The sequence below is a fragment of the Streptomyces sp. NBC_01750 genome, assembly GCF_035918095.1.
GTDB lineage: Bacteria > Actinomycetota > Actinomycetes > Streptomycetales > Streptomycetaceae > Streptomyces.
Genome location: NZ_CP109137.1, coordinates 1,605,344 through 1,663,014, shown reverse-complemented (window position 1 = coordinate 1,663,014; position 57,671 = coordinate 1,605,344). Strand labels below are relative to the sequence as shown.

The following is a 57,671-nucleotide window of genomic DNA, read 5'->3' as shown; positions in this document are numbered from 1 at the left end:
TATCGCCCACCCGGACCGAAGGCCCCGGAGACGTACAAGTCTCCGGGGCCTTCGGCGTTTTCCGTGTCCGGCGCCGCTCAGCGCATCCGGCCGAGAGTGTCGCGGAGCTTGCGGGCGTCCCGCAGCCGCTGCTCGTAGGTCGCGCCCACCGCCAGGAGCAGCAGACCGGCGAGAGCGGGCGGCAGCCAGCGGGGGAGAGCGCCGACGACCTGGACGACGTACGGGGCGAGCTCGTGCAGAGCGTCCAGTGCGAGCACCGTGCCTGCGAGCACCAGCAGCGCCTGCAGCCGCAGCCGGGCGCCGGCGAGCGTCAGGGCCAGGGCCACCAGGCCCAGCAGCAGCGGACGCAGCCAGTGTTCGTCGCCCCAGGCCGCCACGAGGCTCGGCAGCAGCGTCGCGGCGAGACCGGGACCGTACGCCGTCCAGGACGACGCCTCCGGGTCGCGGCGGCGGCGCAGTACGCCGACGACAAGCGCGGAGACGGTCACCGGCAGGGTGTACGCCTCGGGAGACGTGACGTCCGAGGCTGCCAGCCGGACCCAGCCGGCCAGCACGAACAGCACCGTCGCGAGAATGCCGGCGGCGGGGCGGCGCTCGGCACGTACCGCGGTGCCCGCCGCGATCACGCCGCAGAGCGCGAGCACCAAGGAGAGCGTCGGCCGGTGCCCCGTGGCGAGGGCGATCGCGAGGAGCCCGGCGGCCGCGCCGGTGAGCTCCGTGGGAAGGGCGACGGGGTGGCGGCCCAGTCGGGCGGCGAGGAGCGCCACGGTGGCGGGGACGACGAGGAGTGTCAACGCGGCCCGATGGGGCGGGAGTTCGGCGGAAGCGGCGACAGCGCCCATGAGGGCGGTGGCGAAAGCGGTTGCGGCGCAGGCGAGAACCGCCTGCACGGCGCGAGGTGCCCGGACGGCGGCCGCTGCCGCGAGAGCCACGACCAGTGTGCCCAGTACCGCGAAGGTGGCGGGACGCGTTGCCAGGGAGAGCAGGGCGACGCTCACAGCGCCCGCGAGGCCGCAGACGAGGGCGACGACGGCGCCGGCCGGGGCGTGCCGGGCGATGCGTCCGGGGCGCACGGCGAGCACCAGTGCGGCCACGCTGAGGACGAGGTGGAGCGCCACGGTGGCCGGGTAGGCCAGATCCAGCGCGGGCGGCACGACGAACAGGCCTGCCCACGCGAGGGCAAGAGCCGCGCCGGCGGCCGCACCACGCCGGTCGGGCCGTGGGGTCACAGGGGCGGGCCTGGTCCCCCACGCGCCGGGGGCCGGTGCCCAGCCTGGCCAGGAGACTCCCGCGGGCGAGCCGGAGGGGTTCGTCGGCACGCCCGGGTGAGTGGCTGCCGGACCGGAGGAGGACGGGGCGCCGCCGACTCGGCCGGGATGGTCTTCCGCGGCGGCCTGCTCTGCGGGTCGTGGGCTGTTGCCTGCCTCGTCGGCGGGGTGCGTGGTGGTGCCCGTGGCCCGGCCGTGACGGCCTTCCGCGGTGGGCGCCTCGGCCGGGCACGGCGTCGTGTCCGTGGCGTCGGTGGCTCGGCCGGGCGTGCCCGTGGGGTGCGGGCCGGTGCCTGGGCCGCCGGACGGGTGCGTCGCCGCGTTCGGGTCGCTGCCTGCCGGTGCGGTGTGCGAGGTTGCCGTCGACGGCAACCAGCGGGACGCCGTCGCCAGGACCGCTGCCACGACCAGCAGCACCACCGGTGCCGCGGCCTGGCCGGGCCCCGGAAGCTCGACGCCCAGCGCCCCGCGCGCGTTTGTCGTGGTGCCCGACCAGATGTGGCCGAGACCCGACAGCGGGCCCGCCAGAGTGAGCGCGATCAGCGGCAGCGCAGAGAGCGCCGCCAGGGCGTGCACCGCGCCGGCCGCGGCCGTCAGGCCCGGTGCCGGCCTCTTCGGCCCGCCCGCCCGTACGAGACCCAACAGAGCGACCGCACACAGTAGATAGCCCAGTACCGACCAGCCCTGCGGCACCGCCGCGCGTACTACGCCGCCGACGGCCGCGACCACCGCGAGACCCGCCACCGCGGAGGCGGCAAGCGCGACCGAGGAGGCACGCCGGACCGCGTACAGGGTCACGCCCGCCGCCGCGAGCAGCAGCGCGGCAGGCGCGAGCGCGTCGAGCGGCGTGTCCGCCGTTAGCGACTGCCGACCGCCGATCAGCAGTGCCCAGCCGCCCGTCGTCGCGGCACCGGTTGCGGCGATGCCCCGCAGACCGGCCGGCTTCGCCCACATCGCGGCCGAGACGTCGAGCACCGCGGTCGCCAGCAGCGCCCACTCCATCGGCGGCGCGCCCGCGGCTGCGGTCAGCGCCCAGAGCGGAAGCGGGAGTTGCGCGGTCAGTACGGCGACCGGCAGCGGAACCCGCAGCCGGTCGAGCGACAGCCCGTAGACCGTCCAGAGCGCGGCGAGCGCGGCCGACGCGAAGGCCGCGTAGCCGAGCCCGTCGGTCCCGGAGAGCGCCACCCGGTGCAGTGCGTAGGCGTCGAGCACCATCAGCACCAGGCCGAGCGCGGCCACCGACTCGGCGGTCGATGCGAGCCGCCTGCGCAGCAGCGCGACCGGTGCCGCGAGGGCCGCGACTGTCACCGCGCCGAGCACGGCCGAGCGGCCGCCGATGCCCAAATGACCCCAGCTGACCAGGGTGAAGGCGATCGCGGCGATGGTCAGCAGAATGCCACCGAGGGTGAGCAGCAGATTCTGCACACTCGGCGAAGAGGCCTCGGGCGCCGATGCGACGAAGGGCTGCGCGACGGAAGGCCGCGCGGCGAAGGCCGGCGTGACCGGTACGGCAGGCGCGACGGGCTGCCGGAGCGCGGCGATGAGCCAGGCTCTGCGAGCCAGCAACTGGGCCCGGCGGGCGTCCAGTCGGACCAGCTCGCGCTCGAGGATCGCCAGTTCCTCGGCGGGTGGCGGAACGTTCTCCATGGTCTCGAAGTGTGGCCCCCGCCACATGACGGAACATGGGTGCGGATACTCAGATCGCGCGTGAGTACGCCCCGGCGGGAGCAGACTTCCACCATGAACTGGTGTCACTACCGCTTCCGCAGCGTCTGGGAGCTGCCGGCCGGACCCGGCGCCGTGTACACGGTGCTCGAGCGGGTCGGAGAGTACCCCCTGTGGTGGCCGCAGGTCCGCGAGGTGACCCAGCTCGACGCGGAGACCGGCACCGCGCGCTTCCGCTCCTTCCTCCCGTACGAACTGCTCGTCACCGCTCGCGCACAGCGGCGCGACCCGGCGGCCGGGTTGCTCGAAGTGGGCATGGAGGGGGACCTCGAGGGGTGGGCGCGGTGGACTCTGACGCAGCGCGGCGCCGGCACCCGGGCCTTGTACGAGCAGGAGGTGGAGGTGCGCAAGCCGCTGATGAGACGGCTGGCGGTGCCGTGCCGGCCGGTCTTCGTCGCCAACCACGCGGCGATGATGCGTGGCGGGCGGCGTGGGCTGGCCGCATACCTCGGCAGGGTTTGAAGGAAACCCGCACGGGCCTGTATGGTTCAGTGCGTTCCCGGGCGATTAGCTCAGTGGGAGAGCGCTTCGTTCACACCGAAGAGGTCACTGGTTCGAACCCAGTATCGCCCACCGGGAGAGGCCGGTCCGTCTGTCGACGGACCGGCCTCGACGCTTTTCGGGCGCCGCTGTTCGCCGTGCTACTGGAGCCCGCCGTGCAGCGCGCCGAGCAGGGTTCCGCCCGGTGTGTCCCCGGACATCTCCCAGATCATCGCGCCCAGCAGCCCCTTCGACTTGATGTACGCGGCCTTCTGACCGATGGACCAGGTGTCGTCGAAGGACCACCACTGGCCGCCCGCGCCCTGATAGCCGTACGTGGCCACCGATTGGGTGTCGTGCTGGACCGCTAGGTTCGGGACGCCGGTGACGAGGTTCTGGTAGCCACGCGTGCCCGCCTCCTCCGCGAACTGCCCGGGGGCCGCGCCGTTCGCGGTCTGCCATTCGCCGTTGACGCCGCCGGCGACGACCTCTTTCCAGCCGCGGCCGTAGAACGGGAAGCCGATGGTCAGCTTCCGGGGCGGGACTTTGGCGCCGAGATACTTCTGGACCGCGCCGTCGATGCTGAAGTCGTCCGCGTGGGGCGACTGGGCGTCCGGATAGAGGTTGGCCTGGTGGCCTGTGCGGTTCGGCTCCCAGGAGTTGTCGCTGCCCGCGCCGTGGAAGTCGTACCCCTGGACGTTGGCGTAGTCCAGGTCACCGAAGATCTTCGAGAGGTCCCAGCCCGCGTCGATCTTCTTCGGGTCGGCCGGGGTGAAGGCGGTGAGCAGCTTGTGCTCGCCACCGAGCGCGTCGAGCTGCTTGCGGAACTCGGCGATCAGAGCGGTGTTGTTGGCCTTGTCCGCGGCACTCCAGTGGTTTCCGGGATGGCCGTCGGGGGAGCCCGGCCACTCCCAGTCCAGATCGATGCCGTCGAAGATTCCCGCGGCGACGCCTGCTCCGCCCGCGCCGTTGTACACGGGCAGGTCGCCCTTGATGTACAGGTCGACGCAGGACTTCACGAACTTCTTCCGGGAGGCGTCGGTGGCGGCGACGTCGGAGAAGTACTTCGAATAGGTCCAGCCGCCGAGCGAGATGACGACCTTGAGGTTCGGGTGCTTGGCCTTGAGTTTCTTCAGCTGGTTGAAGTTGCCGCGCAACGTGCCCCAGCCGTCGTCGGCCACACCGTCCACCGACTGTGAGGCGGCGAAGGCACGGCCGTAGTCGGCCTCGGCGTCACCGGCTCCGTCGCCCTCGTTGGGGTCCTGCGGTTTTCCGGAGACGCCCTTGGTGACACCGCTCAGGCAGGTGAGGTTGGCCGGATCGATGTTGCCGAAGGCGTAGTTGACGACATCGAGCCTGGCCGCGGCCCCGGATGTGTCGAGATTCCTGACGAAGTACTGGCGGCCGTAGATGCCCCACTGCACGAAGTACCCGACGGTCGCGTGTCCGCCGGCGCCGACCGGGTCGGCGGTGGTCACGGCGAGGGTGTTGCTCCCCGCGGAGGCGTTGTCGGCCGCGTCCCGTGCCTTGACGGTGAAGTCGTAGCGGGTCGCTGGGGAGAGGCCGGTGACCGTGGTGGTGAGAGCGGATGCCGGGACGGTTGCGGCCAGCGAGGTGCCCCGGTAGACCTCGTAGGCGGCGACCCGGTTGTTGTCGGTGGAAGCGTTCCAGGCGAGAGCGACCGTGCTGGAAGTCACCGCGGTGCTACGCAGGTTGGCGGGTGCGGTGGGCGGGACGGTGTCGCTCGCCGGGTCGACGGTGGTCGCCGTGACGGCGGCGCCGACCGGTCCGAGGTTGCCGCGGGTGTCCTTGGCGCGGACCGTGAAGCTGTAGGTCGTCGCCGGGGTCAGGTCGCGGACGGTGGCCGAGGTGGTCGCGGTTGCGGTGACCGGGGCGGTGCCGCGGAGCACCTCGTAGGAGGCGACGGGAAAGTCGCCGGGAACGGCGGCGTTCCATTCCAGGCTCACCGTGCGGGCCGTGGTGTCGGTGACGGCCAGACCGCCGGGTGCGGACGGCGGTCTGGCGGGGCTGCCGTCGCACTTGTCGCCGTTGACCAGGCAGCCGGTCGGTGCGGTGATCGGTCCTGAGGCGACGAACCAGTAGCTGTACGGCTCGGTGGTGCCGTTCGCCGGGACGGTGGTGTTGTAGTAGGCGGGCGTCACGGTGACGTGCGAGCCGCTGACCGTAGCCGTCCCGTTGTAGTGCTGACTGATCGTCACGCCGGGCGGCAGATCGAATGCGAGGGTCCAGCCGGTGACCGGGGCGCCGGTGGTGTTCCTGACGACGTATGTGCCCTTCCACCAAGAGCCGTTGTCGGCACTGGTGAACGAGGCGGTGAGCGGGCCTGCGGCCTGCGCCGGGGTGGCGGCAAGACCGGTGAGCCCGGCCAGTGCGAGCACGATCGCGATGAGTACGGCGAGGAGCCGGCGGCGGGGCGGCGGCATGGGTCCGATTCCTGTGGACACGGTTCTCCTAGGTGTGGGTGGGGCCTAGGTGTGGGTGGGGAGGGACGTCCCGTGTCTCTGTCTCTGAAGTAACTGGGTTGTCGCGATCGCGTCAATGCCTGGTGGGCGGGGAGGGCTGTACCAATGGCGCGCCGGGAGTGGATCCGCCACGCTCCCGCCTCCGAAAAGGCGTAGACCAATTATCGGCGATTTTGCCTCCCCTTGACCTGTTGCCGCAACTCCGGTGCGCCGGACGGCAGTTGTCTCGCCCCCATCCCTTGACGGGGGCACGACGCTTCGCTTCAATGCGCCTCGCAGGTCCAGACCAATCGTGGCGCCGCGTCAGGTCCTTCGACCCGCACCCGCCCCTCATTGGGAGGTCACGTGCGTATCCGAAATCGACTACTGGCCGGCCTCGGCGCGGCACTTCTCGCCGCGGCAGCCTCGCTCGCCGTACCCGGCACGGCCCAGGCCGCCAACCTGCTCTCCAATCCCGGCTTCGAGACCGGCTCCCTCTCCGTCTGGTCCTGCACCGGCGGACTCGGCTCGGTGGTGAGCAGCCCCGTCCACGGCGGTACGAAGGCGCTGGCCGGCGCCGCAGGCAACAGCGACAACGCCAAGTGCACCCAGACCGTCCCGGTGCAGCCCAGCACCGCCTACACCCTCTCCGGCTGGGTGCGCGGCAACTATGTGTATCTCGGCGTGACCGGCGGTGCCTCCACATGGACCCCGGCGGCGACCGGATACACCCGGCTCGCCGTGTCCTTCACCACGGGTGCCTCGCAGACCAGCGCGGAGATCTACCTCAACGGCTGGTACGGACAGGGTACTTACTACGCCGACGACATCAGCCTCGACGGCCCCGGCGGCGGAGGCGGCGGCGACACCCAGGCACCCACGACGCCCACGAATCCGCGCGCCACAGCCAAGACGTCCTCCAGTGTCTCGCTGGCCTGGAACGCCTCGTCCGACAACGTCGGAGTCACGGGTTACGACGTCTACCAGGGCTCGGCCAGAGCGCTCACGGTGACCGGAACCAGCGCAACGGTCAGCGGCCTGGCTGCCGCCACCCCGTACAGCTTCACGGTCCGTGCCCGTGACGCGGCAGGCAATCTCTCGCCGGCCTCGACCGCCGTCAGCGTGACGACGGACGCCGGCGGTGGCGGCGGCTCCGGCTTCAAGCAGGCGGCCCCGTACCTCTACCTGGGCTGGGGCGATCCGCCGAGCGCCACCTCCGTGATGAGCGCCACCGGCATCAAGTGGTTCACCATGGCCTTCATCCTCTCCTCCGGCGGCTGCAACCCCGCCTGGGACGGCACGCGTCAGCTTGCCGGCGGCACCGACCAGTCCACCATCAACGCGATCCGTGGCGCGGGCGGTGACATCGTCCCGTCCATCGGCGGCTGGTCCGGCAACAAGCTCGGCCCGAACTGCTCCACCCCCGAGGCGCTGGCGGGCGCCTATCAGAAGGTGATCAGCGCGTACGGACTGAAGGCGATCGACGTCGACATCGAGAACAGCGACGAGTTCGAGAACGAGGTCGTCCAGGACCGGATTCTGGGCGCCCTGAAGATCGTCAAGCAGAACAACCCGGGCCTGAGGACGATCCTCACCTTCGGTACGTCCACCACCGGCCCGACATGGTGGGGCAACCGGCTCATCGAGCGCGCGGGCGCACTCCAGGCGGACATCGACGTCTTCACCATCATGCCGTTCGACTTCGGCGGCGGCGCCGACATGTACGGAAACACCGTCAACGCCACCGAAGGGCTCAAGACCAAGCTGAAGAGCACCTTCGGCTGGTCGGACGCCACCGCCTACGCCCATATCGGCATCTCGGGCATGAACGGCCTCAGCGACCAGCAGGAGCAGACCAGCCCGGCGACCTGGACCCAGATCAAGGACTGGGCCAACTCCCGTCACATCGCCCGCCTCGCGTTCTGGTCGGTCAACCGTGACCGGCCCTGCCCCGGCGGCGGTGTGGTGAGCAACTGCTCCGGCATCAGCCAGAGCAACTGGCAGTTCACCTCCGTCACCGCCGGATTCACCGGCTGACGGCCGCCTGACCGGAAGCTGCCGGCCGTGGTACTTCCGGGTGTGCGCCCCCGAGCGGGGCGCCACCCGGACTCAGGCCGCGGCCGGCAGATCCGGTCGCAGTGGCCAGTGCGGGTCCACCGGCTCCGGAGTACCACTGCGGGCGAACCACGCCTGCAGACCTCGTGCCTGCGCCGCGTGCCACACCGCCTGCAGCGTGTGCAGTTCCGACGGCGACAGCCGCTCCATCCGCGAGGCGAAACGCCGCCCCACCGCCCGTACGACGTCGAGCGCCGCCATGGCGTCCGCGGCCGCGTCATGGGCGCCCTCCAGCACCACCTCGTACTGTGCGCACAGATCGCCGAGGGTACGGCGGCCCTTGCGGTAGCGGTCAAGATGCTTGTCGAGGACACGCGGGTCCAGCACGCACAACGGCACGTGCTCCAGATAGCGGCCCAGCGACGCGGCGCGGTGACGGCGCAGTTCGCGGTCGAGGATGGTCAGGTCGAAGGGCGCGTTCATCACGACGAGCGGGCGGGCTGCGGCGCACTGCTCGGCCAGCGCCCTGGCTATCTCCTCCATCACAGGCGCCGGCCAGCGGCCGTTGCGCTGCAGATGGTCGTCCGTGAGCCCGTGCACCTCGGTGGCGCCCGGTGGCACGGGCACCCCCGGATTGATCAGCCAGCGTGTGACGCGCGGCCGGCCGCCCGCCATGTCCTGGACGACGACCGCAGCCGAAACGATGCGGTCCTCCTCGACGTCAACTCCGGTGGTCTCGGTGTCAAATGCGGCCAGGGGGCCGTCATACCAGTGCGTCATCCCCGAACTCCTCGCACGTACCTGGCAGATGGCGTTGTCCCCCTGCCCGAATCGGTGATACCCGGGCTGTTTGCGCTGTACGCAGGACGGTGACAACACAGATGAGGGGCGGCGAAGTTGACGCCCCGTCGTGGGGACACTGATCGGTACAGCCCGGAAGGCACGAAGAGCCATGGCGCTCGCGCAGCCCGAACCGGGCGGGCTGCTGCCCGAGCGGATCGCACCGCTGCGCGGCGCACTCGCCACCACCGCCTGCATGGAGACGCTCCAGGTGGGCTATCTGCACGCGGTCGCCGCCGCGGCCGGCTGCTCGCTCTCGCAGCCCTTTCCGGACAACGGCATCGACTGGCACGTCAGTCACAGCTCCGCAGGACACTCGGTCGACGACGAGGTGACCATCAAGGTGCAGCTCAAGTGCACGTACCAGATCCCCCCGCACCCACCCGGTCCGGCGTTCTCGTTCACGCTCGACAACGACCACCTGGTGAAGCTGGCCCGCACCCCCGTCTCGGTGCACAAGATCCTCGTCGTGATGCTCGTCCCCCGGACGCAGGGCGAGTGGCTGCGCGCCAGTCACGACCGGCTCGATCTGCGGCACTGCTGCTACTGGACCAATCTGGCCGGCCACCCGGTGACGGGCAGGCGCAGGACCACCGTGCGGATCCCGACCTCACGGATCTTCGACGACCGGGCGCTCTGCGAGATCATGACGAGGGTCGGGGCGGGAGGGAGACCCTGATGCAAGAGTCGGTACGGCCCCACCTGACGGGCGATGTGCCAGGAGCCTGGTACGGGAGCGGGGAACCCGACCCCGCCCAGGTCGACCCCGTCGTCCTCGGCGCGCTGCTCGACCGGCACGGCTGGCGGCGGCGCGGGGGAGCGGCGGGGCGCTATGCGCGCTGGACCCCGCCGGTGCCCGGCGGGGGCGGCACGAGTCTGCTGGTACCGGAGAGCAGGTCCTTCCCCGACTGCGACGACCTGCTGAGCGAGGCGCTCACCGCGCTGGCGCGGAGTGCGGCACCCTCCGCCCGCGAGGTGCTCGTCGGGCTGACCGTGCCCAGCGACGAGATCCGGTGGTGGCGGGACGTGCCGCCGGGGCCGTCGGGCGCTGCGTCGTGGACCGCGCAGGAGCAACTGCGGGCGGCCGCCCGGCAGATGCTCATGGCCGGGGCGCTCGCGGCCCGCGAGCGCGCCGGCTACTACGGCGCGCGGCACCGGCGGCAGGCACAGGCCTCGCTGGAAGGGGTCCTGGTGGGGCCCGCGCCGGGCGGGCGCAGCCTCACCGCGTTCGTGCCGGTGGACGAGGGCCGTGCGGTGACCGTCCGGCTCTATCACGCGCTGCACGCAGCCCGGGAGGCCGCCGACTACCGGCGGGCGACCGGAGGAATGGAAGTCTTCGACGCGGCGGTGCGGGCGGGCGTGAGCCGCGAGCTGACGGAGGCCGTCATCGCGCTGGTGCGCGGCTCCGAGGGGGCGCGGATCGCGCTTGAGTGGTCGCCGGCGGCGGGAGTGCCGCAGGGGTGCGCGGCGCGGAACGACCCCGTGGAGTTCTCGCCCGGCGACCTGCCCGCGCTGCGCGAGGCGGGCACGCGCTATCTCCAGGACGAACCGTCCGTGCCGGTACGGATCACCGGCACGGTGGTCCGGTTGCGGCGCACGGGGCCGCGCGGCGCCGGCACCGTACGGCTTCGGGTGCTGGCGGGGGCGGAGGTACCGCACGTACGGGTGGCGCTCGACGAGGAGTCGTACCGGACGGCGGGCCACGCGCATCTGGTCGGGCTGCCGATCCGGGTCGTGGGCCGGCTGGAGAGCCGCGGCGGCTTCCGGCGCCTGACGGACGCCTCGAACGTGGTCCCCGTCCAGGTGGACGAGGCCGAGCGGGACCGCCTGATGAAGTCGCTCCACGAGAATCTGGACTTCTTCGGGGAGGCGTGTCAGGGGGAGTGAGCGGCTCGGATCCGGGCTGCGGGTCGCCCGAGGCGCCGGGAACAACCGTTTCGCGGCGCACCCCGTCGGCTCGGTACGATTCGTAGCGCGCACGCCATACGAATGCGGCGCACCCCTTCAGTCAGGAGAGACCGGTGTCAGACGTCCGTGTGATCATCCATCGCGATTCCGAGCGGGAAGAGCGCGTGGTGACGACGGGCACTACGGCGGCCGAGCTCTTCGCCGGCGAGCGCACCGTCGTCGCCGCGCGCATCGCCGGTGAGCTGAAGGACCTGGCGTACGAGATCAAGGACGGCGAGGAGGTCGAGCCCGTCGAGATCTCCTCCGAGGACGGCCTGGGCATCCTGCGCCACTCCACCGCGCACGTCATGGCACAGGCAGTGCAGGAGCTCTTCCCCGAGGCCAAGCTCGGCATCGGTCCGCCGGTCAAGGACGGCTTCTACTACGACTTCGACGTCGAGAAGCCCTTCCACCCGGATGACCTCAAGGCCATCGAGAAGAAGATGCAGGAGATCCAGAAGCGCGGCCAGCGCTTCTCGCGGCGCGTCGTCACCGACGAGGCTGCTCGCGCGGAGCTCGCCGACGAGCCGTACAAGCTCGAGCTGATCGGGATCAAGGGCTCCGCGTCCTCCGACGACGGCGCGGACGTCGAGGTCGGCGCGGGCGAGCTGACGATCTACGACAACCTCGACGCCAAGACCGGCGAGCTGTGCTGGAAGGACCTCTGCCGCGGTCCGCACCTGCCCACCACCCGCAACATCCCGGCGTTCAAGCTGATGCGCAACGCCGCGGCGTACTGGCGCGGCAGCGAGAAGAACCCGATGCTGCAGCGCATCTACGGCACCGCCTGGCCCTCCAAGGAAGAGCTCAAGGCTCACCTGGAGTTCCTCGCCGAGGCCGAGAAACGCGACCACCGCAAGCTCGGCAGCGAGCTGGACCTGTTCTCCATCCCGGACCAGATCGGCTCCGGCCTCGCGGTCTTCCACCCCAAGGGCGGCGTCGTCCGCCGGGTCATGGAGGACTACTCCCGCAAGCGGCACGAGGAGGAGGGGTACGAGTTCGTCTACACCCCGCACGCCACCAAGGGGAAGCTCTTCGAGACCTCGGGCCACCTGGACTGGTACGCCGACGGCATGTACCCGCCCATGCAGCTCGACGAGGGCACGGACTACTACCTCAAGCCCATGAACTGCCCGATGCACAACCTGATCTTCGACGCGCGCGGCCGGTCCTACCGTGAACTGCCGCTGCGTCTCTTCGAGTTCGGAACCGTGTACCGGTACGAGAAGTCGGGCGTCGTGCACGGTCTGACCCGGGCCCGCGGCTTCACCCAGGACGACGCGCACATCTACTGCACCAAGGAGCAGATGGCGGACGAGCTCGACTCGACGCTGACCTTTGTGCTGAACCTGCTGCGCGACTACGGCCTCACGGACTTCTACCTGGAGTTGTCCACCAAGGACCCGGAGAAGTCCGTCGGCTCCGACGAGGTCTGGGAGGAGGCGACCGAGACGCTGCGCAGGGTCGCCGAGAAGCAGGGCCTCCCGCTGGTCCCGGACCCGGGCGGCGCCGCCTTCTACGGCCCGAAGATCTCCGTCCAGACGAAGGACGCCATCGGCCGCACCTGGCAGATGTCCACCGTCCAGCTGGACTTCAACCTGCCGGAGCGCTTCGACCTGGAGTACACCGGTCCCGACGGCACCAAGCAGCGCCCTGTCATGATCCACCGTGCGCTGTTCGGTTCGATCGAGCGCTTCTTCGCGGTGCTGCTCGAGCACTACGCGGGCGCGTTCCCGGCCTGGCTGGCGCCGGTGCAGGCGCTCGGCATCCCGATCGGCGACGCGCACATCCCGTACCTCCAGGAGTTCGCCGCCAAGGCGAAGGCCAAGGGGCTGCGGGTCGAGGTGGACGCCTCCTCGGACCGTATGCAGAAGAAGATCCGCAACGCCCAGAAGCAGAAGGTGCCCTTCATGGTCATCGCGGGCGACGAGGACATGGCCGCCGGCGCGGTCTCCTTCCGCTTCCGCGACGGCTCGCAGGAGAACGGCATCCCGGTCGACGAGGCCATCGCGAAGATCGCGAAGGTCGTCGAGGACCGCGTCCAGCTCTGACCCGGGGCACACCGGGCCCACGAGGCCCGGCAGGGCGTAGGGGACCCCTGCAGTGCGGTCGGCACTGCAGGGGTCTCTGGGCTGCGCGGCCGGGTGAAGTCATATGCTGCACAACATGACGAGTGAGCCGGAAGAGCAGATCGGAGTCGGGACGCAGGACGCGTTTCAGCGCCTGTGGACGCCGCACCGGATGGCGTACATCCAGGGCGAGAACAAGCCGACCGGGCCAGGCGCCGACGACGGCTGTCCCTTCTGCTCCATCCCGGCCAAGTCGGACGAGGACGGGCTCGTCATCGCCCGGGGCTCGCGGGTCTACGCGGTGCTCAACCTCTACCCGTACAACGGCGGGCATCTGATGGTGGTGCCGTTCCGCCATGTTGCCGACTACACGGAGCTGGACGAGGCGGAGACCGCCGAGCTCGCGGTGTTCACCAAGCACGCGATGACCGCGCTGCGTACGGCGTCGGGGGCGCACGGCTTCAACATCGGGCTGAACCAGGGCGCGGTCGCCGGCGCCGGTATCGCCGCACATCTGCACCAGCACGTCGTTCCGCGCTGGGGCGGCGACACCAACTTCATGCCGGTCGTCGGGCACACCAAGGTGCTGCCCCAGCTCCTCGCCGATACGCGCAAGATGCTGGCGGAGGCCTGGCCCGTCTGACCGGCGGCCGGCTGACCGGGCCCTGCGTAGCGGCGCCGGGCCAGGCGCCGCTACGCGTCGTACAGGTCGGCCTTGCGCGGCGACGGGTCCTGGACCAGGCCGCTCACGATCATGGAGCGGTTGCCGAAGCGCTCGGTGTCCACGCCGTTCTCCTCGAGCACCTTCATCGCCGCGGTGTGTGTGACGCGGAGTACGGGCGTGGCGGCGCGCATCGCGTCGTCCGCCATGAACCGGTGCCGCCAGGGCTTGTCCGCCCAGGCGTGGCGCAGCCCGAAGGGCTCGGGAAGGACCAGTTTGCCGCCGAGGAAGTCCAGCAGCGGCGGGTACCAGGTGAAGGGCGCACGCACCGCGAGGCGTACCACCTCGGGCGTCTCCACCAGCGGAAGCTGCCGGTCGGTGGTCTCCCAGAAGCGGACCGTCTTGGCGACCGTGACGGTCTTGGGCGCGGGCTTGGTGGTGAACAGGGAGTGCACCGGGCCGAGCGCGTGCCCGGTCACCTCGATGCGCAGCGTCTCGTGAAGCACGGTGACGGTGATCATCATGGTGATCACCAACTGGCCGTCCCAGAGGGTGAACTGGACGCCCAGATAGTGGCGGTTGCCGCCGCCGAACTGCTGGTGGTTGCAGATCCGCTGTATCTCGTGGCCCTTGACCTGGAAGGTCTCCACGTCCTGGCCCTCCGGCCGGGCCACCTCCGCGGCGTTCTCGCCGACCGGAGCCACGATCCAGTGCTTGACCGAGGGGGTGGGGAAACCGCCGGAGTTCAGCGGACCCCGCTCCAGCATCTTCAGCCGATCATGGATCGCGCGGATGACGTCCCAGCTGCGGAACTGGTTGATGTCCTTGCCCGGCTCCTTGGAGACCAGCTCCTCGGCGAGCTGCCAGCTGCCCCAGCGGGTGCCCATCCCCAGTATTCCCTTGGGGCCCGCGTAGAAGACCGCATTGGACTGCTGCTCGGCGGTGAGCTTCTCCAGCCCCTGACGCAGTTGTTCGCGCGCGGTCTCATTCGGGTGGCCGGGCACGGCCTCGGGCACCTTGGCCCCGATGCCACCGCCGGAGAGGAGGGTTTCCCAGCGGGCGCGCATGTCCTTCGCCGTGGACTCGCAGATCCGCTTGGCCAGCAGCCAGCCGACGACCGGCGCGACGATCATGCCGCGGATGTAGTAGCCCAGTAGGCCGCCGAAGGGCAGCCGCACCAGGAAGACCACGGCGAGAATGCCGAAGGCGGCGAGCAGCGCGGTGCCCAGCGCCCCGGCACGCTTGTTCTGCGCGCCCGCTATCGTCCGGCGGAGCTGGAAGACCGCCAGCCAGAGCAGCAGTCCAGGCAGGAAGAGCAGCCCGAAGACCGCCATCACACCGGTGAGCCTGGTGTCCCGCTCCTTGCGGATACGGGTGGCGGCCAGACAGTGCTCGACCACCGCCTGCGGCTCGGTGCCGAAGGACTGGATCAGTGCCTTTCGGGCACCGCCCAGCATCCGGATCTGCACGGCCCGCGAGAACGCCTCGCCCAGATTCGGCTCGAAGAGCGAGAACTTGCCCTTCTTCACCTCGGACTTGTGCCACTCGCCGTTCGCCTTGAGAAGGTCCGCGACGGGACTGTCGCGGTACGCGGCCGAGGCGAGCGCATGTGTCGCCGCCGTCTGCCCGGCCGAGCCGAGGAGCGGGACCTGAGCCCCGGGAGTGAAATCGAAACCGTCGTTCGCCACTACCGCCCCCATCGCCGCAAGCATCCGCACTGCGGCCTGTTCCCAACTACCGTGCCCCGCACACCTTCTGAGCTGGGCACCACAGCGTATCGGTGGTGCGCCGTCTACGTCAGAGGACATTGAAATGCCGCCCGCCGCAAGGGCGCACAACGGGCGGCACCATCAACTACGAGCCATTTTCCGCCTGTTCGCGGAGCTTCTCGGCCAATTGTGGCGGCATCGCCTCATGACGCGCGTACGAGCGGCTGAACTGCCCGGTCCCGTGCGAGATCGACCGCAGATCCACCGCGTACCGCCCGATCTCGATCTCCGGCACCTCGGCCCGTACGAGCGTGCGCGACCCGGCGGCCTGCTCGGTGCCGACCACCCGGCCGCGCCGCCCCGACAGATCGCTCATCACCGGACCCACATACTCGTCCGAGACCAGCACCCGCACCTCGGCGACCGGCTCCAGGAGATGGATGGGCGCGTCCGCGGCCGCCTCGCGCAGCGCCAGCGCGCCCGCCGTCTGGAACGCCGCGTCGGAGGAGTCCACCGAGTGCGCCTTGCCGTCCAGCAGCGTGATCCGTACGTCCACCAGCGGATACCCGGCCGCCACGCCGCGGGCTGCCTGGGCACGTACGCCCTTCTCGACGGACGGGATGAACTGCCGCGGCACCGCGCCGCCCACGACCTTGTCGACGAACTCGATCCCGGACCCCGGCGGGAGCGGATCCACGTCGATCTCGCAGATCGCGTACTGGCCGTGCCCGCCGGACTGCTTCACATGCCGTCCCCGGCCCGCCGACTTCTCGCCGAAGGTCTCCCGCAGCGACACCTTGTGCGGCACCACGTCGACCTGGACGCCGTACCGGCTGCGCAACCGCTCCAGCGCGACATCCGCATGCGCCTCGCCGAGGCACCACAGCACCACTTGGTGAGTGGCCTGGTTCTGCTCGAGCCGCATCGTCGGATCCTCGGCGACCAGCCGCGAAAGCCCCTGGGAGAGCTTGTCCTCGTCCGCCTTGCTGTGCGCCTGGATGGCCAGCGGCAGCAGCGGATCGGGCATCGTCCAGGGTTCCATCAGCAGCGGGTCGTCCTTCGAGGAGAGAGTGTCCCCGGTCTCCGCCCGGGCCAGCTTCGCCACACAGGCGAGGTCTCCGGCGATGACCTGCGAGAGCGGGCGCTGCTGCTTGCCGAAGGGCGCGGAGAGCGCGCCGACCCGCTCGTCGACGTCATGGTCCTCGTGGCCGCGGTCGGCGAGCCCGTGCCCCGACACATGCACCGTCTCGTCCGGACGCAGGGTGCCGGAGAAGACGCGTACGAGAGAGATCCGGCCGACATACGGGTCGGACGCGGTCTTGACCACCTCGGCCACCAGCGGCCCCTGCGGATCGCAGCTGATCTGCGGGCGCGCCGCGCCCTGCGGGGTGGTGACGGAGGGCGCCGCAGGCTCCAGCGGGGTCGGGAAGCCGCCCGTGATCAGTTCGAGCAGCTCGACCGTACCGAGCCCCTGCTTGGCGCCATCCGACGCAGGGGCGGCCGCGAGCACCGGATGGAAGATGCCGCGCGCGACGGCCTTCTCGAGATCCTCGACCAGCGTCGTGAGGTCGATCTCCGCGCCGCCGAGATAGCGGTCCATGAGCGTCTCGTCCTCGCTCTCGGCGATGATCCCCTCGATCAGCCGGTTGCGGGCCTCCTCGAGCAGCGGGGTCTGCTCCGGATCGGGCGAGGTCTCCTTACGCTCGCCGGAGGAGTAGTCGAAGATCTTCTGGGAGAGCAGTCCGACCAGGCCGGTGACCGGGGCGTGGCCGTCGGGGGTCTGCGCCCCGTACTGGGGCAGATACAGCGGCAGTACCGCATCGGGGTCGTCCCCGCCGAAGATCCGCCCGCAGACGCGGGTCAGCTCCTCGAAATCGGTGCGCGCGGTCTCCAGATGCGTGACGACGATCGCGCGCGGCATTCCGACCGCAGCGCACTCCTCCCACACCGCCCGGGTCGCGCCCGCGATCGCGTCGGCCTCCTGCGCCGCCGACACAACGAAAAGGGCCGCGTCCGCTGCTCGCAGACCGGCCCTCAGCTCCCCGACGAAGTCGGCATATCCGGGAGTGTCCAACAGATTGATCTTGTACCCGCCCCATTCGAGGGGGACGAGCGAGAGCTGTACGGAACGTTGCTGCCGGTGTTCGATCTCGTCGTAGTCGGAGACCGTGCCGCCGTCCTCGACGCGGCCCGCCCGGTTGACCGCCCCCGCGGTCAGTGCGAGGGCCTCGATCAACGTCGTCTTTCCCGATCCGCTGTGGCCGACCAGCACCACATTCCGTACGGATGAGGGCCGGTCGGCCGTAGCCGCCCTGCCGGCGGCTCCGGGGTGTGCATTCGCCTTGTCGCCCATGATTCTTGCCTCCCGATCGATTGCCCGGTGAGGAGAGGGGCCGCGGGCGCGGGGAGCCATGAGGGAGGTCCCGGAGGCGTCCGGGGGCAGCTCCGGCGATGCCCGCGGTGGTCTTTCGAGCTTTCCACTCACGTCACGGTGCGTCCATACGTCGTACGCGACCGCGGGAGGCGGGTGCCCGGCGGTGGAGCGCGTCGGTCCTGGCTACGATGGGCCAGCCGGTGGCCGATGGGGCCATGCGGCCCACCGATCATCGGGAAGGCCATGCTGAACAAGTACGCGCGTGCATTCTTCACGCGTGTCCTCACACCGTTCGCCGCATTTCTGCTCCGACGTGGGGTGAGCCCGGACGCGGTCACCCTGATCGGCACGGCCGGAGTGATGGCGGGTGCGCTGGTCTTCTTCCCCCGGGGAGAGTTCTTCTGGGGCACGATCGTCATTACGCTGTTCGTCTTCTCCGACCTCGTCGACGGCAATATGGCGCGTCAGGCGGGCGTTTCGAGCCGCTGGGGCGCATTCCTGGACTCGACGCTCGACCGCGTCGCCGACGGAGCGATCTTCGCCGGCTTCGCCCTCTGGTACGCGGGCAAGGGAGACGACAATGTGCTGTGTGCCGTCGCCATCTTCTGCCTGGCCAGCGGCCAGGTCGTCTCGTACACCAAGGCACGTGGCGAATCGATTGGCCTGCCGGTGGCCGTCAACGGTCTGATCGAGCGGGCCGAGCGGCTGGTCATCTCACTGGTCGCGGCCGGCCTCGCCGGACTGCACGCCTTCGGGGTGCCGGGAATCGAGGTGCTGCTGCCGATCGCGCTCTGGATCGTCGCCGTCGGCAGCCTGGTCACGCTGGGGCAGCGGGTCGTGACCGTACGGCGGGAAGCAGCGGAGGCCGACGCCGCGGCACATGGGAACGAGGCTGAGGCGACGTGATGCGGGAGCGTCTGACCGACGGGCTGTACGGACTCGGCTGGAGCACCGTCAAGAAGCTGCCCGAGCCGGCGGCCGCAGCGCTGGGCCGCACCATCGCTGACATCGCGTGGAAGCGGCGCGGCAAGAGCGTGCTGAGGCTCGAGTCCAACCTCGCCAGGGTGGTGCCCGACGCGAGCCCCGAGCGCCTCGCCGAGCTGTCCAGGGCCGGCATGCGTTCGTACATGCGCTACTGGATGGAGTCCTTCCGGCTTCCCGCCTGGAGCGCCGAGCGCGTCGCGAACAGCGTGGAGATCAAGGACATCCACTATCTGAAGGACGGACTCGCGTCGGGAAGCGGCGTCATACTCGCGCTGCCGCACCTGGCGAACTGGGACCTCGCTGGTGTCTGGGTCACCAGGGCCCTGGGCATCCCCTTCACGACCGTCGCCGAGCGTCTCAAGCCCGAGACGCTGTACGACCGGTTCGTGGCGTACCGGGAGAGCCTGGGCATGGAGGTCCTGCCGCACACGGGCGGCTCGGCCTTCGGGACGCTGGCGCGGCGGCTGCGCGCAGGCGGCCTTGTGTGTCTCGTCGCCGACCGCGATCTCTCGGCCTCCGGCGTCGAGGTGAAGTATTTCGGCGAGACGGCGCGGATGCCGGCCGGGCCCGCGATGCTGGCCCAGCAGACCGGCGCGCTGCTGTTGCCGGTCAACCTCTGGTACGAGGACGCGTCGATGATGAAGGGCCGGATCCATTCACCTGTCGAGGTGCCGGAGACAGGTACCAAGGCCGAGAAGACGTCCTCCATGACACAGGCGCTGGCCGATGCCTACGCCACGGGAATCACCGAACACCCGGAGGACTGGCACATGCTGCAGCGACTCTGGCTCGCCGACCTCGAGGAGCGGCGGCTGTGAAGATCGGCATCGTCTGCCCGTACTCCTGGGACGTACCGGGCGGCGTCCAATTCCATATCAGGGATCTGGCAGAGCATCTGATCCGGCTCGGCCACGAGGTGTCGGTACTGGCGCCGGCGGACGACGAGACGCCGCTGCCGCCGTACGTCGTCTCGGCGGGCCGGGCCGTACCCGTCCCGTACAACGGCTCGGTGGCCCGGCTGAACTTCGGCTTCCTGTCGGCCGCCCGGGTACGGCGCTGGCTGCACGACGGCACCTTCGACGTCATCCACATCCATGAGCCTGCCTCGCCGTCGCTGGGGCTGCTGAGCTGCTGGGCGGCGCAGGGGCCGATCGTCGCGACGTTCCACACCTCCAATCCGCGCTCGCGCGCCATGATCGCGGCCTACCCGATCCTCCAGCCGGCGCTCGAGAAGATCAGCGCCCGGATCGCGGTCAGCGAGTACGCCCGCCGGACGCTGGTCGAGCATCTGGGCGGGGACGCGGTCGTCATCCCGAACGGCGTCGACGTCGGCTTCTTCGACAAGGCCGAGCCGAAGGCGGAGTGGCAGGGCGGCACGATCGGCTTCATAGGGCGCATCGACGAGCCCCGAAAGGGCCTGCCGGTGCTGATGAAGGCGCTGCCGAAGATCCTCGCGGAATGCCCGGAGACCCGATTGCTGGTGGCGGGCCGGGGCGACGAGGAGGAGGCGGTCGCGGCACTCCCGAAGGAAATGCGCTCGCGCGTCGAGTTCCTCGGCATGGTCAGCGACGAGGACAAGGCGCGGCTGTTGCACAGCGTCGACGTGTATGTCGCGCCCAACACGGGCGGCGAGAGCTTCGGCATCATCCTGGTCGAGGCGATGTCGGCGGGCGCGCCGGTGCTGGCGAGCGACCTGGACGCGTTCGCGCAGGTGCTGGACCAGGGTGCGGCGGGCGAGCTCTTCGCGAACGAGGACGCACAGGCGCTGGCGGACGCGGCGGTACGGCTGCTGCGGGACCCGGAGCGGCGGGCGGAGCTGCGGGAGCGGGGCAGTGCGCATGTGCGGCGTTTCGACTGGTCGACGGTCGGGGCGGACATCCTGGCGGTGTACGAGACGGTGACGGACGGCGCGGCGTCGGTGGCGGCGGACGAGCGCACGCCGGGCCTGCGGTCGCGATTCGGGCTGGCGCGGGACTGAGGGGGCCCTTTTCGGGGTGCGGGTCGTTGGTCGCCGGGGCGGCCCGGTCCGCCGGGGCGCGGGTGTGGGCCGCCGGGGCCAGCCCGGTTCCCTTTCGGGGTGCGGGTCTTTGGTCGCTGGGGCAGCCCGGTCCGCCGGGGCGCGGGTGTGGGCCGCTTCGGGGCTCGTGTCCTGGACTGCTTTCCTCACCGCGCTTCGCGCGAGTTGCGACGCTTTACGTCCAGAACACAACCCCTGCGCGTCCCCTGCCGGGGAGCGGTGCCGTGGCGGGCGTGGTGTGCGGGCCGAGGCTGTCGGTCCGGGGGCGGGGCCGAGCGTCGAACGGGATCCGTGTGTCCTGCGGGGACGGGTGTCGGAGCATCTGGTCTGCGGGGTGCAGTCGGCGGTCCGGGGGCGGGCCGGCGCGTCCGGAACGGGGTCCGTGCCGCTCGTCCGGTCTGCGGGCGGAGCCGCGGCCTCGCGACCCGAGCCTTGCTCTGCGGCGCGAAGCTGCCGCTTCGGGGGTCCGGGGGCGCAGCCCCCAGTTTCGGGAAGGGGCGGGTGGGGGGCCAAAACCTCCCCCGCCACCACCGGTAGCCTTGCCGCCCGTGACCGAAACCCTCATCTGGATCGTCGTCGCCCTTGTCGCGATCGGCCTGTATCTGAGCTGGACCGCCGGGCGGCTCGACCGGCTGCACACCCGTATTGACGCCGCCCGCGCCGCGCTCGACGCCCAACTCCTGCGCCGGGCCTCGGTCACCCAGGAACTGGCCACCTCCGGCGTGCTCGATCCGGCCGCCTCGATCGTGCTGTACGAGGCCGCACACGCGGCCCGGCAGGCTGAGGAGGAGCAGCGCGAGGTCGCGGAGAGCGAGCTCAGCGCGGCGCTGCGGGCCGTCTTCGGGGAGGTGGCGCAGGTCGAAGCGGTGCGCGAAGTGCCCGGCGGCGAGGAAGCGGCCGGCGAGCTCGCGCAAGCCGTACGCCGGGTCCCGATGGCGCGGCGGTTCCACAACGACGCGGTGCGCGCGGCACGGGCTCTGCGCCGCCACCGCAAGGTCCGCTGGTTCCGGCTGGCCGGACACGCGCCGTTTCCGCTGGCCTTCGAGATGGATGACGAGCCGCCCGTCGCGCTTGCCGATCGCCCGGGCACCTGACCGCGGCACCTTCGATTCCAGCGGCACCTTCGATTCCAAAACGATCCACCGGCTGTGCATTGGCCCTTGCTGTGGACTGGCCCTTGGGGGTTGCATCTGTGGGGCATCAGCCTTCTTTCACCGAGTGAGGTCCCTCCGTGTCCAGCACCCTCCCCACCACCCCGCAGGCCCCCGAGACCGGCACCGCGCGCGTGAAGCGCGGTATGGCCGAGCAGCTCAAGGGCGGCGTGATCATGGACGTGGTCAACGCCGAGCAGGCGAAGATAGCCGAGGACGCGGGCGCGGTCGCCGTCATGGCCCTGGAGCGGGTTCCCGCCGACATCCGCAAGGACGGCGGCGTGGCCCGGATGTCCGACCCGAACATGATCGAAGAGATCATCGACGCGGTCTCGATCCCGGTCATGGCCAAGTCCCGGATCGGTCACTTCGTCGAGGCCCAGGTGCTGCAGTCCCTCGGCGTGGACTACATCGACGAGTCCGAGGTGCTGACCCCGGCCGACGAGGTGAACCACTCCGACAAGTTCGCCTTCACCACCCCGTTCGTCTGCGGCGCCACCAACCTGGGTGAGGCCCTGCGCCGGATCGCCGAGGGCGCGGCCATGATCCGCTCCAAGGGCGAGGCCGGTACCGGCAATGTCGTCGAGGCCGTCCGTCACCTGCGCCAGATCAAGAACGAGATCGCCCGGCTGCGCGGCTACGACAACAACGAGCTGTACGCCGCGGCCAAGGAGCTGCGCGCCCCGTACGAGCTGGTCAAGGAGGTCTCCGAGCTGGGCAAGCTGCCGGTGGTCCTCTTCTCCGCCGGTGGTGTGGCCACCCCCGCCGACGCCGCGCTGATGCGCCAGCTCGGTGCCGAGGGTGTCTTCGTCGGCTCCGGCATCTTCAAGTCGGGCGACCCCGCCAAGCGCGCCGCCGCCATCGTGAAGGCCACCACCTTCTACGACGACCCGAAGATCATCGCGGACGCCTCCCGCAACCTCGGCGAGGCCATGGTCGGTATCAACTGCGACACCCTCCCCGAGACCGAGCGCTACGCGAACCGGGGCTGGTAATGACCACTCCCGTGATCGGTGTCCTGGCTCTCCAGGGTGACGTACGGGAGCACCTGATCGCCCTGGCCGCGGCGGATGCCGTGGCCAGGCCGGTCCGGCGCCCCGAGGAGCTCGCCGAGGTCGACGGCCTTGTCGTCCCCGGCGGCGAATCAACCACGATGTCCAAGCTCGCGGTGCTGTTCGGCATGCTCGAGCCGCTGCGTGAACGGATCGCGGCGGGGCTGCCCGTTTACGGCACCTGCGCCGGCCTGATCATGGTTGCCGACAAGATCCTCGACCCGCGTTCGGGCCAGGAGACGCTCGGCGGCATCGACATGATCGTCCGCCGCAATGCCTTCGGGCGCCAGAACGAGTCCTTCGAGGCGGCCGTCGAGGTCGCGGGCGTGGACGACGGCCCGGTCGAGGGAGTCTTCATCCGCGCCCCGTGGGTCGAGTCGGTCGGGGCCGAGGTCGAGGTGCTCGCCGAGCACGGCGGACACATTGTCGCCGTACGGCAGGGCAATGTCCTGGCCACGTCCTTCCACCCCGAACTGACGGGCGACCACCGGGTGCACGCCCTGTTCGTCGACATGGTGCGCGCGGCAATCCGGTAGGTGCCCGCTTCAGCGCTCCGGCTGGTGGTGGTCGGGAGACGGGCGGGCCGATCCCGGTAGGATCTCTGGGGTTCGTTCAGAAATTGGTTACGCGAAGGAGACAGGCAGATGTCCGGCCACTCTAAATGGGCTACGACGAAGCACAAGAAGGCCGTGATTGACGCCAAGCGCGGCAAGCTCTTCGCGAAGCTGATCAAGAACATCGAGGTCGCTGCCCGCACCGGCGGCGTCGACCCCGAGGGCAACCCGACGCTCGTCGACGCCATTCAGAAGGCGAAGAAGAGCTCCGTCCCCAACAAGAACATCGACTCGGCCGTCAAGCGCGGCGGCGGTCTCGAAGCGGGCGGCGTCGACTACCAGACGATCATGTACGAGGGTTACGGCCCGAACGGCGTCGCGGTGCTCATCGAGTGCCTCACCGACAACCGCAACCGCGCCGCCTCCGACGTACGTGTCGCGATGACGCGCAACGGCGGCTCGATGGCCGACCCGGGCTCCGTCTCGTACCTCTTCAACCGCAAGGGCGTTGTGATCGTCCCCAAGGGTGAGCTGAGCGAGGACGACGTCCTGGGCGCGGTCCTGGACGCCGGCGCCGAAGAGGTCAACGACCTCGGTGAGTCGTACGAGGTCGTCAGCGAGGCCACCGACATGGTCGCGGTCCGCACCGCGCTCCAGGCGGCGGGCATCGACTACGACTCCGCCGAGGCCAACTTCCTGCCGACCATGCAGGTCGAGCTCGACGAAGAGGGCGCACGCAAGATCTTCAAGCTGATCGACGCGCTCGAGGACAGCGACGACGTGCAGAACGTCTTCGCCAACTTCGATGTCTCGGACGAGGTCATGGAGAAGGTCGACGCCTGACGGACGCTCAACTGGGCATACGCGGACGGGCCGACAGGGACACACCCCTGTCGGCCCGTCCGCGTCGTCGGCCCGTTGTCAGTACGAGCGGATAGCCTGCAACAACGCAGGAACACATGGTCGAAAACGACGGGAGGGGCGGCGTGCGCGTACTGGGCGTGGACCCGGGACTGACCCGGTGCGGCATCGGCGTGGTCGAAGGCGTCGCGGGCCGCCCCCTGACGATGCTCGGTGTCGGAGTCGTGCGTACGCCCGCGGACGCGGAGCTCGGCAGCCGACTGGTCGCCATCGAGCAGGGCATCGAGCAGTGGCTGGACCAGCACCGGCCCGAATTCGTGGCCGTCGAGCGGGTGTTCAGCCAGCACAATGTCCGTACGGTCATGGGCACCGCACAGGCCAGCGCGATCGCCATGCTCTGTGCCGCCCGCCGGGGCATCCCCGTCGCCCTGCACACGCCCAGTGAGGTCAAGGCGGCCGTCACCGGCAGTGGCCGGGCCGACAAGGCGCAGGTCGGAGCGATGGTGACGCGGCTGCTGCGGCTCGACGCCCCGCCCAGGCCCGCCGACGCCGCCGACGCTCTCGCCCTCGCCATCTGCCACATCTGGCGCGGACCCGCGCAGAATCGCCTCCAGCAAGCCGTCGCTCTGCACGCATCGAAAGGCCGTACCGCATGATCGCCTTTGTGAGCGGCCCGGTCGCCGCCCTCGCCCCCACCACCGCGGTCATCGAGGTCGGCGGCATCGGCATGGCAGTCCAGTGCACGCCAAACACACTCTCCGAGCTGCGCATCGGCACGGAGGCGAAGCTCGCCACCTCCCTCGTCGTACGGGAGGACTCGCTCACGCTCTACGGCTTCGTCGATGACGACGAGCGCCAGATTTTCGAGCTGCTGCAGACCGCGAGCGGCGTCGGCCCACGACTGGCCCAGGCGATGCTCGCGGTGCACACTCCCGACGTCCTGCGCATCGCTGTCGCGACCGGCGACGAGAAGGCGCTCATCGCCGTCCCGGGCATCGGCAAGAAGGGTGCCCAGAAACTGCTGCTCGAGCTGAAGGACCGCCTCGGCGAGCCGGTCGGCGCGCATATCGGCAGGCAGGGCGTCGCCACCGCCGCAGCGGCCCCGATGGCCTGGCGCGACCAACTGCACGGTGCGCTGATCGGCCTCGGATACGCGACCCGGGACGCCGACGAGGCGGTCGCCGCGGTCACGCCGCAGGCCGAGGCCGCCGCCGCCGCAGGCGGCACACCCCAGGTCGGCCAGCTGCTGAAGGCCGCCCTCCAGACCCTGAACCGCACCCGCTGACCCCACGAGGCCTACCACTGTGAACTGGGACGACACCGCACCGCCGACCGACGACACCGCGACCGAGCGGCTCGTCGGCGCGTCCGCCGACGGCGAGGACCAGGCCGTGGAGGCGGCGCTGCGGCCGAAGTCGCTGGGCGAGTTCGTCGGCCAGGAGCGCGTCCGCGAGCAGCTGGACCTTGTCCTGAAAGCGGCCCTCGCACGCGGTGCCACGGCCGATCATGTCCTGCTCTCCGGCGCTCCCGGCCTGGGCAAGACCACCCTCTCCATGATCATCGCGGCCGAGATGAACGCCCCGATCCGGATCACCTCGGGCCCCGCCATCCAGCACGCCGGCGATCTTGCCGCGATCCTCTCCTCCCTCCAGGAGGGCGAGGTTCTCTTCCTCGACGAGATCCACCGGATGTCGCGGCCGGCCGAAGAGCTGCTCTACATGGCCATGGAGGACTTCAGGGTCGACGTGATCGTCGGAAAGGGCCCCGGAGCCACTGCCATCCCGATCGAGCTCCCGCCCTTCACCCTGGTCGGCGCGACCACCCGGGCCGGCCTGCTGCCGCCCCCGCTGCGCGACCGCTTCGGCTTCACCGCCCATATGGAGTTCTACGACCCCGCCGAGCTGGAGCGGGTCATCCACCGCTCCGCCCAGCTGCTCGATGTCGAGATAGAGGCCGACGGCGCCGCCGAGATCGCGGGCCGCTCGCGCGGCACGCCCCGTATCGCCAACCGGCTGCTGCGCCGCGTCCGTGACTATGCCCAGGTCAAGGTGGACGGCCTGATCACCCGGGAGGTGGCTGCCGCCGCCCTGCGGGTGTACGAGGTGGACGCCCGCGGACTCGACCGCCTCGACCGCGCGGTGCTCCAGGCGCTGCTGGGGCTCTTCGGCGGCGGCCCGGTGGGTCTGTCGACGCTCGCGGTGGCCGTGGGGGAGGAGCGCGAGACGGTCGAGGAGGTGGCGGAGCCCTTCCTGGTACGGGAGGGACTCCTGGCCAGGACCCCCCGCGGCCGGGTGGCCACCCCTGCGGCATGGGCGCATCTCGGCCTCGTACCACCGCAGCAGGCGCCGGGTGCAAGCGGACAACAGGGGCTGTTCGGGACGTGACGGCGCGGATACTCGCACGGTCAGGAACCACGGTGGGATGCTGGGCGTTGTTCCATTGATGCGGACTCGCTTAGACTCCGCCGATGCCGCCCTTCCAGGGCCGGCGTGCCCACCCCCGTAGATAAGGCCGCCTCACCAGCGCGGTCGTGCGAAGGAAGTTCCGTCCCGTGAGTCTCGTGACCCTCCTCCCCTTCATTGTGCTCATCGGGGCAATGTTCCTGATGACCCGGTCCGCCAAGAAGAAGCAGCAGGCGGCTGCGCAGATGCGCAACGAAATGCAGCCCGGCACCGGTGTCCGGACGATCGGGGGCATGTACGCCACCGTCAAGGAACTTCACGACGACACGGTCCTCCTCGAGGTGGCCCCCGGCGTCCACGCCTTCTACGCCAAGAACGCCATCGGCGCGGTCCTCGACGACGAGGAGTACAACCGCATCGTGCACGGCGACGGCGACCTCAAGGTCGACGGCCCGATCGTGCCGGACGACGCCTCCTCGCTGACTGGGACCACGGACTCCGACGCCACGGACTCCGGCTCCCCGGACGACGCCAAGATCGACCTCGGCAAGAAGCCCGAGGCGGACGAGACCGAGGCGAAGGACGAGGCCGGGCCCAAGGGCGACACCGCGCCGAAGGGCGACACCGCGCCGAAGGGCGACGCCACGCCGAAGGACGGCAAGGCCGAGGGCGAGACCGACGCTAAGTAGTCACGATCGGGGACCGCGGCGGCGCCACCGGCGTCCGGCGGTCCCCCGGCCGTGCTGACTTCTGCGCGGGCAGGTCCCCACTACACTTCGTGGCCGCCCCGGCGCACACCCGGCACGGGACGGTTGGACAGGGAGAAACGAGAAGGTGGCAGCACCGAATAGGGGCCGAAGGCCCGCGGGGGCTCAGAGCAAGCCGGGGCGTGCCCTGGCTTTCATTCTGATCGCCATGGTCGCGCTCACAGGCGGAATGTTCTGGGCGGGTCAGCTCACCCCGCGTCTGGGTATCGACCTGGCGGGCGGTACGACCATCACGCTCGAGGCGAAGAACACCGTCGGCAACAAGAACGCCATCAACGAGACCAACATGAACACCGCGGTCGGCATCATCGAGCGCCGTGTCAATGGTCTGGGCGTCTCCGAGGCCGAGGTTCAGACGCAGGGCGCGAAGAACATCATCGTCAACATCCCCAAGGGGACGAACTCTCAGCAGGCCCGTGAGCAGGTCGGCACCACCGCCCAGCTCTACTTCCGGCCTGTGCTGACCGTCGCCGCCGGGACCCCCACCGCTCCGCAGCCCACCCCGAGCGCCTCGCCGTCCGGCAAGGCGAAGGACGGCAAGGACAAGGCCACGGGCAACAAGGAGACGGTCAACCCGCCGTCATCCGCCAAGCCCTCGGCCACTGCGACCACGCAGGGCCGCGCGGTGACCGACGCCCTGAAGGCCGCGACTCCGACGCCGAACCCCTCGGCCTCCGGCAAGCCCAAGACTTCCGAGCCGCCGAAGCCGAACCCCTCCGGTGACGCGGCGGGCACCGAGAAGTTGCAGAAGCAGTTCCTGGCTCTCGACTGCACGAAGAAGACGGCCCGCGTCGCGGCCGGCGAGAACGTCAAGCCGTCCGATCCGACTGTCGGCTGTGGCAAGAACTCCGAAGGCGTGTGGGAGAAGTACCTGCTGGGCCCGGCCGAGGTCAACGGCAAGGACGTCGACGACGCCAAGGCCACGATCGACCAGCAGTCCGGTCAGTGGATCGTGCAGATGGACTTCACCGACGCCGGCTCCAAGAAGTTCCAGAAGATCACGAGCCGGCTGTCGCAGCAGCAGCCCCCGATGAACCAGTTCGCCATCGTCCTGGACGGCGAGGTCGTCTCGGCGCCCTCGGTGCGGCAGACACTGAGCGCCAACGCCGAGATCTCCGGCAGCTTCACCCAGCAGTCCGCACAGGACCTGGGCAACATCCTGTCCTACGGTGCGCTCCCGCTCTCCTTCCATGAGCAGAGCGTCCAGACCGTCACCGCGGCGCTCGGCGGCGAGCAGCTGCAGGCCGGCCTCATCGCCGGTGCGATCGGCCTCGCGCTGGTCATCATCTACCTGGTGGCGTACTACCGCGGCCTGGCTCTGATCGCGATTCTCAGCCTCATTGTCTCGGCGATCCTGACGTACACGATCATGGCTCTGCTCGGCCCCGGCATCGGCTTCGCCCTGAATCTGCCCGCGGTGTGTGGTGCGATCGTTGCGATCGGTATCACCGCGGACTCGTTCATCGTGTACTTCGAACGTATCCGGGACGAGATCCGCGAGGGCCGTACGCTCCGGCCGGCCGTCGAGCGTGCCTGGCCGCGTGCCCGGCGCACCATCCTGGTCTCCGACTTCGTGTCCTTCCTCGCCGCCGCGGTGCTGTTCATCGTCACCGTCGGCAAGGTCCAGGGCTTCGCGTTCACACTGGGTCTGACCACCGTGCTCGACGTGGTCGTGGTGTTCCTCTTCACCAAGCCCGTCATGACGCTCCTCGCCCGCAAGAAGTTCTTCGCGAGCGGACACCCGTGGTCCGGACTGGACCCGAAGCGGCTCGGCGCCAAGCCCCCGCTGCGCCGCTCCCGCCGCGGCTCCGTCCCCACCGACCCGAAGGAGGCGTGAGATGTCGCGACTCGGCAGCCTGGGCGCCCGGCTCTACCGCGGCGAGGTCGGCTATGACTTCGTCGCCAAACGGAAGATCTGGTACGGGATCTCGATCCTGATCACCATCATGGCGATCGTCGGCCTGGCGGTGCGGGGTCTGAACCTCGGTATCGAGTTCAAGGGCGGCGCCGTATTCACCACCCCGAAGACGAGCGTCTCCGTCAGCCAGGCCCGGTCGTACGCCATAGACGCCTCGGGTCATGAGGCGATCGTCCAGAAGCTCGGCAACGGCGGGCTGCGGATCCAGGTCAGCGAACTCGACCAGACCCAGGCCAACAAGGTCAACGAGACGCTCTCCGACAAGCTGCACATCCCGAAGGACAAGATCAACGCCGAGATCGTCGGCCCCAGCTGGGGTGAGCAGATCGCCAACAAGGCATGGACCGGTCTCGCGGTCTTCATGCTCCTGGTGGTGATCTATCTCGCGATCGCCTTCGAGTGGCGAATGGCCATCGCCGCCCTGATCGCGCTGATCCACGACCTCACGATCACCATCGGTGTGTACGCGCTCGTCGGCTTCGAGGTCACACCGGGCACCGTGATCGGTCTGCTGACCATCCTCGGTTACTCCCTCTACGACACCGTCGTCGTCTTCGACGGTCTCAAGGAGGGCTCGAAGGACATCACCAAGCAGACCCGGTACACCTACAGCGAGATCGCCAACCGCAGCCTCAACGGCACGCTGGTGCGTTCCATCAACACCACCATCGTCGCGCTGCTGCCGGTCGCCGGCCTGCTGTTCATCGGCGGTGGCGTCCTCGGCGCGGGCATGCTCAACGACATCTCGCTGTCGCTGTTCGTCGGCCTCGCGGCCGGTGCGTACTCCTCGATCTTCATCGCCACGCCGCTCGTCGCCGACCTCAAGGAGCGCGAGCCGCAGATGAAGGCGCTGAAGAAGCGCGTGCTCGCCAAGCGCGCGTCCGCTGCGGCCAGGGGCGAGTCGGCGGAGGACTCCGCGGAAGAGTCGGGCGAGCCCCACGACGAGGTGTTCGGCGGCGCCGCCGCGGCCGGTGCCGTGGTGGGTCCGCGCAACCGGGGCCGTGGCCGTCCTTCGGGCAAGCGCCGATGACAGTCGGTACGCAGGAGTTCCTGCTCAGCCGTATCCGTGATGTCCCCGACTACCCGAAGCCGGGGGTGATGTTCAAGGACATCACGCCCCTGCTCGCGGATCCCGAGGCCTTCACCGCCATGACCGACGCGCTCGCCGGCTTCTGTGCGGGTCACGGGGCCACGAAGATCGTCGGTCTGGAGGCGCGCGGCTTCATCCTGGCCGCGCCGGTCGCGGTCCGCGCCGGGCTCGGGTTCATTCCCGTCCGCAAGGCGGGCAAGCTCCCCGGGGCGACGCTCTCCCAGGCGTACGAGCTGGAGTACGGCACCGCCGAGATCGAGGTGCATGCCGAGGACCTTCAGCCGGGCGACCGCGTCATGGTCATCGACGATGTCCTGGCCACCGGCGGCACTGCTGAGGCCTCGCTGGAGCTGATACGCCGGGCCGGCGCCGACATCGCCGGCGTCGCGGTCCTGATGGAGCTCGGGTTCCTCGGCGGCCGGGCCCGTCTGGAGCCGGCACTGCGCGGGGCTCCGCTGGAGAGCCTGATCACGATCTGACGCCGCGCTTCACTTCGGCAGTGGGCGCCCCGGGATCTTCCCGGGGCGCCCACTGTTCTGTCCGCCGGCCGGCGTGCGCCGCTCCTCGCTGCAACCGTGCGGGGACAGGAAGTGACGGGAGGGCACACGGCGGGATCCGGATGCCCTCTCTGTCCAGTGCGGACCTGCGGCCTCGTGAGCACTGGGACTCGTGGGTCGATACCATGGCTTCTCCGGGCCTGACCGGGGGACCCGGAACCGCAATGAGGAGCGCTCTTGCCAGACGAGGCCCAGCCCGCCGCCGCGCAGCCCGACCAGCAGGCAGAAAAGGCCGCGGCAGGCCCTGTCACGCCCGAGAGGAAGCCGGCGGAGAAGCCGAAGCCGGCACTGCCCGAGCGTGCGAACGGTGCGGCCCCGGTCTCCGCCGCGAAGTCGACGCCTGCCGCCAAGTCCACGCCGGCGGCCAGGCCCACACCCGCGCCCCCCGCCAAGTCGACGCCGACGCCCGCGCCCCCCGGCAAGCCCGCGCCCGTGTCCCGGACCGGCGGCTCCTCGAACCGTGTACGCGCCCGCCTCGCCCGCCTCGGCGTGCAGCGCTCCTCGCCGTACAACCCCGTCCTGGAACCGCTGCTGCGGATAGTGCGCAGCAATGACCCCAAGATCGAGACTTCCACGCTCCGCCAGATCGAGCGCGCCTACCAGGTGGCCGAGCGCTGGCACCGCGGCCAGAAGCGCAAGAGCGGCGACCCGTACATCACGCACCCGCTCGCCGTCACCACCATCCTCGCCGAGCTGGGCATGGACCCGGCGACGCTGATGGCCGGGCTGCTGCACGACACCGTCGAGGACACCGAGTACGGCCTGGACACCCTGCGCCGTGACTTCGGCGACCAGGTCGCCCTCCTCGTCGACGGCGTCACCAAGCTCGACAGGGTCAAGTTCGGCGAGGCCGCGCAGGCCGAGACCGTACGCAAGATGGTCGTCGCCATGGCCAAGGACCCGCGCGTCCTGGTCATCAAACTCGCCGACCGGCTGCACAACATGCGCACCATGCGCTATCTCAAGCGGGAGAAGCAGGAGAAGAAGGCCCGCGAGACCCTCGAGATCTACGCGCCCCTGGCCCACCGCCTGGGCATGAACACCATCAAGTGGGAGCTGGAGGACCTCGCCTTCGCGATCCTCTATCCCAAGATGTACGACGAGATCGTGCGGCTCGTCGCCGAGCGCGCGCCCAAGCGTGACGAGTACCTCGCCATAGTGACCGACGAGGTCCAGTCCGATCTGCGAGCCGCCCGCATCAAGGCCACCGTCACCGGCAGGCCGAAGCACTACTACAGCGTCTACCAGAAGATGATCGTCCGCGGCCGTGACTTCGCGGAGATCTACGACCTGGTCGGCATCCGCGTTCTCGTGGACAGCGTCCGCGACTGCTACGCGGCGCTCGGCACCGTCCACGCGCGATGGAACCCGGTCCCCGGCCGGTTCAAGGACTACATCGCGATGCCCAAGTTCAACATGTACCAGTCGCTGCACACCACGGTGATCGGTCCCAACGGCAAGCCCGTCGAGCTGCAGATTCGTACCTTCGACATGCACCGCCGTGCCGAGTACGGCATCGCGGCGCACTGGAAGTACAAGCAGGAGCCCTCCGCCGGTGCCTCCAAGGTGCGCACCGACGTACCGAAGAAGGCCGGCAAGGACGACCACATCAATGACATGGCGTGGCTGCGCCAGCTGCTCGACTGGCAGAAGGAGACGGAGGACCCCAGCGAGTTCCTGGAGTCGCTGCGCTTCGACCTCTCCCGCAACGAGGTCTTCGTCTTCACGCCGAAGGGCGACGTCATAGCGCTGCCGGCCGGCGCCACTCCCGTCGACTTCGCGTACGCCGTGCACACCGAGGTCGGCCACCGGACCATAGGGGCGCGGGTCAACGGGCGGCTCGTCCCGCTCGAATCGACCCTCGACAACGGCGACCTGGTGGAGGTCTTCACCTCCAAGGCCGAAGGAGCCGGACCTTCGCGCGACTGGCTGGGCTTCGTCAAGTCGCCCCGGGCCCGCAACAAGATCCGCGCGTGGTTCTCCAAGGAGCGCCGCGAGGAGGCCATCGAGCACGGCAAGGACGCCATCGCGCGGGCCATGCGCAAGCAGAACCTGCCGATCCAGCGCATCCTCACCGGCGACTCGCTCGTCACACTGGCGCACGAGATGCGCTATCCGGACATCTCGTCCCTGTACGCGGCGATCGGCGAGGGCCATGTGGCCGCGCAGGGCGTCGTGCAGAAGCTGGTGCAGGCCCTCGGCGGCGAGGAGGCCGCCAGTGAGGACATCGCCGAGAGCACACCGCCCACGCACGGCGGCCGCAGCAAGCGCCGCGCCAACGCTGATCCCGGCGTGGTCGTCAAGGGCGTCGAGGACGTCTGGGTCAAGCTCGCCCGCTGTTGTACGCCCGTCCCCGGCGACCCCATCATCGGCTTCGTCACCCGCGGATCCGGCGTATCGGTTCACCGGGCGGACTGCGTCAACGTCGACTCGCTCTCGCAGCAGCCGGAGCGCATCCTCGAGGTCGAATGGGCCCCGACCCAGTCGTCCGTCTTCCTGGTCGCCATCCAGGTCGAGGCGCTCGACCGGTCCAGGCTCCTCTCGGACGTCACCCGCGTCCTGTCCGACCAGCACGTCAACATCCTGTCGGCGGCCGTCCAGACCTCCCGCGACCGGGTGGCCACCTCGCGCTTCACCTTCGAGATGGGCGACCCGAAGCATCTCGGGCATGTGCTGAAGGCGGTGCGGGGCGTGGAGGGCGTCTACGACGTGTACCGCGTGACCTCGGCCCGCAGCGGGGCGTGAGCCGCGGGCCGTAGCCGGGCATGAGGCGGCCCCGGTACGCGATGCGTACCGGGGCCGCCTTTCTGGCACATCAGCCATCGATCGAGGAATCCCGACGGCGGACAACCACATCCGCGGGTGCGGCCGATGGCACCTCCCGGCCCGCTGGGGCCGGGGGAGGTTCGGCCGCCTGGGGCCCTCTTCAGCCGCCGAACTCCTCCAGGCCCTTCAGCGCCTGGTCGAGCAGCGCCTGCCGGCCCTCGAGCTCCTTGGCGAGCTTGTCCGCCTTGGCGTTGTTGCCCGCCGCGCGCGCCGCGTCGATCTGCCCGCGCAGCTTGTCCACGGCCGCCTGGAGCTGGCCCGTCAGACCCGCGGCACGCGCGCGCGCCTCAGGGTTCGTCCGGCGCCACTCGTTCTCCTCGGTCTCCTGCAGGGCCCGCTCCACAGCGTGCATCCGGCCCTCGACCTTGGGCCGGGCGTCACGTGGTACGTGGCCGATGGCCTCCCAGCGCTCGTTGATGGACCGGAAGGCGGCTCGCGCGGCCTTGAGGTCCGTCACCGGCACCAGCTTCTCGGCCTCGGCGGCGAGCTCCTCCTTGAGCTTGAGGTTCTCGCCCTGCTCGGCGTCCCGCTCGGCGAAGACCCCGCTGCGCGCGGCGAAGAAGACGTCCTGGGCGCCGCGGAAACGGTTCCACAGGTCGTCCTCGGAGTCGCGCTGGGCGCGGCCTGCCGCCTTCCACTCCGCCATCAGCTCGCGGTAGCGGGCGGCCGTCACACCCCAGTCGGTGGAGCCGGAGAGCGACTCGGCCTCGGTGACCAGCTTCTCCTTGGCCTTACGGGCCTCCTCGCGCTGGGCGTCCAGCGAGGCGAAGTGCGCCTTGCGGCGCTTGGAGAACGCGGAGCGCGCGTGCGAGAAACGGTGCCACAGCTCGTCGTCGGACTTCCGGTCGAGCCGGGGAAGGCCCTTCCAGGTGTCCACCAGCGCGCGCAGCCGCTCGCCCGCTGCGCGCCACTGCTCGCTCTGCGCCAGCTCCTCGGCCTCGGTGACCAGCGCTTCCTTGGCGTGCCGCGCCTCGTCGTTCTGCTTCGCCTTCTGGACCTTGCGCTCCTCGCGGCGCTTGTCCACCGTCGCGACGAGAGCGTCGAGGCGGACACGCAGCGCGCCGAGGTCACCCACGGCGTGATGCTCGTCCACCTGCTGACGCAGATGATCGATGGCGGTCTGGGCGTCCTTGGCCGAGAGATCGGTGGTCTTCACCCGCCGCTCGAGGAGGCCGATCTCGACCACCAAGCCCTCGTACTTGCGCTCGAAATAGGCCAGCGCCTCCTCGGGAGTGCCCGCCTGCCACGATCCGACGACCTGCTCGCCATCGGCAGTACGCACGTACACGGTGCCCGTCTCATCGACACGGCCCCACGGGTCGCTGCTCACAGCGCCTCCTCCACCTGATGCCCGCAAAGGGGTTTTGCCCCCGGGCATCGTCCACAGTTTCCTGGGGCGGGCTGCCCGCCCGCCCTGCACAACGCCAATCTAGGCGACCGGCCGCCCGGCTGTCCGCACTCAGCGCGGCCGAAATTCCCCGGCTCACACCTTCGTGACGGCCGCCTTCTCAATGGTGACGGCCTTCTTCGGGGCGCCGTCCTGTGCCCCGCCGGCGACTCCGGCCTTCGCCAGTTCCTGGACGACCTTCAGGCCCTCGTCGTCCATCTTTCCGAACGGCGTGTAGCTGGGCGGCAGTTTCGTCTCCTTGTAGACGAGGAAGAACTGACTGCCTCCGCTGTGCGGCTGGCCGGTATTGGCCATCGCCACCGTTCCGGCCGGATAGGTCACCGTGCCGTCGGCGCCCGCCTTGCCCAGCGCGGTCAGATTCTCGTCGGGGATCGTGTAGCCGGGCCCGCCCGTGCCGTCGCCCTTCGGGTCCCCGCACTGCAGCACGAAAATGCCCTGCGTGGTCAGTCGATGACATTTCGTACCGTTGAAGTATCCCTTGTCCGCGAGGGACTTGAAGGAGTTCGCGGTGTGCGGGGTCTTCGCCGCGTCCATCGCGATCTTGATGTCGCCCTCGTTCGTCTTGAGGGACATCGAGTACTTCGCCGCCTTGTCGATCGCCATGGCGGGCTCGGGGGTGGTGCTCTCGCTCTTGGACGGGGTGGCGCTGGAGGACTGGCTGTCCTCCACCGAGTCACTGGCCTTGGTGTCCCCGTCGGAGAGCCCTACCGAGGCGTAGGCGGCGCCCCCGGCGAGGACCAGGACGACCGCAGCCGCGATGATCGCGTTCCGCTGCTTCGCCTTCCGGGACTTCTGCCGACGCTGCTGCTGGCGCTCGAACTTCTCCCTGGCGAGCTGACGCCGCCGCTGATCGCTGCTGACCACCGGGTCTTCTCCTTGTGTCTCGCGTGATGCCGACCGGCCGAGTGTGCCCCGTACCGTATACGGGTTGGCTGTGGGACGAGCGGCGCCGGTAGGCTCTGAACTGCTGCAATTCAATACAGCTTTATCCCTCTCGACGACCACACCGAGGACGATCGTGCTTATTGCCGGGTTCCCCGCAGGAGCCTGGGGGACCAACTGTTACCTGGTCGCCCCGGCCGCAGGCGAGGAGTGCGTGATCATCGACCCGGGCCACCAGGCGGCCGAGGGAGTCGAAGAAGCGCTTGCGAAGCATCGGCTCAAGCCTGTCGCCGTCGTGCTCACGCATGGCCACATCGACCATGTCGCCTCTGTTGTCCCGGTGTGCGGCGCCCATGACGTACCGGCGTGGATCCACCCCGCGGACCGGTACATGATGAGCGACCCGGAGAAGGCGCTGGGCCGGTCGATCGGGATGCCGCTGATGGGCGAGCTGACCGTGGGAGAGCCGGACGACGTCAAGGAGCTGGCCGACGGTGTCGAGCTGCGCCTCGCCGGCCTCGACTTCTCGGTCGCGCACGCGCCCGGCCATACCAAGGGGTCGGTGACGTTCCGGATGCCCGAGACCGATGACATTCCGTCGGTCTTCTTCTCGGGAGATCTGCTCTTCGCCGGCTCCATCGGACGCACGGACCTGCCCGGGGGCGACCACGCCGAGATGCTCGAGTCGTTGGCGCGTGTGTGCCTGCCGCTCGACGACTCGACCGTGGTGCTGTCCGGCCACGGCCCCCAGACGACCATCGGCCGCGAGCGTGCCACCAATCCGTATGTGCGGGATGTGGCCGCCGGCCTCGGGAGCGCAGCAGCTCCCCGACGAGGAATGTGACGAGAGTTTCCGTGAGCACCTTTCAGGCCCCCAAGGGCACGTACGACCTGATTCCGCCGACGTCCGCGATGACCCTCGCGGTGCGTGAGGCGATCTCCGCACCGCTGAAGAACTCCGGCTACGGCTACATCGAGACGCCCGGATTCGAGAACGTCGAGCTGTTCTCGCGCGGTGTCGGCGAATCCACCGACATCGTCTCCAAGGAGATGTACGCCTTCGAGACCAAGGGCGGCGACAAGCTGGCGCTGCGTCCCGAAGGCACCGCATCCGTGCTGCGCGCGGCGCTGGAGGCCAACCTCCACAAGGCCGGCAACCTGCCGGTGAAGCTCTGGTACTCGGGCTCGTACTACCGCTACGAGCGCCCGCAGAAGGGCCGCTACAGGCACTTCTCGCAGGTCGGCGCAGAAGCGATCGGTGTGGAAGACCCGGCGTTGGACGCCGAGCTGATCATCCTGGCCGACCAGGCGTACCGCTCGCTCGGCCTGCGTGATTTCCGCATCCTGCTGAACTCGCTGGGCGACAAGGAGTGCCGCCCCGTCTACCGGGACGCGCTTCAGGGCTTTCTGCGCGGGCTCGAGCTGGACGAGGACACCCGGCGCCGGATCGAGATCAACCCGCTGCGGGTCCTCGACGACAAGCGCGCGGAGGTCCAGAAGCAGCTGGTGGGCGCGCCGCTGCTGCGTGACTACCTGTGCGACGCGTGCAAGGCGTACCACGAGGAGGTGCGTGAGCTGCTGACCGCGGCGGGCGTCACGTACGAGGACGACGAGAAGCTGGTGCGCGGCCTCGACTACTACACGCGCACGACCTTCGAGTTCGTCCACGACGGTCTCGGCTCGCAGTCCGCGGTGGGCGGCGGCGGCCGCTACGACGGCCTCTCCGAGATGATCGGCGGCCCGGCGCTGCCGTCGGTCGGCTGGGCGCTCGGCGTGGACCGTACGGTCCTGGCGCTGGAGGCGGAGGGCATCGAGCTCGAACTCCCCTCCACCACGAGGGTGTTCGCGGTCCCGCTCGGCGAGGAGGCGCGCCGCGTGCTGTTCGCTCTCGTCACGGAGTTGCGCAAGGCCGGTGTCGCGGCGGACTTCTCGTACGGCGGGAAGGGCCTCAAGGGCGCGATGAAGAGCGCGAACCGCTCGGGCGCGCGCTACACGCTTGTGGCCGGCGAGCGCGATCTCGCCGAGGGTGTGGTCCAGCTCAAGGACATGGAGAGCGGCGAGCAGTCGCCGGTGGCTCTGGCGGACGCGGTGACCGTGATCCGTGAACGCCTGGCCTGACGTTTTTGCCTGGGGCCCTGCCCCGGACCCCTCGGAGGGCGTACGGGGGGTCCGGGGCGGCTCGAGGCGTTCTGCTCAAGGCCCACCAGCGTGATGACCTCTTCGGGTTACGGGATTTCGGGTCTTAATGGTCCAAATGCGACACCTCCTCCCGGGCCGTCAACTCCGCGGGTGCGGATTCGTCCTGCCAAAGGAGGCCGATACGGGAGCGCCGGAGGCGGTTCCCGGTCGCGGGATCCGCGCCCCGAGGACGGTCACCTCGCCCGCATACCGCGCGCGATGCCCCTCGAGGATCTCCACCGTCGCGCTCCTGCCCGCCCCCGTCGGGGCGGAGGACGCCGCAGGCCTCACCCTGCCGGATGCCCTGGTCCAGGCCGTCCACAGCGGACGGTTCGCCGTAGCGCTCGCGAAGTCCGTGCCCGTTCACCGCGAGTTCTGTGAGGGTGACGAGCTTGCTCCCGGAGGTGAGCAGTCCGGGACGGCGGTCCGTACATCCTTATGTCCATCGAACGGTGGACACAGGGGCGGGTGCGGCAGAATGACCCTGCCCCAGCAGGCTACTGAGCGATGGATCGGCGATATGAAGACTGCACCTGTTGACGACGTGTCCTCCGGCCGGCAGGCCGACGGCTCCAAGGGCACGATCGGTGGCGGTCGTGCCTTCGCATGGCTGCTGGTGATCACGGGTGCGGCCGGGCTGCTGGCCTCATGGGTGATCACGATCGACAAGATCAAGCTGGCGGAGGATCCGTCGTTCACGCCCGGCTGCAGTCTGAATCCGGTCGTTTCCTGCGGCAACATCATGAAGAGCGAGCAGGCCGCGGCGTTCGGGTTCCCGAATCCGATGATGGGGCTGGTGGCGTACTCGATGGTGATCGCCATCGGGGTCGCGCTGCTGGCCGGGGCCCGCTACCGCCGCTGGTACTGGCTCGGTCTCAACGCCGGCTGTCTCTTCGGCGTCGGGTTCTGCACCTGGCTGCAGTACCAGTCGCTGTACAACATCAACTCGCTGTGCCTGTGGTGCTCGCTGGCCTGGGTCGCCACGATCGTGATGTTCTGCTACGTCACCCTGCACAACATCAGGCACTACGTCATCAAGGTCCCGGAGGGGCTGCGAAAGGGCCTCCTGGAGTTCCACTGGATGCCGCCGGTGCTGTGGATCGGGATCATCGGGATGCTGATCCTGACCCGCTGGTGGGACTTCTGGACCAGCTGACCCGGCCGGACGGCGCTGTCAGTGCCCTGACATAGGCTTCACGGCGTGGAGCCCGACCTCTTTACCGCCGCAGCCGAAGAACGCCAGGAGAAGGATCCGTCCAGCAGCCCACTGGCCGTTCGGATGCGTCCGCGCACCCTCGACGAAGTCGTCGGCCAGCAGCATCTGCTGAAGCCGGGATCGCCGCTGCGCCGGCTCGTCGGCGAAGGCGGCGGCGGCCCCGCCGGTCCGTCGTCCGTGATCCTCTGGGGCCCGCCCGGCATCGGCAAGACGACCCTCGCGTATGTCGTCTCCAAGGCCACCAACAAGCGCTTTGTGGAGCTCTCCGCGATCACCGCGGGCGTCAAGGAGGTCCGGGCGGTCATCGAGGGAGCCCGCCGCGCGGCCGGCGGCTTCGGCAAGGAGACCGTCCTCTTCCTCGACGAGATCCACCGTTTCTCCAAGGCGCAGCAGGACTCCCTGCTGCCCGCCGTGGAGAACCGCTGGGTCACGCTGATCGCCGCCACCACCGAGAATCCGTACTTCTCGATCATCTCCCCGCTGCTGTCCCGCTCCCTGCTGCTCACGCTGGAATCGCTCACGGACGAGGATCTGACCGGACTGCTGCGACGGGCGCTCACCGACCAACGCGGCCTGGGCGGCGTGGTCGCACTCCCGGAGGACTCCGAGGCACATCTGCTGCGGATTGCCGGCGGCGACGCCCGCCGGGCGCTGACCGCGCTCGAGGCCGCGGCCGGCGCGGCCATGGACAAGAGCGAGAAGGCGATCAGCCTCCAGACGCTGGAGGAGACCGTCGACCGCGCTGCGGTGAAGTACGACCGCGACGGCGATCAGCACTACGACGTGGCGAGCGCTCTCATCAAGTCCATCCGCGGCTCCGATGTGGACGCGGCGCTGCACTATCTGGCGCGCATGATCGAGGCGGGGGAGGACCCGCGGTTCATCGCCCGCCGGCTGATGATCTCGGCGAGCGAGGACATTGGCCTCGCGGACCCGACGGCTCTGCCGACCGCGGTCGCCGCCGCCCAGGCCGTGGCCATGATCGGTTTCCCCGAGGCGGCCCTCACTCTCAGCCACGCCACCATCGCGCTGGCGCTGGCCCCCAAGTCGAATGCCGCCACCACCGCGATCGGCGCCGCGCTGGCGGACGTACGGAACGGACTGGCCGGAGCGGTCCCGCCGCATCTTCGCGACGGCCACTACAAGGGGGCGGCCAAGCTCGGTCATGCCCAGGGCTATGTCTATCCGCACGATGTGCCGGGTGCGATCGCCGCCCAGCAGTACGCCCCGGACGCGGTGCACGGCAAGCGCTACTACGAGCCCACGCGGTACGGCGCGGAGGCGCGCTATGCCGATGTGGTCGAGAAGGTGCGCGAGCGGCTGCGCCCGGAAGGCCAGGCCGAGGGGCGGTGACATCCGGCGCACCTGCGCCGGTCAGTGCGAAGCGGCTCCGAAGAGCGTGTGCATCGCCCGGCGCAGCTCGGTGACATCGCGTACCGGTTCGGGAAAGTCGAAGCGGGCGTCGAAGCACGGCTCGCCCACGAACCGCACCCGCAGTCCGAACCGGTCCAGTGCCAGCGGCACCGCACGCTGCCGGTTCGCGCCCGCCCTGTCCGCCCGGTCGCCGAGCAGCCCGCACAGCTCCTGCACCTGCTCGCCGTGCGCGGAGTGCAGATGCTGCAGCAGGTCGGCCTCGTGCGTCACAAGAGGATCGACGGACGCCTGCGCGAACTCCTCCGGCTCGACGCTCTCCGCGCCCCACAGATCGTCGACGCAGGCCTCGCCCACCTCGAGCCGCAGCATCATGGAGCCGGGCTCGGCCAGGCCGGGTACGCAGGTGAGCCAGCCGGAGACCCAGGCGCGGCCGCGGATACGATGGGGCACGGACACCGGGGCGACGTCGGTGATCTCCAGCACGGCGGACAGTTCGTCGTCCTGGGCGTGCGTGGCGGCCCGCACAGCCGGTGAGTCGGCGGGAAACAGCAGGAACACCTCGCCGTCATGCCCCACGACCCGCGCCCGAGGTGTGAGCTGGTCAGGACGTGCTCCGTCCAGGCCGGGGATGAGCACTACCCCGGAGCATGTACTCTGTACGAGAGTTCGTGTGCGCTCGGCTGCTGACGGCATCCGAGTGATTTCAAGCCCGCTGGGACGCGGCTGACCATGAGCTGATCGGACCTCCGTCGCCTCGACGCTCTGTGAATCGTCGACGTTCTTTGTGCTGTCCGTGATGCGCTTGGTGTTCCCAGGGCGAGACATGCGATCTCCTTGAGTAAGGTGAGCCTAACCTAACCTACAATGGAGGTCTGGAGAACGTGCCTAACCAGTCGCGTCCCAAGGTCAAGAAGTCACGCGCGCTCGGTATCGCGCTGACGCCGAAGGCTGTCAAGTACTTCGAAGCCCGCCCCTACCCGCCGGGCGAGCACGGCCGTGGCCGCAAGCAGAACTCTGACTACAAGGTGCGTCTGCTCGAGAAGCAGCGTCTGCGCGCCCAGTACGACATCAGCGAGCGCCAGATGGCGCGTGCCTACGACCGCGCCAAGAAGGCCGAGGGCAAGACCGGTGACGCGCTGGTCATCGAGCTCGAGCGCCGCCTCGACGCCCTGGTCCTGCGTTCGGGCATCGCCCGCACCATCTACCAGGCCCGTCAGATGGTCGTGCACGGCCACATCGAGGTCAACGGTGGCAAGGTCGACAAGCCGTCGTTCCGCGTCCGTCCCGACGACGTGGTGATGGTCCGCGAGCGCAGCCGCGAGAAGTCGCTCTTCCAGGTCGCGCGTGAGGGTGGCTTCGCCCCCGACGGCGAGACCCCCCGCTACCTGCAGGTCAACCTGAAGGCCCTGGCGTTCCGCCTGGACCGTGACCCGCAGCGCAAGGAAGTTCCGGTCATCTGCGACGAGCAGCTGGTCGTCGAGTACTACGCCCGCTGATCAAGGCGCAGTAGCTCACAGCGCTGCAGCCCGCCGCTTCCCCGCCCTTACCGGTGGAGGAGCCGGCGGGCTCTCGCGTTTCCCGGGGCCGCGTAGCCGGGCCGCACGCCGCAGGACCATCCATGCGGGAGCGGCCTTCCCGTACGCGGGCCTCAAAGAAGCGATGGCCGCCTCGTTCGGAACACGCGGCGTACCGACGGACAAGCACTCCGTACAATCGGCTTGCGCAACTCCCCGCCTCCTGCCTTCTGCCCACCCGGAATGCGGTAGGGGGCGCGACCGTGGGCGCGATAGGGTCGGAGGACGATTTTCGAGGACCCATCGACGAGCAGAGAGCGGTGCAGAGTGACCGGTGGAGAGGTTGCCGGGATCCTGGTGGCCGTCTTCTGGGCGATTCTGGTCTCCTTCCTCGCCGTGGTGCTGGTGAGGCTGGCCCAGACGCTCAGGGCGACCACCAAACTCGTGGCGGAAGTGACCGAGCAGGCGGTGCCGCTGCTGGCCGACGCCTCCGCGACGGTGCGCAACGCGCAGACCCAGCTCGACCGGGTCGACGCCATCGCGACGGACGTCCAGGAAGTCACCTCCAACGCCTCGGCGCTCTCGACGACCGTCGCCTCGACCTTCGGCGGCCCGCTGGTCAAGGTCGCCGCCTTCGGCTACGGCGTACGCCGGGCCATGAGCCGCAAGAGCGATGACACGCCGGCCGCGGCACCGTCCCGTCGTGCGGTGATCGTCGGCCGCACCGTGCCGGCCGCCCGGCGCAAGAAGCGGAAAGGCTGACGCTCGATGTTCCGCCGTACCTTCTGGTTCACCGCGGGCGCCGCAGCCGGCGTCTGGGCCACCACCAAGGTCAACCGCAAGCTCAAGCAGCTGACCCCCGAGAGCCTCGCGGCGCAGGCCGCGAACAAGGCGATCGACGCGGGCCACAAGCTCAAGGACTTCGCCCTCGACGTCAGGGCCGGCATGGTCCAGCGCGAGGCCGAACTGGGCGAGGCGTTGGGCTTGGAGGCATCCGCCGAGCCCGGACTCCCCGCGCAGCGACGCTTCGCTGCCATCGACCGACCGAAGCACTCGTACAACTCGTACCCCTCGCACAACCGGAATGAGGACCACTGATGGAGTCGGCTGAAATCCGCCGCCGCTGGCTGAGCTTCTTCGAGGAGCGCGGGCACACCGTCGTGCCTTCGGCGTCGCTCATCGCGGACGACCCGACTCTGCTGCTGGTCCCCGCGGGCATGGTGCCGTTCAAGCCGTACTTCCTCGGTGAGGCCAAGCCGCCCGCCCCGCGCGCCACCAGCGTGCAGAAGTGCGTCCGTACGCCGGACATCGAAGAGGTCGGCAAGACCACTCGCCACGGCACGTTCTTCCAGATGTGCGGCAACTTCTCCTTCGGGGACTACTTCAAGGAAGGCGCCATCACCTACGCCTGGGAGCTGCTGACCAGCTCTGTGGCTGACGGTGGCTTCGGCCTGGACCCCGAGCGGCTCTGGATCACGGTCTACCTCGACGACGACGAGGCCGAGCAGATCTGGCGCGACAAGATCGGCGTACCGCCCGAGCGCATCCAGCGCCTCGGCAAGAAGGACAACTTCTGGTCCATGGGCGTCCCCGGACCCTGTGGCCCCTGCTCCGAGATCAACTACGACCGCGGCCCGGAGTTCGGCGAAGAGGGCGGCCCCGCCGTCAACGACGAGCGCTATGTGGAGATCTGGAACCTGGTCTTCATGCAGTACGAGCGCGGCGCCGGCGAGGGCAAGGAAGACTTCCCGATCCTCGGTGACCTGCCGTCGAAGAACATCGACACCGGCCTCGGCCTCGAACGCCTCGCGATGATCCTGCAGGGCGTACAGAACATGTACGAGACCGACACTCTGCGCGTCGTCATGGACAAGGCCACCGAGCTGACCGGCGTCCGCTACGGCGCCGACCACGGCTCGGACGTCTCGCTGCGCGTGGTCGCCGACCACATCCGCACGTCCGTGATGCTCATCGGCGACGGCGTCACCCCCGGCAACGAGGGCCGCGGCTATGTGCTGCGCCGCATCATGCGCCGCGCCATCCGCAATATGCGGCTGTTGGGCGCCACCGGACCGGTCGTCGCCGAACTCGCCGGCACGGTCATCACGACCATGGGCGAGCAGTACCCCGAGCTGATCACCGACCGCAAGCGGATCGAGACCGTCGCCGTCGCCGAGGAGGCCGCCTTCCTCAAGGCCCTCAAGGGCGGCACCAACATCCTCGACACCGCGATCACCGACACCAAGGCCGGCGGCGGCACGGTCCTCGCCGGCGAGAAGGCGTTCCTGCTCCACGACACCTGGGGCTTCCCGATCGACCTCACCCTGGAGATGGCCGCCGAGCAGGGGCTGTCCGTCGACGAGGACGGCTTCCGGCGCCTGATGAAGGAGCAGCGGGACAAGGCCAAGGCCGACGCCAAGGCCAAGAAGACCGGTCACGCCGACCTGTCCGCCTACCGTTCGGTCGCCGACAGCTCCGGCTCCACCGAGTTCACCGGCTACTCCGCCACCGAGGGCGAGTCGACGATCGTCGGCCTGCTGGTCGACGGTGTTCCGTCGCCCGCCGCCACCGAGGGCGACGAGGTCGAGGTCGTGCTCGACCGCACGCCTTTCTACGCCGAGGGCGGCGGCCAGCTGGCCGACCAGGGCCGCATCAAGCTCGACACGGGCGCCGTCATCGAGATCCGCGATGTGCAGCAGCCCGTCCCGGGTGTCAGCGTGCACAAGGGTTCGGTGCAGGTCGGCGAGGTGACGGTCGGCGCCTCCGCCTACGCCGCCATCGACATCAACCGCCGCCGTGCGATCGCCCGCGCCCACAGCGCCACGCACCTCACGCACCAGGCGCTGCGCGACGCCCTCGGTCCGACGGCCGCCCAGGCCGGTTCGGAGAATTCGCCGGGCCGCTTCCGCTTCGACTTCGGCTCGCCCGCCGCCGTACCCGGCACGGTCCTGACCGATGTCGAGCAGAAGATCAACGAAGTCCTCGCCCGTGAACTCGACGTCCAGGCCGAGGTCATGAGCATCGACGAGGCCAAGAAGCAGGGCGCCATCGCCGAGTTCGGCGAGAAGTACGGCGAGCGCGTGCGCGTCGTCACCATCGGCGACTTCTCCAAGGAGCTCTGCGGCGGCACGCATGTGCACAACACCTCCCAGCTGGGGCTGGTGAAGCTGCTCGGCGAGTCGTCGATCGGCTCCGGAGTGCGCCGTATCGAGGCTCTCGTCGGCGTCGACGCCTACAACTTCCTCGCCAAGGAGCACACGGTCGTTGCCCAGCTCCAGGAGCTGGTCAAGGGTCGTTCCGAGGAGCTCCCCGAGAAGATCTCCGGCATGCTCGCCAAGCTCAAGGACGCCGAGAAGGAGATCGAGAGGTTCCGCGCCGAGAAGGTCCTGCAGGCCGCCGCCGGTCTCGCTTCGGGTGCCAAGGACGTACGGGGCCTGGCTCTGGTCACCGGTCAGGTGCCGGACGGCACCGGCGCCGACGATCTGCGCAAGCTGGTCCTCGACGTCCGCGGCCGCATCCCGGGCGACCGCCCTGCGGTCGTGGCCCTGTTCTCCGTCGCCAACGGCCGCCCGGTGACGGTCATCGCGACCAACGAGGCCGGCCGCGAGCGTGGCCTCAAGGCCGGTGACCTCGTCCGTGCCGCCGCCAAGACCCTCGGTGGCGGCGGTGGCGGCAAGCCGGACGTCGCCCAGGGCGGCGGGCAGAACCCGGCTGCCATCGGCGACGCCGTGGCGGCCGTCGAGCGTCTCGTCGCCGAGACGGCCTGACGCTGATGCGCAGAGGACGCCGTCTCGCGTTCGACGTCGGGGACGCCCGGATCGGGGTCGCCTCGTGCGACCCCGACGGGGTCCTCGCCACGCCGGTGGAGACCGTGCCGGGACGCGATGTCCCGGCCGCCCACCGGCGGCTGCGGCAGCTCGTCGAGGAGTACGAACCGATCGAGGTCATCGTGGGCCTGCCCCGCTCGCTCAGCGGCGGCGAGGGCCCGGCCGCGGTCAAGATCCGCGGCTTCGCGCAGGAGCTCGCGCGCGGCATCGCGCCCATTCCGGTCCGACTGGTCGACGAGAGGATGACCACAGTGACGGCCAGTCAGGGACTGCGCGCTTCGGGCGTGAAGTCCAAAAAAGGCCGGTCCGTCATCGACCAGGCTGCCGCTGTGGTGATCCTCCAGAACGCTCTGGAGTCCGAAAGGGCGTCCGGTGAGGCACCCGGGGAGGGCGTCGAAGTGGTTGTCTGATCGCGATACGGTAACGTTCCGCGCGATGCGGTGGTGTTCGAACAGGTGCCGCACAGTAAAGAGTCGGGATGGCTCAACGCCCGCCTCGCGGCCCTAGGGGATCGATGACTGAGTATGGCCGGAGCTCCGGCTCCGAACCGTGGCATCCCGAGGACCCGTTGTACGGGGACCAGGGATGGGGAGGACAGCAGGCTGCAGCCGGCCAGCCTCCGTACGGCGGCCAGCCGCAGCAGCAGTACCCGCAGCAGCCGCAGCAGTACGGCAACCAGCAGGACCCGTACCAGCAGCAGTACGACCAGCAGCAGTACGACCAGCAACGGCAGCAGTACGACCAGCAGCAACAGCAGCAGTACAACCAGCAACAGCAGTACAACCAGCAGCAACAGCAGCAGCAGTACAACGGCGGCTGGGACACCGGCCAGCACCCAGCCATGCCCTACGGAGCGAGTCCCGGCGACACCTACGGCGGCCCGCAGCCCGGCTACGGCAGCCGGCAGGAGGCCGACTACTACGCCACTCCTGAGGCGTACCCGCCGCCGCAGCCACCCGGCCGGCGCCAGGCCGAGCCGGAGCCCGCGTCCGACTGGGATGCCGAGGCGCCGCAGGAGGAGACCCACCCCTTCTTCACCGGCGACGACGGCCGGGACGCCGACGACGAGTACGACGACGACCCGGGCGAGTCGCGCCGGGGCGGCGGCCGTGAGCGCCGCGGCAAGACCAAGAAGAAGAGCCGCAACGGCTGCGCCTGCCTGGTCGTCTCGCTGATCCTCGTGGGCGCCCTCGGTGGTGCCGGCTACTTCGGTTATCAATTCTGGCAGAGCCATTTCGGTCCGGCCGAGGACTACACCGGCGTCGGAAGCGGCTCGGCCGAGGTCGACATCCCCAAGGGCGCGGGCCTCGGAGAGATCGGCACCATCCTCAAGAAGGCCGGTGTCGTGAAGAGCGCCGGCGCCTTCGTCTCCGCCGCCGACGGAAAGAGCATCGAAGCCGGCGTCTACACGCTCGCGAAGGGCATGTCCGGCAAGAGCGCCGTGGAAGCCATGCTCAACCCTGCCAGCCGCAACAACCTGATCGTCACCCCGGGCAAGCGCAATTCCTGGGTCTACGAGCAGATCGACAAGCGCCTCGGCATCAAGGCGGGAGCCACCGAGGCCGTCGCGAAGGCGAAGGCGAAGACCCTGGGCCTGCCCGAGTGGGCCGATGACAACAAGGACATCAAGGACCCGCTGGAGGGCTTCCTGTACCCCGCGACGTACCCGGTCGCCAAGGGCATGAAGCCGGAAGCCGTCCTTCAGAAGATGGTCGCCCAGGCGAACGAGGCATTCGGCAAGAAGGACCTCAAGGCCGAGGCCGCGAGGCTGGGCCTGAAATCGCCGCTCCAGGTGCTCACTGTCGCGAGCCTCGTCCAGGCCGAAGGCAAGTACAAACACGACTTCGACAAGGTCTCGCGGGTCGTCTACAACCGCCTCGAACCGAACAACGCCGAGACGGTCGGGCGGCTCGAGTTCGACTCGACGATCAACTACATAAAGAGCGGGAGCAAACTCGACCTCGGTGCCGTCGATGATCTGCGGAAGATAAAAGACCCGTACAACACGTACGACATCAAGGGTCTGCCGCCGGGGCCGATCGGCAACCCGGGTCTGGACGCCTTCGGCTCGGCGCTCAAGCCGACGCCCGGCCCCTGGTACTACTTCGTGTCGATCACCGAGGACGAGACGCTCTTCGCGGTCACCAACGCGGAACACGAGCGGAACCGCAAGAAGTACGCAGAGCAGCAGAAGAAGAACGGCCAGTGAGCACTCCGAAGCGGGCGGCGGTCCTCGGATCACCGATCGCCCACTCCCTCTCGCCGGTGCTGCACCGGGCGGCCTACGCGGAACTCGGCCTCGCCAACTGGTCGTACGACCGCTTCGAGGTGGACGAGGCGGGGCTGCCGGAATTCGTGGAGGGGCTCGATGCCTCCTGGGCCGGGCTGTCGCTGACCATGCCGCTCAAGCGCGCGATCATTCCGCTGCTCCACGGCATCAGCGACACCGCGGCCTCCGTGGAAGCCGTGAACACCGTGGTCTTCACCGAGGACGGCCGCCGTCTCGGCGACAACACCGATATCCCCGGCATGACCGCCGCGCTGCGCGAGCGGGGCGTCGACAAGGTCGGATCGGCCGCGGTACTGGGCGCGGGCGCGACCGCGTCGTCCGCGCTCGCCGCGCTCTCACGGATCTGTACGGGACCGGTCACCGCGTATGTCCGCAGTGCGGCCCGGGCGGACGAGATGCGCGGCTGGGGCGAGCGGCTCGGCGTCGAGGTGCGTATCGCCGACTGGGCCGAGGCCGCCGTGGCGCTGCGTGCGCCGCTGGTCATCGCCACCACGCCGGCCGGTGCCACCGACGAGCTGGCGCACGCCGTACCGGACCGCCCCGGGACGCTCTTCGACGTGCTGTACGACCCTTGGCCGACCGCACTCGCCGCCGCCTGGTCGCGGCAGGGCGGGGACGTCGTCGGCGGCCTGGACCTCCTGGTCCACCAGGCGGTGCTCCAGGTCGAGCAGATGACGGGGCGGACCCCCGCGCCGCTCAGGGCCATGCGTGCAGCCGGCGAGAAGGCGCTGACCAGCGGCCGAACCGCGTGAACCTCGCGGGGCGCGTCCCGGAGGCCATCATTGGGATCCTCCTGCGCATGGTGCCCCTCCAGGTGTACGCAGGACTGGCCGTCGGTATCGCCCTGATCGTGCTGCTGGTGAAGCTGAGGCGGGCCCGCGCGTCCGGTTGATGGACCGGAGACCGGGTCGCGGCTCGGGACGTGGGAGGATCGAAGGAGGCGGGCCAGGGCCGCGCACCCGGTCGCGCCGTCGCAGTTCCAGGCGCGAGCAGGAGGAGCACCGTTGAGCAGGTTGCGTTGGCTGACGGCGGGGGAGTCGCACGGACCCGCACTGGTGGCGACGCTGGAGGGTCTTCCCGCCGGCGTGCCCATTACCACCGAGATGGTGGCGGACCACCTTGCCCGGCGGCGCCTCGGCTATGGACGCGGTGCGCGGATGAAGTTCGAGCGCGACGAGGTCACCTTCCTCGGTGGCGTACGCCACGGACTGACCATGGGCTCGCCGGTGGCGGTCATGGTGGGCAACACCGAGTGGCCGAAGTGGGAGCAGGTCATGTCGGCCGACCCGGTCGACCCCGATGAGCTCGCCAAGCTGGCCCGCAACGCGCCTCTGACCCGGCCGCGTCCCGGCCATGCCGACCTGGCCGGCATGCAGAAGTACGCGCTCGATGAGGCCCGGCCGATCCTGGAACGGGCCAGCGCCCGCGAGACCGCAGCGCGTGTCGCGCTCGGCGCGGTCGCCCGCTCCTACCTCAAGGAGACGGCGGGCATCGAGATCGTCTCCCACGTTGTCGAACTGGCCGCCGCCAGGGCTCCGTACGGCGTGGTGCCCGTCCCCGCCGACGAGGCGAAGCTCGACGCGGACCCGGTGCGCTGCCTGGACGCCGATGTGTCGAAGGCGATGGTCGCGGAGATCGACCAGGCCCACAAGGACGGCGACACCCTCGGCGGCGTTGTCGAGGTGCTGGCCTACGGCGTGCCGGTCGGTCTCGGCTCGCATGTGCACTGGGACCGGCGCCTCGACGCCCGTCTCGCGGCCGCGCTGATGGGCATCCAGGCCATCAAGGGTGTCGAGGTCGGCGACGGCTTCGAGCTGGCGCGCGTACCCGGGTCGAAGGCCCACGACGAGATCGTGCCGACCGAGGACGGCATCCGCCGCACGTCGGGCCGCTCCGGCGGTACGGAAGGCGGCATGTCCACCGGTGAACTGCTGCGTGTACGGGCCGCGATGAAGCCGATCGCGACCGTGCCGCGTGCGCTGGCCACCGTCGACGTCGCGACCGGCGAGGTCGCGGCCGCCCACCACCAGCGTTCCGACGTCTGTGCGGTACCGGCCGCCGGGATCGTGGCCGAGGCGATGGTGGCGCTCGTCCTCGCTGACGCGGTCGCCGAGAAGTTCGGCGGAGACAGCGTCTCCGAGACCCGCCGCAATGTGCAGTCCTACCTCGACAATCTGCACATCCGGTGAACGCCCCGCTGATCGTCCTGGTCGGGCCCATGGGCTCGGGCAAGTCCACCGTGGGTGAGCTGCTCGCCGAGCGGCTCGGCGTGGCCTACCGGGACACCGACGCCGATATCGTCGCGGCCCAGGGCCGGGAGATCGCGGACATCTTCGTCGACGAGGGCGAGCCGTACTTCCGTGATCTCGAGCGCGAGGCCGTGCGGGCCGCCGTGACCGAGCACTCCGGAGTGCTCGCACTCGGCGGCGGCGCGATCCTGGACGACTCGACCCGTGAGCTGCTGGCGGGCCTGCCCGTCGCCTATCTCTCGATGGACGTGGAGGAGGCGGTCCGGCGGGTCGGTCTCAACCAGGCGCGCCCGCTGCTCGCCGTCAATCCGCGCCGTCAGTGGCGGGAGCTGATGGATGCCCGCCGCCATCTCTACACCGAAGTGGCACGCGTCGTCGTGGCCACCGACGACCGCACGCCCGAAGAGGTCGCCCAGGCGGTCCTCGACGCACTGGAGCTGAAAGACGTATGACCGATCAGGCAGTGACCCGAATCCAGGTCGGCGGTACGGACGGCTCCGATCCGTACGAGGTGCTGATCGGCCGGCAACTGCTGGGCGAGCTGCCCGGGCTGATCGGCCCGCGCGCCCAGCGGGTGGCTGTGCTGCACCCCGAGGCGCTCGCCGGCACCGGCGACGCGATCCGTGAGGACCTTGCTTCCCAGGGCTATGAAGTCATCGCCATCCAGCTGCCGAACGCCGAGGAGGCCAAGACCGTCGAAGTCGCGGCGTACTGCTGGAAGGCGCTCGGCCAGACAGGCTTCACCCGCAGCGACATCATCATCGGTGTCGGCGGCGGTGCCACCACGGACGTCGCCGGTTTTGTCGCGGCGACCTGGCTGCGCGGGGTGCGCTGGATCGCCGTCCCGACGACCGTGCTCGGCATGGTCGACGCGGCGGTCGGCGGGAAGACCGGCATCAATACCGCCGAGGGCAAGAATCTCGTCGGGGCCTTCCACCCGCCGGCCGGAGTGCTGTGCGATCTGGCCGCCCTGGACTCGCTGCCGGTCAACGACTACGTCAGCGGCATGGCGGAGATCATCAAGGCCGGCTTCATCGCCGACCCTGCCATCCTCGACCTGGTCGAGGCCGATCCGCAGGGCGCGCGTACCCCTGCGGGGCCGCACACCGCCGAGCTGATCGAGCGTTCCATCCGGGTCAAGGCCGAGGTGGTCTCCAACGACCTCAAGGAATCCGGACTGCGCGAGATCCTCAATTACGGCCACACTCTCGCGCACGCGATCGAGAAGAACGAGCGCTACAAGTGGCGGCACGGCGCGGCTGTCTCGGTCGGCATGGTCTTCGCCGCCGAACTGGGGCGGCTGGCCGGGCGTCTTGACGATGCGACCGCCGACCGGCACCGCTCCGTCCTGGAGTCCGTCGGACTGCCGCTGACCTACCGCGGCGACCAGTGGCCCAAGCTCCTGGAGACCATGAAGGTCGACAAGAAGTCCCGCGGCAACCTGCTGCGCTTCATCGTCCTCGACGGTCTCGCCAAGCCGACCGTGCTGGAAGGCCCGGATCCGGCGGTACTGCTCGCAGCCTACGGAGAGGTGTCCGCGTGACCCGTCAGGTGCTGGTCCTCAACGGCCCCAACCTCGGGCGGCTCGGCTCCCGCGAGCCCGACGTCTACGGCGCGACCTCCTACGCAGGTCTGGTGGAGACCTGCCAGGAGCTCGGCAAGGAGCTCGGCCTCGACGTCGACGTACGCGAGACGAACGACGAGGGCGAGTTGATCCGCTGGCTGCACGAGGCCGCGGACGGCTCAATTCCGGTCGTTCTCAACCCCGGTGCCTTCACCCACTATTCGTACGGGATGCGCGACGCGGCAGCTCAGCGGACCGCCCCGCTCATCGAGGTGCACATCTCCAACCCGTATACGCGCGAGGTATTTCGGCACACCTCGGTGGTCGCGGCCGTGGCCAGCGGCACGATCGCCGGCTTCGGCGTCGGCTCGTACCGCCTCGCGCTGCGCGCGCTGGCCGAAGAATTGACCGGCTGACAGGGCACTTTGGGCCTGCCCCGGCCGTTCCCACCGTGGCGGCCGGGGGAGGTACCGTTCGGTAGCAAGGCGGCCCAGCTGCCGCCTGACCAGCGTCAGTCGTACGAGACGGAGTGGCACCGGATGCAGCAAGCAGTGGGGGCTCCGCTGCCGCCGCCCCACGGACCGGGGCACGGACCTGCCGGATGGACACACGGCGCCCCGCACCCGGGGCCTGCGCAGGGGGCTCCGGCCGGACCGCCGCGGGGCGCGCCCGCCGGCCCTCCGCCGCAGGGCCCTCCGCCGCCGCAGGGCCCGCCTCAAGGCGGCTATCCCGCGGCTCCCGCCGGACCTCCGCACGCGGCTCCCGCCGGTCCTCCGCCGCCGCAGGGCCGGCCGCAGGGCGGGCGTCCCGCGGCTCCCGCAGGGCCTCCCCAGCCGCATGGCGGTCATCCCTCCCCGGGCTGGACGAGTCCCGCCCCTCAGCACGCCTCCGCGCCGCCGTCCCGCGACACGACGGGGCATGTGCCGCTGCCGCCCGGTGGGCCGGTTCCCATACCCGCCCCGCCACCCGCCGAAATCGGCACCGGCGCGACCACCCTCGCCGTTCTGCTGATCGGCCCTGCAGGCGCCGGGAAGACGACCGTGGCCCGCCACTGGGCCGCCGGACGCCGTGTTCCCACCGCACACATCAGCCTCGATGATGTCCGCGAATGGGTCTGCTCCGGCTTCGCCGACCCGCAGTCCGGCTGGAACGACCACTCCGAGGCTCAGTACCGCCTCGCCCGCCGCACCTGCGGCTTCGCCGCCCGCAACTTCCTGGCCAACGGGATCTCCTGCATCCTCGACGACGCGGTCTTCCCCGACCGTCCCGTCGTCGGCCTCGGCGGCTGGAAGCGTCATGTCGGCCCCGGTCTGCTGCCCGTCGTCCTGCTCCCGGGCCTCGAGATTGTCCTGGAGCGCAACGCCGAGCGCAGCGGAAACCGCCGTCTCTCGGACGAGGAAGTCGCGAGCATCCACGGCCGGATGGCCGGCTGGTACGGATCAGGGCTGCCGATCATCGACAACTCCAAGTACGACGTGGAGACGACGGCCCGGGTCCTCGACGACGTACTCGCCCGTTCCATCGCCAGCCCGCCGAACTGGTAGGCCGCGCACCCGCGTGCGCACCCCGGTCGGACGCGCTGACCGGGCCGGGCCGGGCCGACGCTCGTAGGCTCGTGGCATGTCAGAGGTGTATGGGTTCCGCCGCGGCAGGCTGCGTGACCGGTGCGCGGCGACCGGCAGCCCCGGGGCTCTGGTTTCCCGCCCCGCCAATGTCCGCTATCTCGCGGGCGGAGCGCCGCCCGGCGCGGTACTCCTGCTCGGCCCGGGCGAAGACGTCCTGCTCTGCCCCCGTACGCCCACCGGCGATCCCGCCGAAGGCCGTCCTGATGAGCAGCTGCGGCTGACCGTCCTGTCGACCTCGGCCGGCGATCCGGCGGTCGCGGCCGCAGAGCTGGCCAGGACGGCCGGGGTGGAGTCGCTGGCCGTCGAGGAACACCATCTGACCATCGCCAGACACCGGGCGATGGGCTCGGTGGCGCCCCGGCTGCGCCTCGCCGACCTCGGTCTCGCCGTCGAGCAGCAGCGCCTTGTCAAGGACGAGGAGGAGATCGCCTGCCTGCGGATCGCGGCGGAGATCACGGACCAGGCTCTCGGCGAACTCCTGGAGTCGATCCTGGTGGGCCGCACCGAGCGGCATCTCGCGCTGGAGCTGGAGCGCCGGCTCGTCGACCACGGCGCCGACGGCCCGGCCTTCGCGACCTCGGTAGCCACCGGGCCCAACTCCGGGCTGGGCGGCCACCGGCCCTCCGACCGCCGGGTCGAGGAGGGCGATTTTCTCTCCGTCTGCGTCGGCGCCAACTACCGCGGCTACCGGTGCGAGATCGGCCGTACGTTTGTGATCGGGACGACCCCGGCGGACTGGCAGATCGAGCTGTACGACCTTGTCTTCGCCGCTCAGCGGGCCGGCCGGGAGTCTCTGGTCCCGGGCGCCGCGTACCGCGATGTGGACCGTGCGACCCGGCAGATCCTGGACTCTGCGGGCCATGGCGAGGGCCTCGCGCCGCTCACCGGGCACGGTGTCGGGCTCGAAATCGACGAGGACCCGCAGCTGGCCCCTGCGGCCATGGGTAAACTGGACGCTTGTGTGCCGGTCACCGTCGAACCGGGGGTCCACCTCCCGGGCCGGGGCGGTGTCCGGATCGATGACACGCTCGTCGTACGCCAGGAGGCGGACGGCGGACCCGAGCTACTCACCATCACGACCAAGGAGCTGCTCGCGCTCTAGCTTCGCTGCAGCGCGCTTCCTCGGTCGTCCACCAGCGTCAGTCCAGGAGATTCCGCAACCGTGGCTTCCACGAACGACCTCAAGAACGGCATGGTGCTCAAGCTCGACGGAGGCCAGCTCTGGTCCGTCGTCGAGTTCCAGCACGTCAAGCCCGGCAAGGGCCCTGCTTTCGTGCGCACCAAGCTCAAGAACGTGCTCTCCGGCAAGGTCGTCGACAAGACGTTCAACGCCGGCGTGAAGGTCGAGACGGCCACCGTCGACCGCCGCGACATGCAGTTCTCGTACATGGACGGCGAGTACTTCGTCTTCATGGACATGCAGACGTATGACCAGCTGATGGTCGACCGCAAGTCTGTCGGTGACGCCGCCAACTACCTGATCGAGGGCTTCACGGCCAGCGTCGCCACGCACGAGGGCGAGGTGCTCTACGTCGAGCTGCCGGCCGCCGTCGAGCTGGTCATCCAGCACACGGAGCCGGGCGTCCAGGGCGACCGCTCCACGGGCGGCTCCAAGCCGGCCACGCTGGAGACCGGTTTTGAGATCGGCGTCCCGCTCTTCATCACCACCGGTGAGAAGATCAAGGTCGACACCCGCTCCGGTGAGTACCTCGGCCGGGTGAACAGCTAACCGTGGCTGCCCGGAACAAGGCCCGTAAGCGCGCCTTCCAGATCCTCTTCGAGGCCGACCAGCGCGGTGCCTCCGTGCAGACGGTCCTCGCGGACTGGATGCGGCACGCGCGGACCGATGATCGGCAGCCGCCGGTCGGCGAATACACGATGGAGCTGGTCGAGGGGTACGCGGAGTACGCGGACCGGATCGACGACCTCATCGCCACCTACGCGGTCGGCTGGACGCTCGACCGGATGCCGGTCGTCGACCGGAACATCATCCGGCTCGGGGCGTACGAGCTGGTGTGGGTGGACGAGACCCCGGACGCGGTGGTGATCGACGAGGCGGTGCAACTCGCCAAGGAGTTCTCCACCGAAGAGTCCCCGTCGTTCGTGAACGGCCTGCTGGGCCGCTTCAAGGACCTCAAGCCGAGTCTGCGCCGCGACTAGGGCGCAACCGCCTTCACCGGGCCCGTGGCCGAAGACCATGAGTCTTCGGCCACGGGCCCGGTGCAGTTTCGCCGCGGTGGCTGATGCCGGGCGATGACGCCCAAAACGCACCGGAGGGCGAACCCGGAACAACCGGGTTCGCCCTCCGAGGTGACGTTTCTCCTGAAGTGGCGTCAGCCCTCTTCATGCCCGACCGCGCGCCGCGCGTCCGCGTCGAGCACGCCCCAGCTGATGAGCTGCTCGGTCAGGACCGACGGCGACTGGTCGTAGATGACCGCGAGGGTGCGCAGGTCGTCCTGGCGGATCGACAGCACCTTGCCGTTGTAGTCGCCGCGCTGGGACTGGATCGTGGCGGCGTACCTCTGGAGAGGGCCGGCCTTCTCCTGCGGGACATGGGCCAGGCGCTCCAGGTCCAGGACGAGCTTCGGCGGAGGCTCGGCGGCCCCGCCCGGCGTGGTGCCAGGAAGAAGTTCCTGCACAGGGACGCCGTAGAAGTCCGCCAGCTCGGCGAGGCGCTGCACGGTCACGGCACGGTCGCCACGCTCGTACGAGCCGACCACGACGGCCTTCCAGCGGCCCTGGGACTTCTCCTCCACGCCGTGGAGGGAAAGCCCCTGCTGGGTGCGGATGGCGCGGAGCTTGGCCCCGAGCTGTTTTGCGTATTCGCTGGACATATAGCTCCCCGGACACTGTGTCGACGTGCGGCTCCGCCGCGCGGCTGGTCACTCACTGTGAGGTTACGCAGCGTTACTTGGACTCGTCAAGCCGAATGGTCCGCGCCGGGTTCCGCCCGGGGCGGGACGAGGGGCGGGAGCCGGGGCCGCGCAAGGCCCTGGTAACGTGTATGGCGTAATTCCGACGTCCTTTAAGATCCGTCCCGTGAGGCGGAGAAGGAGGTCCGTTTCATATGGACACGCACGACAGTTCCGGTGTGGCACGCCCCGTCCTCGAGGCTCCCGACATCGCGCGGGTACTGACCCGCATCGCCCACGAGATCGTCGAACGCGCGAAAGGCGCCGACGACGTGGTGCTTCTCGGTATTCCGACCCGCGGTGTGTTCCTCGCCCGCCGGCTGGCCGACAAGCTCGAAGAGATCACTGGCCGAAAGATTCCGGTCGGCTCCCTCGACATCACCATGTACCGCGACGACCTGCGTATGCGGCCCGCCCGCACGCTGGCGCGCACCGAGATCCCCGGTGACGGCGTCGACGACCGGCTGGTCGTCCTCGTCGACGACGTGCTCTTTTCCGGCCGCACCATCCGCGCCGCGCTCGACGCGCTGGGCGATATCGGCCGGCCGCGCGCCGTGCAGCTCGCTGTCCTGGTCGACCGCGGCCACCGCGAACTCCCCATCCGTGCCGACTACGTCGGCAAGAACCTCCCCACGTCGCTGCGGGAGACGGTCAAGGTTCAGCTCGCCGAGGAGGACGGTCGCGACACCGTGCTGCTCGGTGTGCACGAGACCGCCCCGGCCGGCGAGCAGTAGCACCGCTCCGTACGCCCCTGTGAACCCTCGTACGGACGTGCCACCCGCGCGCCCGCATGCCGCTGTGCTGTCCGGGGCCGCATCCCCTGGCGGCTCCGCCCCGGCCCCCGGACCCACGACCTCCAGACA

At 69.9% G+C, this 57,671-nt stretch carries 50 protein-coding genes and 2 tRNA genes (1 of these 52 cut by a window edge); 43 read left to right on the top strand and 9 right to left on the bottom strand.

Annotation, left to right across the window (positions count from 1 at the left end; genetic code table 11):
* Positions 1 to 9: transfer RNA gene (locus OG966_RS07350), tRNA-Val, on the top strand (it extends 63 nt beyond the left edge of the window).
* A 68-nt stretch (positions 10 to 77) separates the two neighbouring features.
* On the opposite strand, the gene OG966_RS07345 is transcribed toward OG966_RS07350, so the two are convergent.
* Entirely contained in the window at positions 78 to 2,915 is a 2,838-nt protein-coding gene (locus tag OG966_RS07345; RefSeq protein WP_326648631.1) for an SCO7613 C-terminal domain-containing membrane protein, read from the bottom strand.
* A 93-nt stretch (positions 2,916 to 3,008) separates the two neighbouring features.
* On the opposite strand from OG966_RS07345, the gene OG966_RS07340 reads away from it, so the two are divergent.
* Positions 3,009 to 3,455 carry an SRPBCC family protein gene (locus OG966_RS07340; protein WP_326648630.1) on the top strand — a complete coding sequence of 149 codons (447 nt, stop codon included), beginning with the start codon at positions 3,009 to 3,011 and terminating at the stop codon, positions 3,453 to 3,455.
* 39 nt (positions 3,456 to 3,494) lie between these two features.
* Positions 3,495 to 3,566 (top strand) — tRNA-Val (locus OG966_RS07335).
* A gap of 68 nt (positions 3,567 to 3,634) precedes the next feature.
* Here OG966_RS07335 and OG966_RS07330 read toward each other — a convergent pair.
* The gene (locus tag OG966_RS07330) at positions 3,635 to 5,917 is read right to left on the bottom strand and encodes a glycosyl hydrolase family 18 protein (protein ID WP_326655113.1); all 2,283 of its coding nucleotides are present in this window, start codon (positions 5,915 to 5,917) and stop codon (positions 3,635 to 3,637) included.
* 384 nt (positions 5,918 to 6,301) lie between these two features.
* Here OG966_RS07330 and OG966_RS07325 point away from each other — a divergent pair, with 384 nt between their 5' ends.
* Positions 6,302 to 7,972 carry a carbohydrate binding domain-containing protein gene (locus tag OG966_RS07325; protein WP_326648629.1) on the top strand — a complete coding sequence of 557 codons (1,671 nt, stop codon included), beginning with the start codon at positions 6,302 to 6,304 and terminating at the stop codon, positions 7,970 to 7,972.
* A 72-nt stretch (positions 7,973 to 8,044) separates the two neighbouring features.
* Here the strand turns inward: OG966_RS07325 and OG966_RS07320 are convergent, their stop codons facing one another.
* The gene (locus OG966_RS07320; protein ID WP_326648628.1) at positions 8,045 to 8,770 is read right to left on the bottom strand and encodes a 3'-5' exonuclease; all 726 of its coding nucleotides are present in this window, start codon (positions 8,768 to 8,770) and stop codon (positions 8,045 to 8,047) included.
* Between the two features lie 172 nt (positions 8,771 to 8,942).
* Between OG966_RS07320 and OG966_RS07315 the strand changes: the two genes are divergently transcribed.
* The 4 genes from OG966_RS07315 to OG966_RS07300 all read left to right on the top strand — a co-directional run bounded on the left by OG966_RS07315 (position 8,943) and on the right by OG966_RS07300 (position 13,489).
* On the top strand, positions 8,943 to 9,509 hold the full coding sequence (locus OG966_RS07315) for a DUF4365 domain-containing protein (protein ID WP_326648627.1): 567 nt from the start codon (positions 8,943 to 8,945) through the stop codon (positions 9,507 to 9,509).
* Positions 9,509 to 10,717, top strand: a complete 1,209-nt coding sequence (locus tag OG966_RS07310) for a hypothetical protein (protein WP_326648625.1) — start codon at positions 9,509 to 9,511, stop codon at positions 10,715 to 10,717. Before OG966_RS07315 ends, OG966_RS07310 begins: the two co-directional genes overlap by 1 nt.
* A 134-nt stretch (positions 10,718 to 10,851) precedes the next feature.
* The gene (gene thrS, locus OG966_RS07305; RefSeq protein ID WP_326648623.1) at positions 10,852 to 12,828 is read left to right on the top strand and encodes a threonine--tRNA ligase; all 1,977 of its coding nucleotides are present in this window, start codon (positions 10,852 to 10,854) and stop codon (positions 12,826 to 12,828) included.
* A gap of 103 nt (positions 12,829 to 12,931) precedes the next feature.
* On the top strand, positions 12,932 to 13,489 hold the full coding sequence (locus tag OG966_RS07300) for an HIT family protein (protein WP_326648621.1): 558 nt from the start codon (positions 12,932 to 12,934) through the stop codon (positions 13,487 to 13,489).
* Positions 13,490 to 13,539: 50 nt separating this feature from the next.
* On the opposite strand, the gene OG966_RS07295 is transcribed toward OG966_RS07300, so the two are convergent.
* Together OG966_RS07295 and OG966_RS07290 are read right to left on the bottom strand one after the other, a co-directional pair.
* Positions 13,540 to 15,195, bottom strand: a complete 1,656-nt coding sequence (locus OG966_RS07295) for a hypothetical protein (RefSeq protein ID WP_326655112.1) — start codon at positions 15,193 to 15,195, stop codon at positions 13,540 to 13,542.
* A 166-nt stretch (positions 15,196 to 15,361) separates the two neighbouring features.
* Positions 15,362 to 17,569 (bottom strand): elongation factor G-like protein EF-G2, encoded by a 2,208-nt coding sequence (locus OG966_RS07290; RefSeq protein WP_326648620.1) that lies wholly within the window; start codon positions 17,567 to 17,569, stop codon positions 15,362 to 15,364.
* Positions 17,570 to 17,833: 264 nt separating this feature from the next.
* On the opposite strand from OG966_RS07290, the gene pgsA reads away from it, so the two are divergent.
* The 15 genes from pgsA to OG966_RS07215 all read left to right on the top strand — a co-directional run bounded on the left by pgsA (position 17,834) and on the right by OG966_RS07215 (position 33,688).
* Positions 17,834 to 18,496 (top strand): phosphatidylinositol phosphate synthase, encoded by a 663-nt coding sequence (gene pgsA / locus OG966_RS07285; RefSeq protein WP_326648619.1) that lies wholly within the window; start codon positions 17,834 to 17,836, stop codon positions 18,494 to 18,496.
* Positions 18,496 to 19,392 carry a phosphatidylinositol mannoside acyltransferase gene (locus tag OG966_RS07280; protein ID WP_326648618.1) on the top strand — a complete coding sequence of 299 codons (897 nt, stop codon included), beginning with the start codon at positions 18,496 to 18,498 and terminating at the stop codon, positions 19,390 to 19,392. The genes pgsA and OG966_RS07280 overlap by 1 nt, the downstream gene beginning before the upstream one ends.
* A complete protein-coding gene (locus tag OG966_RS07275) occupies positions 19,389 to 20,552 on the top strand; it encodes a glycosyltransferase family 4 protein (protein WP_326648617.1) in 1,164 nt (387 codons plus the stop codon). Before OG966_RS07280 ends, OG966_RS07275 begins: the two co-directional genes overlap by 4 nt.
* A gap of 587 nt (positions 20,553 to 21,139) precedes the next feature.
* Complete coding sequence (locus OG966_RS07270) at positions 21,140 to 21,685, top strand: hypothetical protein (RefSeq protein WP_326648616.1); 546 nt, start codon at positions 21,140 to 21,142, stop codon at positions 21,683 to 21,685.
* A gap of 203 nt (positions 21,686 to 21,888) precedes the next feature.
* Positions 21,889 to 22,737, top strand: coding sequence for a pyridoxal 5'-phosphate synthase lyase subunit PdxS (pdxS, locus tag OG966_RS07265; protein ID WP_246340122.1), 849 nt, complete (start codon positions 21,889 to 21,891; stop codon positions 22,735 to 22,737).
* Complete coding sequence (gene pdxT / locus OG966_RS07260) at positions 22,737 to 23,330, top strand: pyridoxal 5'-phosphate synthase glutaminase subunit PdxT (RefSeq protein ID WP_326648615.1); 594 nt, start codon at positions 22,737 to 22,739, stop codon at positions 23,328 to 23,330. The genes pdxS and pdxT overlap by 1 nt, the downstream gene beginning before the upstream one ends.
* A gap of 108 nt (positions 23,331 to 23,438) precedes the next feature.
* Positions 23,439 to 24,191 (top strand): YebC/PmpR family DNA-binding transcriptional regulator, encoded by a 753-nt coding sequence (locus tag OG966_RS07255; RefSeq protein WP_326648614.1) that lies wholly within the window; start codon positions 23,439 to 23,441, stop codon positions 24,189 to 24,191.
* A gap of 143 nt (positions 24,192 to 24,334) precedes the next feature.
* Positions 24,335 to 24,865, top strand: a complete 531-nt coding sequence (gene ruvC, locus OG966_RS07250; protein WP_326655111.1) for a crossover junction endodeoxyribonuclease RuvC — start codon at positions 24,335 to 24,337, stop codon at positions 24,863 to 24,865.
* Positions 24,862 to 25,494: a Holliday junction branch migration protein RuvA gene (gene ruvA / locus OG966_RS07245; protein ID WP_326648613.1), complete on the top strand. Its 633-nt coding sequence runs from the start codon at positions 24,862 to 24,864 to the stop codon at positions 25,492 to 25,494. The genes ruvC and ruvA overlap by 4 nt, the downstream gene beginning before the upstream one ends.
* 19 nt (positions 25,495 to 25,513) lie before the next feature.
* Positions 25,514 to 26,593 carry a Holliday junction branch migration DNA helicase RuvB gene (ruvB, locus tag OG966_RS07240; protein WP_326648612.1) on the top strand — a complete coding sequence of 360 codons (1,080 nt, stop codon included), beginning with the start codon at positions 25,514 to 25,516 and terminating at the stop codon, positions 26,591 to 26,593.
* Positions 26,594 to 26,760: 167 nt separating this feature from the next.
* Positions 26,761 to 27,300 carry a preprotein translocase subunit YajC gene (yajC, locus tag OG966_RS07235; RefSeq protein ID WP_326648611.1) on the top strand — a complete coding sequence of 180 codons (540 nt, stop codon included), beginning with the start codon at positions 26,761 to 26,763 and terminating at the stop codon, positions 27,298 to 27,300.
* A 145-nt stretch (positions 27,301 to 27,445) separates the two neighbouring features.
* Entirely contained in the window at positions 27,446 to 29,215 is a 1,770-nt protein-coding gene (secD, locus tag OG966_RS07230) for a protein translocase subunit SecD (protein ID WP_326648610.1), read from the top strand.
* 1 nt (position 29,216) lies between these two features.
* Positions 29,217 to 30,326 (top strand): protein translocase subunit SecF, encoded by a 1,110-nt coding sequence (gene secF / locus OG966_RS07225; RefSeq protein ID WP_326648609.1) that lies wholly within the window; start codon positions 29,217 to 29,219, stop codon positions 30,324 to 30,326.
* Entirely contained in the window at positions 30,323 to 30,865 is a 543-nt protein-coding gene (locus tag OG966_RS07220) for an adenine phosphoribosyltransferase (RefSeq protein WP_326648608.1), read from the top strand. Before secF ends, OG966_RS07220 begins: the two co-directional genes overlap by 4 nt.
* A gap of 255 nt (positions 30,866 to 31,120) precedes the next feature.
* Positions 31,121 to 33,688 (top strand): RelA/SpoT family protein, encoded by a 2,568-nt coding sequence (locus OG966_RS07215; RefSeq protein WP_326648606.1) that lies wholly within the window; start codon positions 31,121 to 31,123, stop codon positions 33,686 to 33,688.
* Positions 33,689 to 33,869: 181 nt separating this feature from the next.
* Here the strand turns inward: OG966_RS07215 and OG966_RS07210 are convergent, their stop codons facing one another.
* Both OG966_RS07210 and OG966_RS07205 read right to left on the bottom strand, forming a co-directional pair.
* The gene (locus OG966_RS07210; protein ID WP_326648605.1) at positions 33,870 to 35,099 is read right to left on the bottom strand and encodes a DUF349 domain-containing protein; all 1,230 of its coding nucleotides are present in this window, start codon (positions 35,097 to 35,099) and stop codon (positions 33,870 to 33,872) included.
* Positions 35,100 to 35,252: 153 nt separating this feature from the next.
* Positions 35,253 to 36,041 carry a peptidylprolyl isomerase gene (locus OG966_RS07205; RefSeq protein ID WP_326648604.1) on the bottom strand — a complete coding sequence of 263 codons (789 nt, stop codon included), beginning with the start codon at positions 36,039 to 36,041 and terminating at the stop codon, positions 35,253 to 35,255.
* A 154-nt stretch (positions 36,042 to 36,195) separates the two neighbouring features.
* Between OG966_RS07205 and OG966_RS07200 the strand changes: the two genes are divergently transcribed.
* The 4 genes from OG966_RS07200 to OG966_RS07185 all read left to right on the top strand — a co-directional run bounded on the left by OG966_RS07200 (position 36,196) and on the right by OG966_RS07185 (position 40,806).
* Entirely contained in the window at positions 36,196 to 36,903 is a 708-nt protein-coding gene (locus OG966_RS07200; RefSeq protein ID WP_326648603.1) for an MBL fold metallo-hydrolase, read from the top strand.
* 11 nt (positions 36,904 to 36,914) lie between these two features.
* Positions 36,915 to 38,177 carry a histidine--tRNA ligase gene (hisS, locus tag OG966_RS07195; protein ID WP_326648602.1) on the top strand — a complete coding sequence of 421 codons (1,263 nt, stop codon included), beginning with the start codon at positions 36,915 to 36,917 and terminating at the stop codon, positions 38,175 to 38,177.
* Between the two features lie 580 nt (positions 38,178 to 38,757).
* Entirely contained in the window at positions 38,758 to 39,393 is a 636-nt protein-coding gene (locus tag OG966_RS07190) for a vitamin K epoxide reductase family protein (protein ID WP_326648601.1), read from the top strand.
* Between the two features lie 45 nt (positions 39,394 to 39,438).
* A complete protein-coding gene (locus tag OG966_RS07185; RefSeq protein ID WP_326648600.1) occupies positions 39,439 to 40,806 on the top strand; it encodes a replication-associated recombination protein A in 1,368 nt (455 codons plus the stop codon).
* Positions 40,807 to 40,827: 21 nt separating this feature from the next.
* Here the strand turns inward: OG966_RS07185 and OG966_RS07180 are convergent, their stop codons facing one another.
* A complete protein-coding gene (locus OG966_RS07180; RefSeq protein WP_326648598.1) occupies positions 40,828 to 41,520 on the bottom strand; it encodes a DUF2470 domain-containing protein in 693 nt (230 codons plus the stop codon).
* A 188-nt stretch (positions 41,521 to 41,708) separates the two neighbouring features.
* Between OG966_RS07180 and rpsD the strand changes: the two genes are divergently transcribed.
* The 15 genes from rpsD (at position 41,709) to nusB (ending at position 56,056) form a co-directional block, all read left to right on the top strand.
* Positions 41,709 to 42,323 (top strand): 30S ribosomal protein S4, encoded by a 615-nt coding sequence (gene rpsD / locus OG966_RS07175; protein ID WP_326648597.1) that lies wholly within the window; start codon positions 41,709 to 41,711, stop codon positions 42,321 to 42,323.
* Between the two features lie 345 nt (positions 42,324 to 42,668).
* Positions 42,669 to 43,103 carry a DUF948 domain-containing protein gene (locus tag OG966_RS07170; protein WP_326648596.1) on the top strand — a complete coding sequence of 145 codons (435 nt, stop codon included), beginning with the start codon at positions 42,669 to 42,671 and terminating at the stop codon, positions 43,101 to 43,103.
* Positions 43,104 to 43,109: 6 nt separating this feature from the next.
* Positions 43,110 to 43,439 carry a DUF6167 family protein gene (locus OG966_RS07165; protein WP_326648595.1) on the top strand — a complete coding sequence of 110 codons (330 nt, stop codon included), beginning with the start codon at positions 43,110 to 43,112 and terminating at the stop codon, positions 43,437 to 43,439.
* Positions 43,439 to 46,108, top strand: coding sequence for an alanine--tRNA ligase (alaS, locus tag OG966_RS07160; protein ID WP_326648594.1), 2,670 nt, complete (start codon positions 43,439 to 43,441; stop codon positions 46,106 to 46,108). The genes OG966_RS07165 and alaS overlap by 1 nt, the downstream gene beginning before the upstream one ends.
* A gap of 5 nt (positions 46,109 to 46,113) precedes the next feature.
* Complete coding sequence (gene ruvX, locus OG966_RS07155) at positions 46,114 to 46,578, top strand: Holliday junction resolvase RuvX (RefSeq protein WP_326648593.1); 465 nt, start codon at positions 46,114 to 46,116, stop codon at positions 46,576 to 46,578.
* Positions 46,579 to 46,682: 104 nt separating this feature from the next.
* A complete protein-coding gene (gene mltG, locus OG966_RS07150; protein ID WP_326648592.1) occupies positions 46,683 to 48,377 on the top strand; it encodes an endolytic transglycosylase MltG in 1,695 nt (564 codons plus the stop codon).
* Positions 48,374 to 49,210: a shikimate dehydrogenase gene (locus OG966_RS07145; RefSeq protein ID WP_326648591.1), complete on the top strand. Its 837-nt coding sequence runs from the start codon at positions 48,374 to 48,376 to the stop codon at positions 49,208 to 49,210. The genes mltG and OG966_RS07145 overlap by 4 nt, the downstream gene beginning before the upstream one ends.
* A 252-nt stretch (positions 49,211 to 49,462) precedes the next feature.
* Positions 49,463 to 50,647 (top strand): chorismate synthase, encoded by a 1,185-nt coding sequence (gene aroC, locus OG966_RS07140; protein ID WP_326648590.1) that lies wholly within the window; start codon positions 49,463 to 49,465, stop codon positions 50,645 to 50,647.
* A gap of 29 nt (positions 50,648 to 50,676) precedes the next feature.
* Positions 50,677 to 51,159, top strand: coding sequence for a shikimate kinase (locus tag OG966_RS07135; protein WP_406733935.1), 483 nt, complete (start codon positions 50,677 to 50,679; stop codon positions 51,157 to 51,159).
* Complete coding sequence (gene aroB / locus OG966_RS07130; protein WP_326648587.1) at positions 51,156 to 52,250, top strand: 3-dehydroquinate synthase; 1,095 nt, start codon at positions 51,156 to 51,158, stop codon at positions 52,248 to 52,250. Before OG966_RS07135 ends, aroB begins: the two co-directional genes overlap by 4 nt.
* Positions 52,247 to 52,687, top strand: coding sequence for a type II 3-dehydroquinate dehydratase (aroQ, locus tag OG966_RS07125; protein WP_326648586.1), 441 nt, complete (start codon positions 52,247 to 52,249; stop codon positions 52,685 to 52,687). The genes aroB and aroQ overlap by 4 nt, the downstream gene beginning before the upstream one ends.
* Before the next feature lie 123 nt (positions 52,688 to 52,810).
* A complete protein-coding gene (locus tag OG966_RS07120; RefSeq protein ID WP_326648585.1) occupies positions 52,811 to 53,815 on the top strand; it encodes an AAA family ATPase in 1,005 nt (334 codons plus the stop codon).
* Positions 53,816 to 53,891: 76 nt separating this feature from the next.
* A complete protein-coding gene (locus OG966_RS07115; protein WP_326648584.1) occupies positions 53,892 to 54,998 on the top strand; it encodes an aminopeptidase P family protein in 1,107 nt (368 codons plus the stop codon).
* A gap of 60 nt (positions 54,999 to 55,058) precedes the next feature.
* The gene (efp, locus tag OG966_RS07110) at positions 55,059 to 55,625 is read left to right on the top strand and encodes an elongation factor P (protein ID WP_326648583.1); all 567 of its coding nucleotides are present in this window, start codon (positions 55,059 to 55,061) and stop codon (positions 55,623 to 55,625) included.
* A gap of 2 nt (positions 55,626 to 55,627) precedes the next feature.
* Positions 55,628 to 56,056 carry a transcription antitermination factor NusB gene (gene nusB / locus OG966_RS07105; protein ID WP_326648582.1) on the top strand — a complete coding sequence of 143 codons (429 nt, stop codon included), beginning with the start codon at positions 55,628 to 55,630 and terminating at the stop codon, positions 56,054 to 56,056.
* A 173-nt stretch (positions 56,057 to 56,229) separates the two neighbouring features.
* Here nusB and bldD read toward each other — a convergent pair whose 3' ends face one another.
* Positions 56,230 to 56,730 carry a transcriptional regulator BldD gene (gene bldD / locus OG966_RS07100; RefSeq protein ID WP_326648581.1) on the bottom strand — a complete coding sequence of 167 codons (501 nt, stop codon included), beginning with the start codon at positions 56,728 to 56,730 and terminating at the stop codon, positions 56,230 to 56,232.
* A gap of 233 nt (positions 56,731 to 56,963) precedes the next feature.
* Between bldD and pyrR the strand changes: the two genes are divergently transcribed.
* On the top strand, positions 56,964 to 57,542 hold the full coding sequence (pyrR, locus tag OG966_RS07095; protein ID WP_326648580.1) for a bifunctional pyr operon transcriptional regulator/uracil phosphoribosyltransferase PyrR: 579 nt from the start codon (positions 56,964 to 56,966) through the stop codon (positions 57,540 to 57,542).
* The last annotated feature ends 129 nt before the right edge of the window (positions 57,543 to 57,671 follow it).

Excerpts from the sequence above, each read along its gene's own strand:
- OG966_RS07345 (WP_326648631.1), bottom strand. The coding sequence starts at position 2,915 with ATGGAGAACGTTCCGCCACCCGCCGAGGAACTGGCGATCCTCGAGCGC.
- OG966_RS07340 (WP_326648630.1), top strand. The coding sequence starts at position 3,009 with ATGAACTGGTGTCACTACCGCTTCCGCAGCGTCTGGGAGCTGCCGGCC.
- OG966_RS07330 (WP_326655113.1), bottom strand. The coding sequence starts at position 5,917 with ATGCCGCCGCCCCGCCGCCGGCTCCTCGCCGTACTCATCGCGATCGTG.
- OG966_RS07320 (WP_326648628.1), bottom strand. The coding sequence starts at position 8,770 with ATGACGCACTGGTATGACGGCCCCCTGGCCGCATTTGACACCGAGACC.
- OG966_RS07315 (WP_326648627.1), top strand. The coding sequence starts at position 8,943 with ATGGCGCTCGCGCAGCCCGAACCGGGCGGGCTGCTGCCCGAGCGGATC.
- OG966_RS07310 (WP_326648625.1), top strand. The coding sequence starts at position 9,509 with ATGCAAGAGTCGGTACGGCCCCACCTGACGGGCGATGTGCCAGGAGCC.
- OG966_RS07300 (WP_326648621.1), top strand. The coding sequence starts at position 12,932 with ATGCTGCACAACATGACGAGTGAGCCGGAAGAGCAGATCGGAGTCGGG.
- OG966_RS07290 (WP_326648620.1), bottom strand. The coding sequence starts at position 17,569 with ATGGGCGACAAGGCGAATGCACACCCCGGAGCCGCCGGCAGGGCGGCT.
- pgsA (WP_326648619.1), top strand. The coding sequence starts at position 17,834 with ATGCTGAACAAGTACGCGCGTGCATTCTTCACGCGTGTCCTCACACCG.
- OG966_RS07280 (WP_326648618.1), top strand. The coding sequence starts at position 18,496 with ATGCGGGAGCGTCTGACCGACGGGCTGTACGGACTCGGCTGGAGCACC.
- pdxS (WP_246340122.1), top strand. The coding sequence starts at position 21,889 with ATGGCCGAGCAGCTCAAGGGCGGCGTGATCATGGACGTGGTCAACGCC.
- pdxT (WP_326648615.1), top strand. The coding sequence starts at position 22,737 with ATGACCACTCCCGTGATCGGTGTCCTGGCTCTCCAGGGTGACGTACGG.
- OG966_RS07255 (WP_326648614.1), top strand. The coding sequence starts at position 23,439 with ATGTCCGGCCACTCTAAATGGGCTACGACGAAGCACAAGAAGGCCGTG.
- ruvA (WP_326648613.1), top strand. The coding sequence starts at position 24,862 with ATGATCGCCTTTGTGAGCGGCCCGGTCGCCGCCCTCGCCCCCACCACC.
- secF (WP_326648609.1), top strand. The coding sequence starts at position 29,217 with ATGTCGCGACTCGGCAGCCTGGGCGCCCGGCTCTACCGCGGCGAGGTC.
- OG966_RS07220 (WP_326648608.1), top strand. The coding sequence starts at position 30,323 with ATGACAGTCGGTACGCAGGAGTTCCTGCTCAGCCGTATCCGTGATGTC.
- OG966_RS07190 (WP_326648601.1), top strand. The coding sequence starts at position 38,758 with ATGAAGACTGCACCTGTTGACGACGTGTCCTCCGGCCGGCAGGCCGAC.
- OG966_RS07180 (WP_326648598.1), bottom strand. The coding sequence starts at position 41,520 with ATGCCGTCAGCAGCCGAGCGCACACGAACTCTCGTACAGAGTACATGC.
- OG966_RS07165 (WP_326648595.1), top strand. The coding sequence starts at position 43,110 with ATGTTCCGCCGTACCTTCTGGTTCACCGCGGGCGCCGCAGCCGGCGTC.
- alaS (WP_326648594.1), top strand. The coding sequence starts at position 43,439 with ATGGAGTCGGCTGAAATCCGCCGCCGCTGGCTGAGCTTCTTCGAGGAG.
- ruvX (WP_326648593.1), top strand. The coding sequence starts at position 46,114 with ATGCGCAGAGGACGCCGTCTCGCGTTCGACGTCGGGGACGCCCGGATC.
- mltG (WP_326648592.1), top strand. The coding sequence starts at position 46,683 with ATGACTGAGTATGGCCGGAGCTCCGGCTCCGAACCGTGGCATCCCGAG.
- OG966_RS07135 (WP_406733935.1), top strand. The coding sequence starts at position 50,677 with ATGGGCTCGGGCAAGTCCACCGTGGGTGAGCTGCTCGCCGAGCGGCTC.
- aroB (WP_326648587.1), top strand. The coding sequence starts at position 51,156 with ATGACCGATCAGGCAGTGACCCGAATCCAGGTCGGCGGTACGGACGGC.
- OG966_RS07120 (WP_326648585.1), top strand. The coding sequence starts at position 52,811 with ATGCAGCAAGCAGTGGGGGCTCCGCTGCCGCCGCCCCACGGACCGGGG.
- OG966_RS07115 (WP_326648584.1), top strand. The coding sequence starts at position 53,892 with ATGTCAGAGGTGTATGGGTTCCGCCGCGGCAGGCTGCGTGACCGGTGC.
- bldD (WP_326648581.1), bottom strand. The coding sequence starts at position 56,730 with ATGTCCAGCGAATACGCAAAACAGCTCGGGGCCAAGCTCCGCGCCATC.
- pyrR (WP_326648580.1), top strand. The coding sequence starts at position 56,964 with ATGGACACGCACGACAGTTCCGGTGTGGCACGCCCCGTCCTCGAGGCT.